Annotated in this window: 58 protein-coding genes, 1 rRNA gene and 1 pseudogene (1 of these 60 only partly in view); 19 read left to right on the top strand and 41 right to left on the bottom strand. The window is 70.0% G+C overall.

Annotation, left to right across the window (positions count from 1 at the left end; translation table 11 throughout):
- Positions 1 to 443, bottom strand: the 5' portion of a protein-coding gene (locus tag FS825_RS10390) for a hypothetical protein (protein ID WP_144712684.1). 286 nt of this gene lie to the left of the window's left edge; the window shows 443 of its 729 coding nt (coding positions 1-443); the start codon lies at positions 441 to 443; its stop codon lies off the left edge, out of view.
- A gap of 279 nt (positions 444 to 722) precedes the next feature.
- Here FS825_RS10390 and FS825_RS10385 point away from each other — a divergent pair, with 279 nt between their 5' ends.
- The 3 genes and pseudogenes from FS825_RS10385 to FS825_RS10375 form a co-directional block, all read left to right on the top strand.
- Entirely contained in the window at positions 723 to 1712 is a 990-nt protein-coding gene (locus tag FS825_RS10385) for a carboxypeptidase-like regulatory domain-containing protein (RefSeq protein ID WP_144712682.1), read from the top strand.
- 76 nt (positions 1713 to 1788) lie between these two features.
- Positions 1789 to 2214: a PRC-barrel domain-containing protein gene (locus tag FS825_RS10380; protein WP_144712680.1), complete on the top strand. Its 426-nt coding sequence runs from the start codon at positions 1789 to 1791 to the stop codon at positions 2212 to 2214.
- Between the two features lie 121 nt (positions 2215 to 2335).
- Positions 2336 to 2557: pseudogene (locus tag FS825_RS10375) on the top strand (methionine synthase); the annotation flags it as partial.
- Positions 2558 to 3033: 476 nt separating this feature from the next.
- On the opposite strand, the gene pnuC reads toward FS825_RS10375, so the two are convergent.
- The 13 genes from pnuC to FS825_RS10310 all read right to left on the bottom strand — a co-directional run bounded on the left by pnuC (position 3034) and on the right by FS825_RS10310 (position 15988).
- A complete protein-coding gene (gene pnuC, locus FS825_RS10370) occupies positions 3034 to 3702 on the bottom strand; it encodes a nicotinamide riboside transporter PnuC (protein WP_144712678.1) in 669 nt (222 codons plus the stop codon).
- A complete protein-coding gene (locus tag FS825_RS10365) occupies positions 3702 to 4217 on the bottom strand; it encodes an NADPH-dependent FMN reductase (protein WP_144712676.1) in 516 nt (171 codons plus the stop codon). The genes pnuC and FS825_RS10365 overlap by 1 nt, the downstream gene beginning before the upstream one ends.
- Positions 4214 to 4711 carry a flavin reductase family protein gene (locus FS825_RS10360; RefSeq protein WP_144712674.1) on the bottom strand — a complete coding sequence of 166 codons (498 nt, stop codon included), beginning with the start codon at positions 4709 to 4711 and terminating at the stop codon, positions 4214 to 4216. Before FS825_RS10360 ends, FS825_RS10365 begins: the two co-directional genes overlap by 4 nt.
- Before the next feature lie 43 nt (positions 4712 to 4754).
- Complete coding sequence (locus FS825_RS10355; protein WP_144712672.1) at positions 4755 to 5588, bottom strand: alpha/beta fold hydrolase; 834 nt, start codon at positions 5586 to 5588, stop codon at positions 4755 to 4757.
- A gap of 20 nt (positions 5589 to 5608) precedes the next feature.
- On the bottom strand, positions 5609 to 6922 hold the full coding sequence (locus tag FS825_RS10350) for an NtaA/DmoA family FMN-dependent monooxygenase (RefSeq protein ID WP_144712671.1): 1314 nt from the start codon (positions 6920 to 6922) through the stop codon (positions 5609 to 5611).
- Positions 6923 to 6933: 11 nt separating this feature from the next.
- On the bottom strand, positions 6934 to 8250 hold the full coding sequence (locus FS825_RS10345) for an NtaA/DmoA family FMN-dependent monooxygenase (protein WP_144712669.1): 1317 nt from the start codon (positions 8248 to 8250) through the stop codon (positions 6934 to 6936).
- Positions 8251 to 8398: 148 nt separating this feature from the next.
- The gene (locus tag FS825_RS10340; RefSeq protein ID WP_144712667.1) at positions 8399 to 9082 is read right to left on the bottom strand and encodes a flavin reductase family protein; all 684 of its coding nucleotides are present in this window, start codon (positions 9080 to 9082) and stop codon (positions 8399 to 8401) included.
- 38 nt (positions 9083 to 9120) lie between these two features.
- Positions 9121 to 10794: a dipeptide ABC transporter ATP-binding protein gene (locus FS825_RS10335; RefSeq protein WP_144712665.1), complete on the bottom strand. Its 1674-nt coding sequence runs from the start codon at positions 10792 to 10794 to the stop codon at positions 9121 to 9123.
- Positions 10795 to 10880: 86 nt separating this feature from the next.
- Positions 10881 to 11555 (bottom strand): cysteine hydrolase family protein, encoded by a 675-nt coding sequence (locus FS825_RS10330; protein WP_144712663.1) that lies wholly within the window; start codon positions 11553 to 11555, stop codon positions 10881 to 10883.
- Between the two features lie 10 nt (positions 11556 to 11565).
- Positions 11566 to 13089: an ABC transporter substrate-binding protein gene (locus tag FS825_RS10325; protein WP_144712661.1), complete on the bottom strand. Its 1524-nt coding sequence runs from the start codon at positions 13087 to 13089 to the stop codon at positions 11566 to 11568.
- Positions 13090 to 13215: 126 nt separating this feature from the next.
- Complete coding sequence (locus FS825_RS10320; protein ID WP_144712660.1) at positions 13216 to 14085, bottom strand: ABC transporter permease; 870 nt, start codon at positions 14083 to 14085, stop codon at positions 13216 to 13218.
- Positions 14082 to 14999 (bottom strand): ABC transporter permease, encoded by a 918-nt coding sequence (locus FS825_RS10315; protein WP_186377182.1) that lies wholly within the window; start codon positions 14997 to 14999, stop codon positions 14082 to 14084. The genes FS825_RS10320 and FS825_RS10315 overlap by 4 nt, the downstream gene beginning before the upstream one ends.
- Positions 15000 to 15169: 170 nt before the next feature.
- Complete coding sequence (locus FS825_RS10310; protein ID WP_144712656.1) at positions 15170 to 15988, bottom strand: GntR family transcriptional regulator; 819 nt, start codon at positions 15986 to 15988, stop codon at positions 15170 to 15172.
- 153 nt (positions 15989 to 16141) lie between these two features.
- Between FS825_RS10310 and FS825_RS10305 the strand changes: the two genes are divergently transcribed.
- The 3 genes from FS825_RS10305 to FS825_RS10295 all read left to right on the top strand — a co-directional run bounded on the left by FS825_RS10305 (position 16142) and on the right by FS825_RS10295 (position 18437).
- On the top strand, positions 16142 to 16906 hold the full coding sequence (locus FS825_RS10305) for an alpha/beta fold hydrolase (protein ID WP_144712654.1): 765 nt from the start codon (positions 16142 to 16144) through the stop codon (positions 16904 to 16906).
- Between the two features lie 150 nt (positions 16907 to 17056).
- Positions 17057 to 17668 carry an enoyl-CoA hydratase/isomerase family protein gene (locus tag FS825_RS10300; RefSeq protein ID WP_144712652.1) on the top strand — a complete coding sequence of 204 codons (612 nt, stop codon included), beginning with the start codon at positions 17057 to 17059 and terminating at the stop codon, positions 17666 to 17668.
- 265 nt (positions 17669 to 17933) lie between these two features.
- A complete protein-coding gene (locus tag FS825_RS10295) occupies positions 17934 to 18437 on the top strand; it encodes a hypothetical protein (protein ID WP_144712650.1) in 504 nt (167 codons plus the stop codon).
- A 206-nt stretch (positions 18438 to 18643) separates the two neighbouring features.
- On the opposite strand, the gene nrdF is transcribed toward FS825_RS10295, so the two are convergent.
- The 4 genes from nrdF to nrdH form a co-directional block, all read right to left on the bottom strand.
- Entirely contained in the window at positions 18644 to 19618 is a 975-nt protein-coding gene (gene nrdF / locus FS825_RS10290) for a class 1b ribonucleoside-diphosphate reductase subunit beta (RefSeq protein ID WP_092094613.1), read from the bottom strand.
- 93 nt (positions 19619 to 19711) lie between these two features.
- A complete protein-coding gene (gene nrdE, locus FS825_RS10285; RefSeq protein ID WP_144712648.1) occupies positions 19712 to 21817 on the bottom strand; it encodes a class 1b ribonucleoside-diphosphate reductase subunit alpha in 2106 nt (701 codons plus the stop codon).
- 17 nt (positions 21818 to 21834) lie between these two features.
- Complete coding sequence (nrdI, locus tag FS825_RS10280) at positions 21835 to 22251, bottom strand: class Ib ribonucleoside-diphosphate reductase assembly flavoprotein NrdI (protein ID WP_144712646.1); 417 nt, start codon at positions 22249 to 22251, stop codon at positions 21835 to 21837.
- A gap of 52 nt (positions 22252 to 22303) precedes the next feature.
- The gene (gene nrdH / locus FS825_RS10275; RefSeq protein WP_022904483.1) at positions 22304 to 22537 is read right to left on the bottom strand and encodes a glutaredoxin-like protein NrdH; all 234 of its coding nucleotides are present in this window, start codon (positions 22535 to 22537) and stop codon (positions 22304 to 22306) included.
- Between the two features lie 377 nt (positions 22538 to 22914).
- Between nrdH and FS825_RS10270 the strand changes: the two genes are divergently transcribed.
- Positions 22915 to 24120 (top strand): MFS transporter, encoded by a 1206-nt coding sequence (locus tag FS825_RS10270; protein ID WP_144712644.1) that lies wholly within the window; start codon positions 22915 to 22917, stop codon positions 24118 to 24120.
- Positions 24121 to 24172: 52 nt separating this feature from the next.
- Positions 24173 to 24991 (top strand): aldo/keto reductase, encoded by an 819-nt coding sequence (locus FS825_RS10265; RefSeq protein WP_144712642.1) that lies wholly within the window; start codon positions 24173 to 24175, stop codon positions 24989 to 24991.
- A gap of 11 nt (positions 24992 to 25002) precedes the next feature.
- On the opposite strand, the gene FS825_RS10260 is transcribed toward FS825_RS10265, so the two are convergent.
- From FS825_RS10260 to FS825_RS10250, 3 genes are read right to left on the bottom strand one after another with little or no spacing between them, the layout of a single operon-like run.
- Positions 25003 to 25224, bottom strand: a complete 222-nt coding sequence (locus FS825_RS10260; protein WP_144712640.1) for a hypothetical protein — start codon at positions 25222 to 25224, stop codon at positions 25003 to 25005.
- Positions 25221 to 25457, bottom strand: a complete 237-nt coding sequence (locus tag FS825_RS10255; RefSeq protein ID WP_144712638.1) for a hypothetical protein — start codon at positions 25455 to 25457, stop codon at positions 25221 to 25223. Before FS825_RS10255 ends, FS825_RS10260 begins: the two co-directional genes overlap by 4 nt.
- Before the next feature lie 42 nt (positions 25458 to 25499).
- Positions 25500 to 25838, bottom strand: a complete 339-nt coding sequence (locus tag FS825_RS10250; protein ID WP_144712636.1) for a hypothetical protein — start codon at positions 25836 to 25838, stop codon at positions 25500 to 25502.
- 96 nt (positions 25839 to 25934) lie between these two features.
- Between FS825_RS10250 and FS825_RS10245 the strand changes: the two genes are divergently transcribed.
- Both FS825_RS10245 and FS825_RS10240 read left to right on the top strand, forming a co-directional pair.
- On the top strand, positions 25935 to 26834 hold the full coding sequence (locus tag FS825_RS10245) for a LysM peptidoglycan-binding domain-containing protein (protein WP_144712634.1): 900 nt from the start codon (positions 25935 to 25937) through the stop codon (positions 26832 to 26834).
- 62 nt (positions 26835 to 26896) lie between these two features.
- A complete protein-coding gene (locus tag FS825_RS10240; protein ID WP_144712632.1) occupies positions 26897 to 27418 on the top strand; it encodes a ribonuclease H family protein in 522 nt (173 codons plus the stop codon).
- A gap of 99 nt (positions 27419 to 27517) precedes the next feature.
- Here FS825_RS10240 and FS825_RS10235 read toward each other — a convergent pair whose 3' ends face one another.
- From FS825_RS10235 to FS825_RS10225, 3 genes are all read right to left on the bottom strand, one after another.
- A complete protein-coding gene (locus FS825_RS10235) occupies positions 27518 to 27769 on the bottom strand; it encodes a DUF6458 family protein (RefSeq protein ID WP_144712630.1) in 252 nt (83 codons plus the stop codon).
- A gap of 74 nt (positions 27770 to 27843) precedes the next feature.
- Entirely contained in the window at positions 27844 to 28353 is a 510-nt protein-coding gene (locus tag FS825_RS10230) for a GNAT family N-acetyltransferase (protein WP_144712628.1), read from the bottom strand.
- Positions 28353 to 30917 carry a DEAD/DEAH box helicase gene (locus tag FS825_RS10225; RefSeq protein WP_144712626.1) on the bottom strand — a complete coding sequence of 855 codons (2565 nt, stop codon included), beginning with the start codon at positions 30915 to 30917 and terminating at the stop codon, positions 28353 to 28355. The genes FS825_RS10230 and FS825_RS10225 overlap by 1 nt, the downstream gene beginning before the upstream one ends.
- A 68-nt stretch (positions 30918 to 30985) precedes the next feature.
- Here FS825_RS10225 and FS825_RS10220 point away from each other — a divergent pair, with 68 nt between their 5' ends.
- Positions 30986 to 32005 carry an LLM class flavin-dependent oxidoreductase gene (locus tag FS825_RS10220; RefSeq protein ID WP_144712624.1) on the top strand — a complete coding sequence of 340 codons (1020 nt, stop codon included), beginning with the start codon at positions 30986 to 30988 and terminating at the stop codon, positions 32003 to 32005.
- 419 nt (positions 32006 to 32424) lie between these two features.
- On the opposite strand, the gene FS825_RS10215 is transcribed toward FS825_RS10220, so the two are convergent.
- Positions 32425 to 34860, bottom strand: a complete 2436-nt coding sequence (locus FS825_RS10215; protein WP_144712622.1) for a glycoside hydrolase family 3 protein — start codon at positions 34858 to 34860, stop codon at positions 32425 to 32427.
- A gap of 127 nt (positions 34861 to 34987) precedes the next feature.
- Here FS825_RS10215 and FS825_RS10210 point away from each other — a divergent pair, with 127 nt between their 5' ends.
- A complete protein-coding gene (locus FS825_RS10210; RefSeq protein ID WP_144712620.1) occupies positions 34988 to 35581 on the top strand; it encodes a TetR/AcrR family transcriptional regulator in 594 nt (197 codons plus the stop codon).
- A gap of 11 nt (positions 35582 to 35592) precedes the next feature.
- On the opposite strand, the gene FS825_RS10205 is transcribed toward FS825_RS10210, so the two are convergent.
- The gene (locus tag FS825_RS10205; RefSeq protein ID WP_144712618.1) at positions 35593 to 36159 is read right to left on the bottom strand and encodes a TetR/AcrR family transcriptional regulator; all 567 of its coding nucleotides are present in this window, start codon (positions 36157 to 36159) and stop codon (positions 35593 to 35595) included.
- 87 nt (positions 36160 to 36246) lie between these two features.
- Here FS825_RS10205 and FS825_RS10200 point away from each other — a divergent pair, with 87 nt between their 5' ends.
- Positions 36247 to 37038, top strand: coding sequence for an SDR family oxidoreductase (locus tag FS825_RS10200; RefSeq protein WP_144712616.1), 792 nt, complete (start codon positions 36247 to 36249; stop codon positions 37036 to 37038).
- Between the two features lie 108 nt (positions 37039 to 37146).
- The gene (locus tag FS825_RS10195) at positions 37147 to 38010 is read left to right on the top strand and encodes an NAD-dependent epimerase/dehydratase family protein (RefSeq protein ID WP_186377181.1); all 864 of its coding nucleotides are present in this window, start codon (positions 37147 to 37149) and stop codon (positions 38008 to 38010) included.
- A 47-nt stretch (positions 38011 to 38057) separates the two neighbouring features.
- On the opposite strand, the gene FS825_RS10190 is transcribed toward FS825_RS10195, so the two are convergent.
- Complete coding sequence (locus tag FS825_RS10190) at positions 38058 to 39638, bottom strand: DUF7059 domain-containing protein (RefSeq protein ID WP_186377180.1); 1581 nt, start codon at positions 39636 to 39638, stop codon at positions 38058 to 38060.
- Positions 39635 to 40015, bottom strand: coding sequence for an ArsR/SmtB family transcription factor (locus FS825_RS10185; RefSeq protein WP_144712614.1), 381 nt, complete (start codon positions 40013 to 40015; stop codon positions 39635 to 39637). Before FS825_RS10185 ends, FS825_RS10190 begins: the two co-directional genes overlap by 4 nt.
- Positions 40016 to 40129: 114 nt before the next feature.
- Here FS825_RS10185 and FS825_RS10180 point away from each other — a divergent pair, with 114 nt between their 5' ends.
- On the top strand, positions 40130 to 41386 hold the full coding sequence (locus FS825_RS10180; protein ID WP_144712612.1) for an MFS transporter: 1257 nt from the start codon (positions 40130 to 40132) through the stop codon (positions 41384 to 41386).
- Positions 41387 to 41408: 22 nt separating this feature from the next.
- On the opposite strand, the gene FS825_RS10175 is transcribed toward FS825_RS10180, so the two are convergent.
- A complete protein-coding gene (locus FS825_RS10175) occupies positions 41409 to 41852 on the bottom strand; it encodes a TIGR02611 family protein (protein WP_144712610.1) in 444 nt (147 codons plus the stop codon).
- Between the two features lie 134 nt (positions 41853 to 41986).
- Complete coding sequence (locus FS825_RS10170; RefSeq protein ID WP_144712608.1) at positions 41987 to 42319, bottom strand: TraR/DksA family transcriptional regulator; 333 nt, start codon at positions 42317 to 42319, stop codon at positions 41987 to 41989.
- A gap of 56 nt (positions 42320 to 42375) precedes the next feature.
- Here FS825_RS10170 and FS825_RS10165 point away from each other — a divergent pair, with 56 nt between their 5' ends.
- The 4 genes from FS825_RS10165 (at position 42376) to FS825_RS10150 (ending at position 45153) form a co-directional block, all read left to right on the top strand.
- Positions 42376 to 43407, top strand: a complete 1032-nt coding sequence (locus FS825_RS10165; RefSeq protein WP_395885972.1) for an LLM class flavin-dependent oxidoreductase — start codon at positions 42376 to 42378, stop codon at positions 43405 to 43407.
- 126 nt (positions 43408 to 43533) lie between these two features.
- A complete protein-coding gene (locus tag FS825_RS10160; RefSeq protein WP_186377179.1) occupies positions 43534 to 43977 on the top strand; it encodes a DUF2510 domain-containing protein in 444 nt (147 codons plus the stop codon).
- 79 nt (positions 43978 to 44056) lie between these two features.
- Positions 44057 to 44902, top strand: coding sequence for a hypothetical protein (locus FS825_RS10155; RefSeq protein WP_144712602.1), 846 nt, complete (start codon positions 44057 to 44059; stop codon positions 44900 to 44902).
- Complete coding sequence (locus tag FS825_RS10150) at positions 44875 to 45153, top strand: hypothetical protein (RefSeq protein ID WP_144712600.1); 279 nt, start codon at positions 44875 to 44877, stop codon at positions 45151 to 45153. The genes FS825_RS10155 and FS825_RS10150 overlap by 28 nt, the downstream gene beginning before the upstream one ends.
- A gap of 45 nt (positions 45154 to 45198) precedes the next feature.
- On the opposite strand, the gene FS825_RS10145 is transcribed toward FS825_RS10150, so the two are convergent.
- The 11 genes from FS825_RS10145 to rrf all read right to left on the bottom strand — a co-directional run.
- Entirely contained in the window at positions 45199 to 46182 is a 984-nt protein-coding gene (locus FS825_RS10145; RefSeq protein WP_144713158.1) for a site-specific tyrosine recombinase XerD, read from the bottom strand.
- Positions 46183 to 46194: 12 nt separating this feature from the next.
- Positions 46195 to 46782, bottom strand: a complete 588-nt coding sequence (locus FS825_RS10140; RefSeq protein ID WP_186377178.1) for an NUDIX domain-containing protein — start codon at positions 46780 to 46782, stop codon at positions 46195 to 46197.
- Positions 46783 to 46882: 100 nt separating this feature from the next.
- Positions 46883 to 48598 (bottom strand): CTP synthase, encoded by a 1716-nt coding sequence (locus FS825_RS10135; RefSeq protein WP_313960539.1) that lies wholly within the window; start codon positions 48596 to 48598, stop codon positions 46883 to 46885.
- A 105-nt stretch (positions 48599 to 48703) separates the two neighbouring features.
- Positions 48704 to 50398 (bottom strand): DNA repair protein RecN, encoded by a 1695-nt coding sequence (gene recN / locus FS825_RS10130; protein WP_144712598.1) that lies wholly within the window; start codon positions 50396 to 50398, stop codon positions 48704 to 48706.
- Between the two features lie 13 nt (positions 50399 to 50411).
- Positions 50412 to 51338 (bottom strand): NAD kinase, encoded by a 927-nt coding sequence (locus FS825_RS10125; RefSeq protein WP_144712597.1) that lies wholly within the window; start codon positions 51336 to 51338, stop codon positions 50412 to 50414.
- Positions 51335 to 52168, bottom strand: a complete 834-nt coding sequence (locus FS825_RS10120) for a TlyA family RNA methyltransferase (RefSeq protein WP_144712595.1) — start codon at positions 52166 to 52168, stop codon at positions 51335 to 51337. Before FS825_RS10120 ends, FS825_RS10125 begins: the two co-directional genes overlap by 4 nt.
- Positions 52161 to 52334 (bottom strand): hypothetical protein, encoded by a 174-nt coding sequence (locus tag FS825_RS18635; protein ID WP_186377211.1) that lies wholly within the window; start codon positions 52332 to 52334, stop codon positions 52161 to 52163. Before FS825_RS18635 ends, FS825_RS10120 begins: the two co-directional genes overlap by 8 nt.
- A gap of 10 nt (positions 52335 to 52344) precedes the next feature.
- Positions 52345 to 53322: an HAD-IIA family hydrolase gene (locus FS825_RS10115; RefSeq protein ID WP_144712593.1), complete on the bottom strand. Its 978-nt coding sequence runs from the start codon at positions 53320 to 53322 to the stop codon at positions 52345 to 52347.
- Positions 53323 to 53347: 25 nt separating this feature from the next.
- Positions 53348 to 54121 carry a hypothetical protein gene (locus tag FS825_RS10110; RefSeq protein ID WP_260981117.1) on the bottom strand — a complete coding sequence of 258 codons (774 nt, stop codon included), beginning with the start codon at positions 54119 to 54121 and terminating at the stop codon, positions 53348 to 53350.
- A gap of 29 nt (positions 54122 to 54150) precedes the next feature.
- A complete protein-coding gene (locus tag FS825_RS18630) occupies positions 54151 to 55230 on the bottom strand; it encodes a hypothetical protein (RefSeq protein ID WP_186377210.1) in 1080 nt (359 codons plus the stop codon).
- Positions 55231 to 55595: 365 nt separating this feature from the next.
- A 5S ribosomal RNA gene (rrf, locus tag FS825_RS19150) occupies positions 55596 to 55665 on the bottom strand; the annotation flags it as partial.

Raw genomic sequence — 55665 nt, 5'->3', positions numbered from 1 at the left:
AGCCTGATTCCAGCGAAGGAGAACCACTGCGTACCCCAGGACGACCGCGATGCCGCCCTCGTCCCGATCCCGACGCCATCTTCGTTCTGCACGGCCTCCGACGGCTCCACCTCTCCCCACTCGAAGTCCCCGTTCGCGCGAACGGTCTCAGGGCCAAGCACCCTCTCGTCGGAGGCGGCAGTTGCGGCAGACGCAACAGCCGGATCCAAGAAGTACGAGGCGAGCTCGTGCCGCTGTTCAGCGCTGAGGTGGTCGAAGGCCGCGACGTCCGACGAAGCTCCGGAAGCAACGAGGTCGGCGCGGATGGCCGACAACACTGCGGACGGCGTTCGCGGAGCGGCAACGTCGCTGGCGGCGGCTGGCGCGGCACACATGATGGAGGTGGCGACGACGGCGCACACCGCGCCGATCGAGGCGATCCGTCCGCAAGTCGGCTGCTTCATGAAGCTTTCCCCTCACTTTCCGGCCCCAACGCCAGGTCTCGTCGTCGGCAGCGTTGCCGACAGTGAGCAGTCAAGTCATTGATACATCAGATACGCAACTTCAGACGCGGACCGGGCGTGTCGCTTCCGGACTCGGGGAGAGAGCATGCGGTCGTGCGCCGGGCGTCGCCCGAGGGATGACAATGCTCGACATGCTCCAGCGCGAGGTACGTTCCCCGCAGTCAGCCAGCCGCGTACAGTCCCAGCCAACGCACCACTGGCGGAAGATCGGGGAACGCGATGCGACTGATCACGGGGACGACACTGGTCGTTGCACTGGCCGTCGGAGCGCTGATCGGCCTCGCGCCGCCAGCGACCGCGGCCGGATCGGGAACGATCACCGTGCAGCTCACGACGCCGGACGGCACCGCGATCCGATTGGCGGACGTCGAACTCGCAGCGATCGGCACCGACGCCGTCGTCGGGAACGCCACCACCGACGATGACGGCACCGCGACGTTCACCGGCATCTCCGCACCGGACACCGTCACTGTGGGTACGCGGCAACTCCCACAGCACGGTGCCGAGACCTACGCCCCCGGTCTCCGCTCGGACATCGAGGTCCGCAGTGGTTCGACGGTCCCGGTCACCTTGCCGCTCGTGATCGGTGCCACCGTCCAGGGCGAGGTTGTCGGCCCCACCGGACCCGCCGCCGGACGCCTCATGTACGCATGGAACGACGACACATCGCAGGTGTTCCGGACGACCTCCGACAGCGCGGGCAAGTACCAGTTCGTCGGACTCAGCACCGGGAAGTACCGCATCGAGGCGTACGCCAGCGGGACTGCGTCGCCCGCGGTCTGGAAGACCCGGGTGTACCAGCAGCGCGGGACGCTCCCGGCGTCGCAGGTCACGCTGTCGCGGCACTACGCGCACAGCGACTACGACCTGATCGTCTACGCCGCCTCGGCGTCCCGCGACCCGTCGGCGCAACTCAGCGGCGCGAGTGTCACGGTGACGAAGGCGACGACCGGAGCGTCGTTCTCCACCAGGTTCTCCACGCTGCTCGACAACGAACAGACGGCGCAGTTCCAGATCCCGTCCGGGCAGTACCTGGTGGAACTGCGCACGACGGCGACACCCGCAACGCCCGCTCAGGTGCTGTGGCTCGCACGTCCCGGTGGTGTGTACCGGTACGTCACCGACCGGGCACAGGCAGTCCCGGTGAAGGCCGTGTTCGGCGGTCACAACTTCTGGGGCGGGTCGTTCTCCGAGACAGCCACGCGCTGAGTACCCCGTGAAGCCCCCGGGCTCGCCTCACGACCCCTGACACTGACGGGTCAGGCCTGGAGCGTTGACTGCACACATGATCACCAAGAACGAGATCCACGAGGTCGAGAACGCGCCCGTCCGAGACCGCGACGGCGCATCGGTCGGCAAGGTCGCACAGGTGTTCCCCTCCGACGAGGACGGCAGCGCCGCGTTCGTCAGCGTCGCGACAGGGCTGCTCGGGAGTCACCACACGCTCGTCCCGGTCGAGGACGCCACCTTCGACGGCACAGTCCTGCACGTCGGGTGCACGAAGAGCGCGATCAAGGACGCGCCCTCCCCCGGAGACGGGAACACCATGTCCGTCACCGAGGCGAACGCCGTCCGCAAGCACTTCGGGCTCTCCCCCGCAGGCAAGGCGACCGGCGACATGGGCGACTCGCACGAGAACCTCGACCAGGCCGGTACCGGCCCGGCGGGCGCAGACGACACCGAGGGTGCGGGCACGACGCCACCGGCCTGAGCAGCGCTGGGGCGACGACGTCCGCGAGAGCGGTGGCGCGGATCCGACGCTCGACCGCGAGGTGTCGGTGGCCCGATGAGGAGCATCGACTGAGTCGCCGACGAACGCGAGTACAGACTGGAAGCTTCTCATGCTCGGGGCGATCGACGTCGCGACCGAGACCGTCGAGACGCCGGAGGAAGTCGCGGAGGTGCTGCGGAGGGCGCTCGAGTTCGTCGACGTCGACAAGCTCATCCCGAGCTCCAACTGCGGCATGGCTCCGCTGGCAAGGGGCGCTGCGCTGAACAAGCTCGGCGCGCTGTCCGCGGGTGCGGACAGCGCGCGGGCCGAGCTCGTCGGTGCCGGCGTCCCGTCGGGACGCTGGAGACCCCGGTTCGTTGCGTCGGCCGTCGGGACTCGCGGCTGCCGTCCGACCGACAGATCGGTCACACCTGCTACCGGTACATCGTTAACGAAGGCGCGCTCACGCTCCCCAGTGCTGCTGGCATCCGAGGAGCGATGGAGGAAGCGGCAGGATCCGAGGCAGCCGTCGGCACGATCGCTCCATTCCTCGAAGCGCGCTTCTCTGGCATCACGATGGCGATCAGTTGCAACACGGTCGATCAGCACTGATCGTCATCGCTGTACTTGCGGAACTTCTCACGCGGCGCTGGACAAGCCCGGCGCGCAGCCGGCGCGGCGAACCTCCCGGAGCGAGCTCGCTGGTGACTGCTGAGGTCACCAGGGAGGACCTCACCGGTCGCGAACGCGACCAGGTCCGGACGGGAGGCGCGGTTCCAGCAGGCATCGCGCCTCCCGTCCGCCCTGTGGGTGCGTCCGCTACCCGCCGACGGTGACCGGAGCTGCGGAGGGCTTGCGGCTTTGCTGCATCCAGACGAAGAACCCGGTGAGGGTGAACACCCCGTAGAAGACGTACATCAGGCCGGAGGCGTAGTACCCCGCCGAGAACAACAGCGGCACACCGACCAGGTCGACCGCGACCCAGATCAGCCAGAACTCCACCCACCTCTTCGCCATCCCGTACGTCGCCAACAGCGACCCGACGAAGATCCACGCGTCGCTCCACACCGGCTCGTACGACCCCAGCGCACGGAACACCGGCGTCAGGACCGCGGTCCCACCCACCAGCGCCAGCACCAACAGCCCGCGGGTCTTCCAGGAGGCCCAGCGCGGCTCCACGACGGTCGTCGCATGATCGGGGCGGTGCGTCCACCGGTACCAGCCGTACACACTGACGATCACGAACATCACCTGCCGGCCCGCCTGACCGAGCAGGTTCACCGGGTTCGGGGTGTCGAAGAGCGCCCCCATGAACACGGTGAAGAGGAGCACGTTGCCGACGATCCCCACCGGCCACGCCCACACCTTCCGACGCATCCCGCCGAGGGCACTCAGCAGCCCGAACACGTTGCCGATCACCTCACGCCACAACACCGTCTGGTCACCGATGACGAGCTGCGCGTCGAACAACCAGTCGAGCACGTGCATCAGCGCGGATGACTGCCGGCCAGGGACGCCGTGATCGCCGACCCCCAGCGCCCCAACCACGGAGCGAGCGCATCCGGTTCCGCGAAGCCGCGGTCGGAGAGGTACAGCCCCTGCACGGGGACGACCGCTCCGAGTTCGACGAGCACCGGCTTGAGGAGCAGCTCGGGCGCGAGGTGGTGGGTCGGCCCGGCCCCGAGCATGAGGGGCACGGCGGTCACACCCGCCATACCGTCGCCGGTGGCGAACTGGTCGAGGAACAGCTTGAGCACCCCGGAGTACGTCGCCTTGAACGTCGGTGAAGCCACCACCACCAGATCCGAGGCCGCGACGGCCCTGACCGCCTCCGTCACTGCTGGATCGCCCCAACCGAGCAGTGCCGGGCCGAGGTCGATCACGTCGATCACCGTGGTCGGCGGAGACCCCGTGACGGCCTGGGCGACGAGGCGAGCGGCCTCGAGCGTCCGGGACGCCGGCTTCGGGTTCCCCGCGACGACGGTCACCGCGGGGCTGCTCATGCGGTGAGCTTCGCGAACGAGGACCGGTGCCACACGAGGGGGCTGTGCGTGAAGTCGGACATCAGGCCGTTCACCCGGAGCACCACGATGTCGTGGTCGCCGGCCGGGTAGGTGTGCTCGACCGCGCAGTCCAGCCAGATCGGCGCTCCTTCCAGGAACACGGACCCGGTGTCGGACACCATCGTGTCCACTCCGATGAACCGGACGGACTTGTCCCGGGACGCGAGCTGCCGCGTGACCGTCTCGTGCCGCTCCCCGAGGATCGACACCCCGATGGACGGTGCTCCGGCGAGCGTCGGCCACGTGGTGGAGGTGTGTTGCACCGCGAACATGACGAGGGGCGGGTCCTGCGAGACGCCGACCGTGAACGAGGACGCGACGAGGACGGTCGGCTCGTCGTCGACGACGGCGGACAGCGCGGCGACACCGCACGGGAAGCCGGAGAACGCCTGACGGAGCAGAGCAGGGTCGGCGGTGGACGGAGAGGTGAACATCGGTGCTCCTCGGGGTCGGACGGATCGGGAACGTGCAGCGGTGTCAGGCGGCGGCGATCGGGGCAACCAGACCCGACCGGTGCAGTGCACCGGTCACGGCGTCGACGAACGCGCTCGTGGCGAGGGTCGGGAACTGCCCGGTGGTGGGCATCGGCAGGACGTGCGTCCCGGGAACGACGCCGAAGACGATGGGGTCGTGGTCCGTGAACTGCGCGGTCGGAGGCTCGAGCACCGTGAGGTGCACGCCAGCGGCGACGAGGGTGTGCATGTCGTCCCAGGTCTGCCGGTGTCCACGGAAGACCGCCGGGTAGACGGACGCGTAGCGGTCCGCGTTGCTGATCGCGTCGGCGACCGCTTCGTAGAGGACCCTCGGGTGCTCGGTCCCGTACAGACCGACGTTCTTCGCGTACAGCTTCGTCAGGGTCGAGCCATCAGCCGGGAACGTGATCGGCGGAGCCCAGTCCGTCGCCCAGCGTTCGAATGCGTCGTCGTCGGGCTCCTCCTGCGCGTACAGCACGGCCCCTGGCACCCGGTCTGCCCCCGCCTCGACCGCCATCGCCGTGACGAGTGCGGAACCGGTCTTCATGCCGACGGGCAGGAACCGGTCGACCCCGAGTGCGTCGAGCGCCTGGAGCAACACCGATGCGTAGTCGGCGAGGGGTCGGTCGGCCGGTGCGTCGTCCGACTGGCCGAAGCCGGGGGTGTCGAAGGCGAGCACTGCGACGTCGTCGGCGAAGGCGTCGAGGACGGGTTGGTAGACCGCTGAGGTCCGGGGTGACTCGTGGTACATCGCGACGACGCAGCTCGCGTCCGCTGGAGCCGGCCCTCCGGCCCGGTAGTGCACCTGGCCCCACTCGGTGTCGACGTATCCGCGCATGGTCGTTCCTCTCTCGGTCGTCAGAACGCCCGCAGGTTGTCCCGCAGGTGCTCGTGGTCGTACTCGGTCCGTGTCAGACCGCGCGCTTGGAGCTCCGGCACGAGTCCGTCGCAGATCTCGGCGATGAACCGACGGGTGACGCCGTTGGTTCCGATGAGGAATCCGTCGCCGCCCGACACGTCGGCGAACGCCTCGAGCTGGTCGGCGACCTGTTCGACCGATCCGACGAGTGCCGGGCCGGCTCCCCCGGCCTCCCGGGCCACCGCTTCCCGCAGGGTGAGGGCGGCGTTCCGCTCCCGGTACAGCGCGAAGTTCTGCGTGCCGTTCGTCGCGAGCTCGAGCTCGCCGAGCGGCGTGTCGAGTGGAACGGTCGAGAAGTCGATGTCCGTCGACTTGGACATCGTCGCGAGGGGGATGTCGATGTTGTCCATCGCGAGCTGCACGCGCTCGTCGGCACGCTGCCGGGCCTCCGCCTCGCTCGAGCCGACGATCGGCCAGACACCGAACAGCACCTTCACGTCGTCGGGATCACGGCCCGCTGCGGCCGCGGCCTCGCGCACTCGGTCCCGGTAGTCGCGTGCCTTCTCGGGCGAGGAGTGGATGGCGACGATCGTGTCGGCGTGCTGCGCCGCGAACGCGATGCCACGGGGCGACCCCCCGGCTTGCGAGATCACCGGCCGACCCTGCGGCACGGGTCCGGAGTTCAGCGGGCCACGGGTGGAGTAGAAGGGTCCGCGGTGATCGGCGTACCGCACTCTCGTGTGGTCGGCGAACGTCTCGGTCCGACGGTCCGCGACGACGGCGCCCGGCTCCCACGTGTCGAACAGGGCGGTCATGGCCCGGACGAAGTCCTCGGCGGTCTCGTAGCGCGCGTCGTGTTCGTCCATGCCGGCGTGGCCGTAGTTCTGCAGCGCACGGTCGCTGGTGCCGGTCACGACGTTCACGCCGAAGCGCCCCTTCGAGAGCTGGTCGAGGGTGCCAGCCATCCGGGCGAGCAGGTACGGGTGGTAGGCGAAGGTCCCAGCGGTCGCGATGATGCCGAGCCGTTCGGTGGCCTGGGCGAGGAGCGTCGCCACGATCATCGGGTCCTGGCGGGGGGCCTGCATCGCGTACTTCAGGTACACCTCCATCGAGTCGCCGTAGCGGTCCCCGACGAAGGTGTTGTCCTCGATGAGCACGTAGTCGAACTTCGCGCGTTCCATGGCACGGGCCAGATCGACGAAGATCTGCGCGTCCTGCCAGTCGTCACCGATCGAACCGGAGAACGGCTGCGCCCATGCGGGCACCGACGTCCCGTTGCAGAACCACCCGAGGTGGAACGGAGATGCGGTCACGATGGTCTCCCTCAGAAGGCGGCGAGGTTCGCCTTGAACGTGGACTCGGGGTAGTCGGAGCGGATCAACCCGCGCTTGCGGAGCTCCGGTGCCAGACCCGATGCGATCTCGTCGATGTAGCGCCGGGAGTGCGTGCGCACGGGTTCGCCGCGGATGAGGAACCCGTCACCGCCGACTGCCTCCATGACCTCGTCCATCTGCGCCGCGACCGACGCGGGCGTGCCGACGAGCTCGACGGCTTCGGTCTGCTGTCCCATGAGCGCCTCGCGGATGGTCTTGCCCTGCGTGCGCTTGCGGAACTGTTCGAGCCCCGACTGGTGGCCGTTGGTCGTCACGTCGTCGGGCAGCGGCGCGTCGAGGTCGAACTGCTTGAAGTCGACCTCGGTGGTGATCGACATGATCCCGAGGATCGTCTCGATCTGGTCCTGCGTCAGCTCGTTGCGGCGGCGGGCGATCTCGTCCGCGTCCGCCTGCGTCTCACCCAGCACGGGCTGGACGATGTACATGACCTTCACGTCGTCGGCGTCCCGTCCGTGCTCCACGGCGCGGGCGCGGATGTCGTCGCGGTACTCCCGCATCTGGTCGACGCCCTTGGGAGCCGAGAGCAGCACGTTGGCGTGTCGCGATGCGAAGTCCCGGCCCTTCGGGGATCCGCCGGCCTGGCAGATGACCGGGTGCCCCTGGGGGCCGGACGGCAGGTTCAGTGGGCCGCGGACCTTGAAGTACTTGCCCTCGTGGTGGATCGGGTGCACCTTGGTGTGGTCGGCGAGGTACCCCGTCTCGCGGTCCGCGACGATGGCGCCCGGCTCCCACGAGTCCCAGAGCGCCTTCACCACGCTGATGAACTCGTCGGCCATCTCGTACCGCTCGTCGTGCTGCAGCAAGTGGTCGAGGCCGTAGTTCTTGCCGGCCAGGTCCTCCGAGCTCGTGACGACGTTCCAGCCGACGCGACCCTTCGTGAGGTGGTCCATGGTCGCCATGACGCGGGCGAGAATGAAGGGCGAGTAGAACGAGGTCGACATCGTCGCGATGAAGCCCATGTGCTCCGTGACCTGCGCCAGCATCGGCAGCAGCGGTACCGGGTCCCCCTTCGGGGAGTGCAGGCCGTGCTTCAGGTCGTTCTCGGTGGTGCCGCCGTACGTGTCGCTGACGAGGGTCGAGTCCTCGAACATCATGAAGTCGAACCCGGCCCGCTCGAGCGAGCGCGCCATGTCCATGTAGTACTCGCCGTTGAGCCATGTGAACGGGGTGTCGGCCGCCCACGGGGACTTCCACGCGGGGGTCTTGAACGGGGTGAACCACGCGAGGTGGAACGGGTCGGCGGCCATGCGTACTCCTGGTGGGAACGGGTGGGACGTGGGGACGGGTGCTGCTGCGGTCAATTCGAGCAGTGCGCGATTTCGCCTCGCGGTCGCCGTGGTGAGGATTCGATTACGCGGACCACCGCACCCGGCGAGGCACTGCTGACCTGGGATTTCAGGTCGTCGACCGGATATCCGCCTCGACTTCCGGGACCCCGGTGGTGCGATCCGCGACTGCTCCTGCCAATACGCCGGAGCGGTACCCGGCGAGCACGTCCTCCGCCGCGGGCACCGGGATCCGGTACGCCGAGGTGACCGTCGTGTAGAGCGCGCCACCGAGACGTCCGACCGGCCGGTAGCGCTCGATGTCGATGCGACCGCGGTCATCGAGGACCCCGTCGTCGGTGTGCACGCCCAAGACCTCGGCGAACACGAGGGTCGCGCCGGGCATCTCCTTCTCCTCGGTCGCTCGGCACTCCAACGCCACCTTCGCGCCCGCGAGTCGGGGCGGCACCACCTCGGTGCTCGGCGTCGTGGCCAGTCCGAGCAGCGCGGCTTCGTCGACCGTCGCGTCGAACAGTGCGGCGGTGTCCGTCTGGTCCGCCTCGAAGCCCTCGGTGACGAGGTTCACCACGAAGTCTCCGGTGTGCCGGATGTTGTCGAGGGTGTCCTTGGAGCCCGTGAAGGAGACCATGAGCATCGGCGGGTCCATGGTCACGAGCTGGAAGTAGCTGTACGGCGCGAGGTTGTAGCCGCCCTGCGGGGACACCGACCCGATCCAAGCGATGGGCCGTGGGACGACCGCGTTCTTGATCATCCAGATGAAGTCGATGTGCTCGGACGAGGTGTCGAGGTACATGCGTTGAGCTCCTGCGTTGAGGGATGGTCTTCCGCCGGTCAGGCCGCGCGGTCGTCGTCCAGGAGGCGCGACCCCGGGATGGCGGCGAGGAGGGTGCGGGTGTACGCGTCCTGGGGGTCACCGAAGATCTGTTCCGGCGTGCCGGACTCCACGATCCGACCGTGGTCCATCACGTGCACCCGGTGCGACACCATCCGCACGACGGCCAGGTCGTGGCTGATGAACAGGTAGGCCAGGCCGAGCTCTTGCTGCAGCGCGACGAGCAGCTCGAGGATCTGCTCCTGGACGACGACGTCGAGGGCGGAGACCGCCTCGTCGAGGACGACCAGGTCGGTCTGCAACGCCAGTGCTCGGGCGATCGCGACACGCTGCAGCTGGCCGCCGGACATCTCGTTGGGCAGCTTGTCGGCGGTCGCGGCCGGCAGGGAGACCCGGTCGAGGAGGTCGAGCGCCCGGGCACGTCGCGAGGCGGCATCGCCGATGCCGTGCAGGACCATCGGTTCCTCGATGCTCCGGCGGACGGTCCAACGGGCGTCGAGGGATCCGTACGGGTTCTGGAACACGGGCTGGACTCGACTCCGGAACCGCATCAGTTCGGCGCCGCGGAGCCCGGCGACCTCGGCCCCGTCGAACGTGATCGATCCGCTGGTCGGTCGTTCGAGACCGAGCACCATCTTCGCGGTCGTCGACTTCCCTGACCCGGAGCCGCCGACGACCGCGACGGTCTCGCCACGGGCGATCTCGAACGACGACCCGGCGACCGCGACGAACGGCTCCTCCCGGCGCCAGCCGGCAGACCGGACGGGGTACTCCTTGCGGACCTCGGTGAGTCGGACGAGGGGCTCCGGAAGCGCGGGGACGCCCCCGTCCGACGCGGAGGCGGACGTGGTCACCGGCCCGTCGCCGACGAGGCGGACGGACCCGAAGTCGGGCGCGGCCGCGAGGAGACGCTGCGTGTACTCGTGCTGGGGCCTCGCGAGGAGCGCACCGGCGGACCCCTGCTCGACGACGTCGCCCCGGTACATCACGAGGACGGTGTCGGCACGTTCGGCGGCGAGCGGGAGGTCGTGCGTGATGAGGAGGACCGCGGTGCCGAGCTCGCTCGTGAGCCGGTCGAGCTCGTCCAGGATCGTCCGCTGCACGGTGACGTCGAGGGCGCTCGTCGGTTCGTCCGCGATGAGGAGCTTCGGGCGGCACGCGAGGCCCATCGCGATGAGCACGCGCTGCCGCATGCCACCGGAGAGTTCGTGGGGGTACTGCCGTGCTCGGCGCGCCGCCTCCGGGATGCCGACCATCTCGAGCAGCTCGACCACCCGGGTGCGTGCGGCGGCCCCCTTCGCGAGCCCGTGGACCTCGAGTGCCTCGCGGATCTGCGTGCCGATGCGGTGGATCGGGTCGAGGTTCGACATCGGGTCCTGCGGCACGAGGCCGATGCCCTTCCCGCGGATCCCGACCATGGTGCGCTCCGGCGCGTGGTGGATCGGCGTGCCGTCGAACACGATGCTCCCGGCGGAGATGTGCCCGTTGTCCGCCAGGAGTCGGTTCACGCTCGCGGCGGTGGTCGACTTCCCCGAGCCGGACTCGCCCACGATCGCGAGCGTCTCACCCGCGGTCAGGTCGAACGACACGTCCCTGATCGCCTCGAAGTCGCCGGACGGGGTCTGGAACGTGACTGCGAGGTCGCGGACGGACAGGAGCGGCTGCGAGGTCATTGGTCTGCCTTCGGGAGGGAGGTACCGGGGTGGGTTGAGGGGAGCGCGGGTCGGCCGGTGGACGACCGACCCGCGCGGGGAGCTGCCTAGACGGCGACGGTCGGGAGCGGTGTCTCGACGCGCGGTTGCGGGGTACCGGCGAAGGACGGAGTGCCTCCCCACGACGTCTCGACGTCGGCGAGTTCGACCACCTCGCCGAACGACCAGCCCATGCCGAAGAGCGCGAAGTGGTTCCGCTCCGGCGTGAACTCGGCGACCGCGTCACGCACCACGTAGGTGGCGTAGTCGCGCTGCCCGGCGTCCCGCACGGTGGTCTCGACGCAGATGTTGGTCGTGACACCGCAGACCACGAGGTTGCGGATGCCCATGCTCGTCAAGACCGGCTCCAGTCGCGTGCCGTAGAACGCGCTGGGGCGCGACTTGTCGATGACGACCTCGTCGGGACGGGCGCCGAGTTCCGGGATGAGCTCGATCTCGTCGGTGCCGTACCCGAGGGAGTTCGCCGCCGCCCGGTCGGTCGCCTTCGCGCCCTTCGTCACCCCGAAGTCGACCATGCCCGGCATGTAGACGTAGCGGGTGAAGATCACCGGGACTCCAGCGGCCCGGGCCGCGTCCACGAGTGCGACGGTGCCGGGGATGGCGTGTCGGAGCGGGGTCACGTCGATGCCGGCGCGGCCGAGCGAGTCGTCGTTGTCGAAGAACGCGCGCTGCATGTCGACGACGATGACGGCGGTGTTCTCGGTGGGGATGGTGGTGGTCATCGTGCGACTCCTAGTTGAAGAGGATCATGCCGTTGGGACGAGGGGTCCAGTCGAGCCCCTTGGTGACGCCGTACGTGTAGGTGTCGGCGATGAGTGGCGCGTAGTACGTGTTGTCGTTCACGATCTTCGAGATCTGTGCAATGTCGGCATCCCGCGCGTCCTCGTCGGGCTCCGCGAGCTCCTTCGCGAGCAGGGAGTCGATCTGCGCGTTCTTGGCGTAGCCCTGACCGCCCGACTTCGTGAGCATCGTCAGCGGCAGGTCGGCGTCGAGCACCGACGGCGCGAACGCGTAGATGTAGAGCCCGGCGAACTTGCTCGCGAACCAGTTCGCCGAGAAGGTCGAGAACTCCTGCCCGTCGAGCTTGACCGTGATGCCGACCGCCTTGAGGTACTGCTGCACCGACTGCGCCAACTGCTGGATCTGCGGAAGGGTGGTGGTCGGGTAGCTCAGCGTGATCGTGGAACCGTCGTACCCGGATGCCTTGACGAGCCGCTTGGCCTCCTTCACGTCCTGCTCGGTCGGCTTGATGGAGGAGTCGTACCCCTGCGTGACCGACGCGACGAGCTGGCTCGCCGGCTCGGTCGTGCCGGCCATCAACTCCTTCGAGATCGCCTTCCGGTCGATCGCCAGGCTGACGGCCTTCCGGAAGTCGGCGTCGTCGAGCCACTTCGCGGTCGCGTTGAAGCCGGTGTAGATCACGCGGTTCGACTTCGTGTCCACGACGTCGATCGCGTCCGACGACTTCGCGGTGCTGACGCTCGCCGGTCCGAGGAGTGCGATGTCGAGGTCGCCGGAGCGAACCGAGTTGGCTCGGGTGGTCTCGTCCGGCACGAACTGGAACACGACGTTCTCGTAGGTGCCCTGCTTCCCCCAGTAGTCCGGGTTCCGCTTCAGCGTGATGGAGTCGCCGTGGGTCCACTTGACGACCTCGTACGGACCGGAGCCGACCGGCTTCTGTCCGAAGGCCTCGGCGCCCTTCGAGTAGATCGCCTTCGGCAGGATCGACACGAGGGTCACCTGACGGTCGAAGGGCGCGTAGGCCGTGTTGAGGTGGAAGACGACGGTGTGGTCGTCCGTGGCGTCGAGGGACTTGATCGCGGTCATGTACCCGCCGAGGTTCGACTTCGGGTCCTTCATCGCGGTCTCGTACGTGTAGACGACGTCCTCGGCGGTGACCGGCGACCCGTCGGAGAACTCGGCGTCGTCGCGCAGGTCGAACGTCCACGTGGTCAGGGAGTCGTCGTGGGACCACTTCGTCGCGAGACCCGGACCGACACTGCCGTCCGTGGAGATGGTGGTGAGCTGGTCGAAGACGTTCTCGAACACGTTGAGGGACTGGAGGTTCGTGTCGAAGACCGGGTCGAGCGTCGACGGCTCGGCGGTGAGGGCAGCGGTCACGGTGCTCTTGGTGCCGCCGTCGGCGGAGTCGCCTGAGTCAGCGGAGGAGAAGCCCGCGCAGCCGGTCAGCACGAGGGCTGCGGCACTGGTGAGGCCGACAGCGAGGAGCAGTCGGTGGATCCGGGGTGTTGCCATGAGGGAGGTTCCCTTCCGGGTGAGGGTACGGGGGCGGGACGAACGGGCGGAGCGGGGAGGGCAGGAGCGGTGGGACGCACTGGACGCGTGGTCCGTGACGGAGGCGTGTCGTGCCTCCAGGCCGTGTCAGCGCCGCGCGCGGCGGGCGGACATGCCCTGCGAGACGAACTGGACCCCGCCGATGACCATGAGGATCATCAGCGCGGGCAGGACGACGAGCGCAGGGTTGGTCTGCAGGTAGTTCTGTCCGTCGGCGATGAGTCCGCCGAGGCTCGGGGTCGGCGGTTGGATGCCGAGGCCGATGAAGGACAGCGACGACTCGATCGTGATCACCGTCCCGATCTCGAACGCCGCCAGGATCGCGATCTGCGGGAGCACGTTCGGCAGGAGGTGCCTGCTGATCACCCACCAGCTGGAGCCGCCCGCGGCGGTGACCGCGGTGACGAACTCGCGCTCCCTGAGGGACACCGCGATGGATCGGGACACGCGGCCGTAGCCGACCCAGTTCGTCAGGCCGAGCATGACCACGAGCAGGGTCGTGCTGGAGCCGAGCGCCGCGACGAGCACGATGAGGAGCAGCACGACGGGGATCGAGAGCTGCACGTCCGCGACGCCCATCAGGAATGCGTCGAGCCGCCCTCGGCGCCAACCGGCGACGAGGCCGATCGCGAGACCGAGCACCATCGAGATGAGCACGGCGCCGAACGCCACGACCAGCGAGGTCCGCGTCGCCACCGACAGCCGGCTGAGCAGGTCGCGGCCGAGCGCGTCCGTCCCGAGCACGTGCGCGCCCGTCGTGAACGGTGTCTGTTGCGCGCTCGCCAGGTCCTGCGAGTAGGGGTCGAAGGTCGGCAGGAACGGCACGACCACGACCACGAGCGCGACGATCGCGAGCATGACGGTCGCGACGACGAGCGACGGGGCGGCGGCGACCAGTCCGGCCGTGAGGGAACGAGCCTGCGTCCGACTGCGGAGTCGCGTCGTTGCCTGTGTCATGAGAGCCTCACCCGCGGGTCGAGTACCGCGTAGAGCATGTCGACGATGAAGTTGATGGCGACGAAGAGCATCGCGATGAGCACGACACCCGCCTGCACGATCGGGTAGTCCCGCTCGGTGACGCCCTGCACGATCAGACGTCCGAGGCCCGGCCAGTTGAAGACCATCTCGAGCACGACCGTGCCCCCCATCAGCACCCCGAGGTTGATGCCGGCGATCGTGATCACCGGCAGCAACGCGTTGGGGAGCATGTGGCGGACGACGATCCGCCCATGGGACACGCCCTTGGCACGGGCCGTGCGCACGTAGTCGAGCGACCGTGACTCGTCGAAGGACGAGGAGATGAGCCGCAGATAGAGCGCGACCTCGAAGGTCGCCATCGTCGCCACCGGGAGCACGAAGCTCGCGTAGCTCGTCCGTCCGATCGCGGGGAGCAACCCGAGGGAGACCGAGAAGACGAGGACCAGGAGGATCCCGAACAGGTACGGCGGGATCGCCTGGCGGACCGTCGCGAGCCACATCAGCGTCGACCGGAGTCGACGACTCCCGGTCGTCTCCGCGACCACCGCGAGAGCGACCGCGAGGACGAACCCGATGACGAACGACGTCAGCGCGAGTTCGACCGTGTTCGGGAGCCGCTCGAGCACCAACCCGAGCGCCGACTGTCCCTGCCGGATGGACTGGCCCAGGTCGCCCCGGAGCGCCCCGGCCATGAAGTCGACGTACTGCACCAGGAGCGGTCGGTCGAGACCGAGACTGTGCCGGGCTGCGTCCACGTCGGCCTGGGTGGCCTGGTCGGGGAGCATGAGCCGGACGGGGTCGCCGGTGAGCCGGGCGAGGATGAACGCGAACGTGAGCACCGCGAGGACCGTGACGACGATCCGCGCGATGCGTGAGCCGATGAAGCGCACCATGTCGAGGCCCTTCCTCTCAGCCAGTCGCGGGGAGGGGTCCCCGCGTGGAGATGACGCTAGGTGCCGATTGATTCCGCCCCGTGACCTCGCGGTAACGCTTGATTGCGCGCCGCCGATCCGCATGGGTACGGGGATCCACGGGGTTTCCGCCGACCAGCGACCGCTGCCGGTCAGCGGCCGGGATCGTGCGTGTGGAGCATCGCGGGCACGTCGTCGTGCTTTGCCCAGAGCGCGACGCGGTCCCCCCGGTAGTGACCGTAGGCGAGCATGGTCGGTCGACCGTCGGCACCGTGCACGACCGTCTCCCGGACGAGGATCGCCGCGCCCACCGCCACCTTCAGGACCTTCGCGGTGCGCTCGTCACAGTTGACCGCTTCGACGGTCGCCTCGACGTGGGAGAGCGCCACCTGCCGCATCGCGTTCAGTTGGGCATCGCGGTCGTCGTCGCCGACGAGGAGGTCCGGTGCGCTGATCGGGTAGTACCCGACCAGGACGCCGAGCGGCTCACCTCCGCGGGTCACGAGGTCCTCACGCATCAGGACGCGCTCGTCGTCGATGTCGAGGCGCGAGCGGATGTGTTCGTCCGCGAAGACGGTGCCGCGCTCCAGCTCCGAGATCTCCAGCGCGACCGACGGGCGCTCGGGGTCCTCCTCAGCTCGGGTCCACCCGCCGACGGGCAGCAGTTCGAGCAGCGGCAGCTCCGAGATCGAGGCGACGACGCTCGTCCCGACCTTCTGGCGACGCTCGATGAGTCCCTCGGCGCCGAGCATCGTGAGGGCGGATCGGATGCTGTTGCGGCTCATCATCATCGACATGATGAGGTTCTGTTCCTCGACCGGACGGCCAGCCGTCAGCAGGCCACGACGGATGCTGGCGCGGAGCAGGACGTGGGCGCGCCGAGGCGAGGACTGCAGGAGCTCGCGGATGCGTTGGCCGCTGCCCGCCCTCGCCCGTCCGATGGCCTCGATGAGTTCGGGTTGCGTGTCCACGACGGGTCTCCTGCCCGGGCCGTCAGAGTGCGGCCCTCAGATGCAGGCGAGCATATGGACGACGGGTGTCGCCGATGGTCACCGGGGTGTTACAGGATCGTTTCGCGGGTCGTCAGGGTTGCGCTCCTCGAGCTGTGGCGGCATCGTTCCCAGATGATCCGCACGATCGCGAGCAGCAGCATCCGCTTCGTGGAGCACGGGGCCGGTCGTCCGGTCGTGGTGCTGCACGGTGCCGGCGTCGATCACCGCGAAGCCGAGGTCGGCTTCGAACCCGCGCTCGACCGCCCCGGAGTGCGACGCATCTACCTCGACCTGCCAGGCATGGGTCAGTCACCCGCCGACGGATCCGTCCGCAGTGCCGCCGACGTGGTGACGGTCCTCGTCGAGTTCGTCGAGGCGATCGCGCGGGAGCCCGTACTCCTGGTCGGACATTCTGCGGGCGGGTACCTGGCGCAGGCCGTCGCGCGGAGCGCCGGGAGTCGAGTGGCCGGCTTGGCGCTCGTGTGTCCGCTGCTCGCGTCCGCCCACGACGTCCCTGCGCACCAGCCGGTCGTGGCGGCCCCGGAACTCGGGGACGAGGGCTTCCGGGACTACTTCGTGGTGCAGACGCCCGAGCTGCTCGAGCGGTACGAACGGTACGTCGCACCGGCACTGCCGCTCGCGGACGGCGCGTTCCTGGAGCGGACCGGTGCGACGTGGGAAGTGGACAGCTCCGGTGTCTTCCACGGCCCGATGCTCGTGGTCGCGGGGAGGCAGGACTCGACCGCCGGCTTCGCCGCAGCTGCCGAGCTCGTCCACCAGCACCCGCACGCGACGCTCGCCGTCCTCGACGGAGCCGGGCACGCACTACCGCACGAGCAGCCCGCGATCCTCAAGGCGTTGCTCGGAGAATGGCTGACCCGAGCAACGCAGCCCTGACGTTCCGCAGACCACGACAGGCGATTCAGACCAGCGGGGCGCCCGACGACGGACGCCCCGCCGGCCGATGCTGAGCGGCATCGGGGCGATCAGGCCGGGGTTGACCGCTGCGATACCGCTGCTGCTGGGGCCCGATGCACGACCCGTGGCATGCCGCAGCTGGTGGAAGTGGCCGAGAAGTATCCGACCGTCAACGTTCACCAGGGCGTCAGCGAGCTCCTCCGAGGTCAACCCCGGGTGTCCATCGTGAAGCTCGCCGGCGTCGCGTGCGCCGCCGGTGCTGAGTTCGTCGTGGCTGCAGACATGACTCTCGCCGCGGCCGAGACCGTGAAGCTCGCGCAGAACGAAGCGCTGCTGGGGATCATGCCCGGTGGCGACGGCACGCAGGACCTGCGCGAGTGGATGGGCCGCGCCCGCGCGCTGGGGGCCGTCGTGGGCGCGGATCTGGTCGATGCCGCGACAGTCGCGCAGCACGGCTGGATCAACCGGGCGCTGAGAGCCGCTGAGCTCGACAGTTTCGTCGACACCATCGCCCACAACATCGCATCAATCGGCGCGCACGTCGTGGCCGGCGTCAAGAAGGCGCTGCCGTCCGCGGACCTGACCGAGGGTCTCCGGGTCGAGAACGACGCGCGGTGGGCACTGGTGCAGCACGAGCGCGCGCAGAAGAACATGGGCGCCACCGCCGAACTTGACGTGCAGACCCGTGTGAGCGAACGCGACATCGAAGGACTGCTCCGCCGGGTCGCGTCCCAGCTCTGAGCCACCGATCAGCAGGCGCGATCATCCGCGCCCGACGGGGACGCTCCGCCGTGGCGGATTTCGAGTCGACTCGAGAGCCCGGGACACCACCGAGAGGTGCATGGCTACTCGGCGAGCGTGACCAGGCGGCCGAGAGGTACACTCTGCCCGTCGGCGGGTCGTGTGCCCGCCGACCAGCCTCTCATCGCGTCGCTCGCCAGCGGCGCCTTCCTCTCAGCGCAACGTAGGGAACGCCCGATCAGGGCACGACGCAAGGGCCGCCAAGATGAGTTCAACAGGCAATCCGCTCATCGTGTTCATGAAGGACGGGTCGTTCATCACGGCTCACGACAGCGACGACGAGTGCGCTGATGACATGAGGGCTTACCAGGACGCCCTCCGGACGTGGCAGGACGCCGTTTCGACGCAGTCAGCGGCCATTCGCGAGCATCAACAGGCGGTCGACCGCCAGTGGTCCCCGGCCACCGCCACCGCCGAGCTGATCGGCTGCTACATGCACCACCCGAGCAAGGGCGGGATGGCGGAATGCGACCGGCAGGTCAATTCGACCGTCAACGAACAGCAGGACGACGTTGACCGGGCATGGGGCTACGTGGAGAAAGCCACTGCGGCAGCCAAGCACGCCGAAGAGGAGAAGAACGCGGCGAGGGATGCTTGGGAGGCTTGTCAGCAAGACAAGAAGCACTCGGAGGCGGGATGCGGCTCTCGCGGTGGCCCCGGCTACATGACGAGTCGAGGCAAGTGCGCCAGCTGGTCGGACGTGGCCTGAGGGTGTCCGCTCAGGGGGACCTCGCCACTGGGCAGTGACGGGTGATGCCCACCCGGATACGAACTCCAGGTGAGCATCAACAGGTACTGCTCACGCGGAACACGCCAACTCAGGCAGCGCCACGCCGACGAGGTCCGTGTCCGCGCCCGACGACGGACGCCCCGCCGGCCGAAGCCAGCGGGGCGTCCCCGCGGATCAGACCAGACTCAGAAGTCCCAGTCCTCGTCCTCCGTGTTCACGGCCTTCCCGATCACGTACGACGACCCCGACCCCGAGAAGAAGTCGTGGTTCTCGTCAGCGTTCGGCGACAGGGCGGACAGGATCGCCGGGTTCACGTCCGTGATGTTCTTCGGGAACATTGGCTCGTACCCGAGGTTCATCAGCGCCTTGTTCGCGTTGTAGTGCAGGAACTTCTTGACGTCCTCCGTCAGCCCGACCTCGTCGTAGAGGTCCTGTGTGTACTGCACCTCGTTGTCGTACAGCTCGTACATGAGCGAGAACGTGTAGTCCTTGAGCTCGTCACGCTCGGCCTGCGTCGCCTGCTCGAGCCCCTTCTGGAACTTGTACCCGATGTAGTACCCGTGGACGGCTTCGTCGCGGATGATCAGGCGGATGAGGTCGGCGGTGTTCGTGAGCTTGGCGCGCGACGACCAGTGCATCGGCAGGTAGAACCCGGAGTAGAACAGGAACGACTCGAGCAGCGTCGACGCGACCTTGCGCTTCAGCGGGTTGTCGCCCTGGTAGTAGTCCATCACGATGGACGCCTTCTTCTGCAGGTTCGGGTTCTCCTCCGACCAACGGAAGGCTTCGTCGATCTCGGGCGTCGACGCGAGGGTCGAGAAGATCGACGAGTAGCTCTTGGCGTGCACCGACTCCATGAACGCGATGTTCGTGTACACGGCTTCTTCGTGCGGGGTGATCGCGTCGGGGATGAGCGACACGGCGCCGACGGTGCCCTGGATGGTGTCCAGCAGGGTCAGGCCGGTGAAGACGCGCATGGTCAGCTTCTGCTCGGCCGGGGTCAGCGTGTTCCACGACTGCACGTCGTTCGACAGCGGCACCTTCTCGGGCAGCCAGAAGTTGTTGACGAGGCGGTTCCAGACCTCGACGTCCTTGTCGTCCTGGATGCGGTTCCAGTTGATGGCCTGGACCCGATCAATGAGCTTCAGCTTCTCGACCAACGCACGTTTCCTTCAAGAGATGGTGACTGAGTGACGGACTGGAGGCGCGGTGCGGGCTGGCACCGCGCCTCCAGGAAAAGAGAGCGGCAGGCTCTACAGCATGCAGCTGACGCAGCCCTCGACCTCGGTGCCTTCGAGGGCGAGCTGGCGCAGACGGATGTAGTAGATCGTCTTGATGCCCTTGCGCCATGCGTAGATCTGCGCCTTGTTGATGTCGCGCGTGGTGGCGGTGTCCTTGAAGAACAGCGTCAGGGACAGACCCTGGTCGACGTGCTGCGTCGCCGCGGCGTACGTGTCGATGATCTTCTCCGGGCCGATCTCGTACGCGTCCTGGTAGTAGTCCAGGTTGTCGTTCGTCATGAACGGCGCCGGGTAGTAGACGCGACCGAGCTTGCCTTCCTTGCGGATCTCGATCTTCGACGCGATCGGGTGGATCGACGACGTGGAGTGGTTGATGTACGAGATCGAACCGGTCGGCGGGACGGCCTGCAGGTTCTGGTTGTAGATGCCGTGCTCCTGGATGGACGCCTTCAGCGCCTTCCAGTCGTCCTGCGTCGGGATCGTGATGTTCGCGTTGTCGAAGAGCGACGCGACACGGGCGGTCGCGGGGGTCCACGCCTGGTCCGTGTACTTGTCGAAGAACTCGCCCGACGCGTACTTGGAGTCGCGGAACCCGTCGAAGGTCTCGCCGGTCTCGATCGCGATCTTGTTCGACGCGCGCAGGGCGTGGAACAGCACCGTGTAGAAGTAGATGTTCGTGAAGTCGATGCCCTCTTCGGAGCCGTAGTGGACGCGCTCACGAGCGAGGTAGCCGTGCAGGTTCATCTGGCCGAGGCCGATGGCGTGCGACTTGTCGTTGCCGTCCTCGACGGAGCGGACCGACGTGATGTGCGACATCTGCGACACCGAGGTGAGGCCGCGGATGGCGGTCTCGATGGTGCGGCCGAAGTCCGGCGAGTCCATCGTCAGCGCGATGTTCAGCGAGCCGAGGTTGCAGGAGATGTCCTTGCCGATCGCGTTGTACGAGAGGTCCTCGTTGAACGTGGTCGGGGTGTTGACCTGCAGGATCTCCGAGCACAGGTTGGACATGTTGATCCGACCCTTGATCGGGTTGGCCTTGTTCACCGTGTCCTCGAACACGATGTACGGGTAGCCGGACTCGAACTGGATCTCGGCGATGGTCGTGAAGAAGTCACGCGCCTTGATCTTCGTCTTCTTGATGCGCGAGTCGTCGACCATCGCGCGGTAGTTCTCGGAGATCGGGACGTCGCCGAACGGGACGCCGTAGACCTTCTCGACGTCGTACGGCGAGAACAGGTACATGTCCTCGTTGTTCTTCGCGAGCTCGAACGTGATGTCCGGCACGACGACGCCGAGCGACAGCGTCTTGATGCGGATCTTCTCGTCGGCGTTCTCGCGCTTGGTGTCGAGGAACTTCATGATGTCCGGGTGGTGCGCCGACAGGTAGACGGCACCGGCACCCTGACGCGCACCGAGCTGGTTCGCGTAGGAGAAGGAGTCCTCCAGCAGCTTCATCACGGGGATGATCCCGGAGGACTGGTTCTCGATCTGCTTGATCGGGGCGCCGGCCTCACGGATGTTGGAGAGGAGCAAGGCCACGCCGCCGCCGCGCTTCGAGAGCTGCAGCGAGGAGTTGATGCCGCGCGAGATCGACTCCATGTTGTCCTCGATGCGGAGGAGGAAGCAGGAGACGAGTTCGCCGCGCTGGGCCTTCGCGGTGTTGAGGAACGTCGGGGTCGCAGGCTGGAAGCGGCCGGCGATGATCTCCTCGACGAGGTCGATCGCGAGCTGTTCGTTGCCCTGTGCCAGGCCGAGGGCGGTCATCACGACGCGGTCCTCGAAGCGTTCGAGGTAGCGCTTGCCGTCGAACGTCTTGAGCGTGTAGCTCGTGTAGTACTTGAACGCGCCGAGGAACGTCTGGAACCGGAACTTCTTCGAGTACGCCAGGTCGTTCAGCCGCTGGATGAACTCCAGCGAGTACTGGTCGATCGTGGCCTTTTCGTAGTACTCGTTCTCGACCAGGTAGTCGAGCCGCTCCTTCAGGTTGTGGAAGAAGACGGTGTTCTGGTTGACGTGCTGCAGGAAGAACTGCTTGGCGGCCTCACGATCCTTGTCGAACTGGATGTTCCCGTCCGCGTCGTAGAGGTTGAGCATCGCGTTGAGGGAGTGGTAGTCCATCCCCGTCTGCGGCGACGTCAGATCGACGTCTGCAACTGCTGCGTCCAAAATGCATCCAATCCTGTGGTGACCGCCTGCACATCGTCAGGCGTGCCGAAGAGTTCGAATCTGTAGAGGACGGGGACGTGGCACTTCCGTGCGATGACGTCCCCTGCGAGCCCGTAGGCCTCGCCGAAGTTCGTGTTGCCCCCGACGATCACACCGCGGATGAGTGAGCGGTTGCGTTCGTCGTTGAGGAACTTGATGACCTGCTTGGGGACCGCGCCATCCCCGTTGCCGCCGCCGTAGGTGGGCAGGACGAGCACGTACGGCTCGTCCGCGTGGAGGAACGGGTCGTTCGGGTAGAGCGGGATCCGGTCCGCGTCGAGGCCGAGCTTCTCGACGAAGCGCGCGGTGTACCCGGACACGCTCGAGAAGTAGACCAATCGGCTCATGGTGCCCTCCTGGGAAGAAGGTCGATCCACGCCTGACCGGCGCGGGGGCGCCCTACGCCAGTTCGGCGCTGAGCGTCGCGATCTTGTCGGGGCGGAAGCCCGACCAGTGGTCGTCGTCGGTCACGACGACGGGGGCCTGCAGGTAGCCGAGGCTCTTGACGTGCTCGAGCGCGGCTTCGTCGGTGGAGACGTCGTGCACCTCGTACTGGATGCCCTTGTTGTCGAGTGCCCGGTACGTCGCGGTGCACTGGACGCAGGACGGCTTGGTGTAGACGGTGACGGCCATGATCTCCCCTGGTGGTTGCGCTGTGTGTGGGTGGTGCTGGTGCATGTGGACCGGTGTTCCGACCCCTGTTCGGGGCGGGTGCGTTCCGGTGACTCGATACTACATCTAGTGGCCGACACCGGGACCGACCACAAGAGAAAGTGTTACAGCCGTGTAGTTCTCCACAACGCCCTCCACAGTGTGAACAGCTCGGAGAGGCCCGTGATTCCGCCACTCTTGCATCGCCCACCGACACTCCTCCACACCTTGTGGAGTGATCTCTCCACGGGTGTGCACACCTCCGGATCGGCGTGTCGCGCGGGTCCCGCGGCGACCGCTCGTCCACACCTCCCCCGGACGGGTGACAGGCCTTCCCGTCCGGTCCGTACACTCGTCACGTGAGCACGTACGGCCCCCTGCTGAAGACCCCCGGCGTCGGTCGGGTCATCGCCGCGCAGCTCACCGCACGCTTCCCGTTCGGCATGCTCTCGCTCGCGTACCTGCTGCACGTCGAGCACGTCTTCCACTCCTACGGGGCGGCCGGCCTCGTCCTCGCGACCACGAGCGTCGGGCAGGCGATCGCCGGCCCGCTCACCAGTCGGTGGATGGGCAGCTGGGGCATGCGTCCGGTGCTCGTCCTCACGAGTCTCGTCGCGCTCGCGAGCATGGGCGTGATCGCCTTCGTCCTCATGCCGCTGTGGGCGTACGTGGTGGTCGGGTTCCTCGGCGGCCTCGCGGTCCCGCCCGTGCAGCCCGCGGTCCGCACCATCTACCCCAAGATGGTGACGTCGGCACAGCTCACCCCCCTGTTCTCCCTCGACGCGAGCGCGCAGGAGCTCATCTGGGTCGCCGGCCCCGTCATCACGACGTTCGTCGCGACGCAGATCGGCACGGTGCAGGCGATCGTCGTCGCGATGGCGTTCCTCGTGGTCGGCGGCGCGTGGTTCATCGCCTCCCCCGAGCTCGGTCGTGTCCGCATCCCTCGGTCGAAGCGCGCGTTCGGCGTCGTGCTGCGGCGACCGTCGGTCGTCGTGGCCACCCTCACCGGCCTCCTCCTCATCGGGGCGTGCGCCGCGGTCGAGGCCAGCGTCACCAGCGTCTTCGGCGAGGGCAGCCCGAACGCCGGCATCGTCCTCGCCGTGTTCGCGGTCGGATCGCTCGTCGGCGGGCTGGCGTTCGGCCACCGTCCGATCTCCCCGAACACGCTGTGGACGCGGATGGCGATCGTGTTCGTCGGACTCGCCCTGGCCGTGGGTGGCACCGACTTCTGGTGGCTCTGCCTCGCGCTCGTCATCGCCGGCGGGGGCATCGCGCCGGCGTTGGCCGTCATGTTCGGCTCGGTCTCGGCGACGGTGAAGTTCTCCGACACGGCAGAGGCCTACGGCTGGATGGGCACCGGTCAGCTCATCGGCGCCGCTGGTGGCTCGGCCGTGGCCGGCTTCCTCATCGACGGGCACGGACCGACGGGTGGACTCATGGTGGGCGCGGTCGCGGCCTTCCTCGGCGTGCTCCTCCCGCTCGTGACCAAGCGGTGGCTGCCCGACCTGCGCGGTCGCGACGCCAGCCCCATCCCCGACACCGAGCCGGTGGACCTCCCCACCTGACGGACGGCCTGGAGGCGCGGCGCACCCCCGTCGGGATCGGCAGGATGGGTGCATGGTCACCTCAGTCCCCCTCCGCGACGGCGCGTCGATCCCTGCCATCGGCTTCGGCGTCTACAAGGTCGACGACACCGCAGCCGAGGCCGCCGTCGGTCTCGCGCTCGAGGCCGGGTACCGGCACGTCGACACAGCCGAGATGTACGGCAACGAGACCGGCGTCGGGAAGGCGATCCGCGCCTCCAGGCTGGACCGTGACGACCTCTTCGTGACGACCAAGGTGTGGAACGACCACCAGGGGCGCGACGCGACCCTGCGGGCGTTCGACCAGAGCCTCGAGCGGCTCGGGCTCGACGCGGTCGACCTCTACCTCATCCACTGGCCGGCGGCGGCGAACGACCGGTACGTCGAGACCTGGCGCGCCCTCGTCGAGCTGCGGGCGTCCGGCCGGGCGCGGAGCGTCGGGGTGTCGAACTTCCAGGTCCCGCACCTCGAACGGATCATCGACGAGACGGGCGAGGTCCCCGCCGTCAACCAGGTCGAACGGCACCCGTGGCTGCCGCAGCGGGAGCTCATCGCCTTCCACGAGCAGCACGGCATCGTGACCGAGGCCTGGTCGCCGCTCGGCCGCGGGCGGCTCATCGAGGACCCGGTGCTCACGCGCATCGCGGACGCCCACGGGGTGAGTGTCGCGCAGGTGCTCGTGCGGTGGAACGTGCAGCAGGGGGTGGTGGTGCTACCGAAGTCGGTGACGCCGTCGCGGATCCGGTCCAACCTCGACGTCGACGGGTTCGTGCTGTCCGATGAGGACCTCGCCGCGATCGCGTCGCTCGAGTCAGGGCAGCGGACCGGGTCGCACCCGGACTCCGTCGCCTGACGGCGTAGTCGCTACTTCGCCGGCAGCAAGCCGCTGAAGGCGACGATCGCCATCGCCGTTCCAGCGATGGCGAGGAAGACGCCGATCCCGCGGACGAAGGTCGGTGTGAGTGGTCGGCCGTTCATGAGCTCGTCCCCGCCGATTGACTGCGCCCATCGGTTGAAGACGGCGATGATGATGCCCCAGAGCGCCACGACGATCGCGCCGATCCCGAACCACGTCGACCCGTTCACTGCCCACGCCGCCGTTCGATCTGCTGGCGGAGGTTCCGGACGAAGACCACCTCGAGCGTGACCGCGATGGCCGTGAGGAAGACCGCGAACGCGATTTGGGTCAGGTCATGGCTCCGGATCAACGTGATCGTCGGCAGGGCGATCACGAGGGCCGCACACACGACGACGTTGAACCAGGCGCCGACGACCCCTCCCGGGGTCCGGCCCGAGCGCTCCATCCAGGGAACCGGCATGCCGCGGACACTACACGGCAGGGATGGCGCTCGGAGGGACGGCTAGCCCTGGCGGTCCTCCTCGGACTGCCACGGCAGGTGGAGGTCACCCGGCTCGGGCTCGACGTCGCCCGCGTCGTCGGCGCCGCCCGTCCCGGGTGCGGCGACCACGCGCGAGGGATCGATGCCGTCGGCCTCCAGGTCGGCGCGGTCGCGCTGCTTGGTCTGCGACGCGTCCATCTCCCGCTCGCTCGACGGGCTGTACGAGGTGTCGGCCGCGCGCTGCTCGCGCTCCCCCGACCCCTGCTCGTCGTCGTGCTGCGTCCGGTCACGCAGGGCGTCGGTGCGTGCCCGGTCGTCGGACGGTTCCGGGCCTGGTGCGTTCGGGATGTTGTCGCTCATGCGTTGGACGGTAGTCCGTGGGTCCCGGGTACCAGTTCGATCACGGGGTTCAACCACGGTCGGCGGCCCCGCTACGATCTCGGCGAGGGGGGAACGATGCGAGGGCGAACGACGCGAGAGCGGACGATCCGACGAGGACGACCACGGACGCGAGCGGGGCGCGCTGCGGCGACCGCGGTCGTCGGGACGGCCGCGGCAGTACTGCTGCTCACCGGCTGCTCCGCGTTCGGCGGGGACGACGCCCTGCCGGAGCCGACACGGCAGACTTCCGTGGACGGCAGCGCGCAGACACCGCAGCCCGACCCGACGCTGAGCACGGAGCAGGTGCAGTCCGACCCGGTCGTCCCGGAGGGCACGGTCGTGGCCGAGACGGACGCGGTGTCGAAGAGCGGGGAGACGAGCATCCACGTGCGTGTCGTGGCACGCGACGACGGCCGGTTCGACGCGGAGCTCTCCGACTTCCGGACGACGAACCCGCAGCCGTTGACCATCGAGTTCCGCCGGACCGCCGAGTACGGCGACTACTGGGACAACGCCGCGGTCGGATCGACCACGTGGGAACCGCCCGCCGATGCCCCGACCAGCGTCAGCCTGTACTCGGCCGGCAACCGCCCGGACTGGCTGCGTGACGTCGTCCTCGTCGTCGCGCCGAAGCAGGGCGGCGACTCCGACACGCGCCCCTCGGTGGGGTCGGTCCTCGCGGTGGGTGCGCTCGACTGGAAGATCCCGAACCCGTACCCGGACATCCACATCACCGTCGGCAAGGACCGTCCCGGCGCCTACGGGTACGTGTTCGACGAGCACGGGACGCACTTCGACGGGCACGGCACACCGTCGACCTACCAGGTGGCGCACGGCGACGACCAGACCACCGTGGCGAAGCGGTTCGGGATCACGATCGCCGAGCTCCGCTGGCTCAACCCGACCATGCAGGTGCAGGACAACGGGTGGATCTACGAGGACACCACCCTCAACCTCGACCCGGCCGCGCGCTGAGCGACCGGGGTCGGTGCGGTCCGTTACGGTTGACCAGCACTCGCACCAGCAGGAGGTCCACCGTGACGATCGTCGCCGCCGCAGACGGCTCAGCCCTCGGCAACCCCGGCCCCGCCGGCTGGGCCTGGTACGTCGACGACGACCGCTGGGCCGCGGGCGGCTGGCCTCGCGGGACGAACAACCAGGGCGAGCTCACCGCCGTGCTGCAGCTGCTGCGCGCCACGAAGGACACCGGCGAGCCGCTGCACATCCTCTGCGACAGCCAGTACGCGATCAAGGCGTGCACCGAGTGGCTCGCAGGATGGAAGCGGAAGGGCTGGCGGAAGGCTGACGGCAAGCCGGTCCTCAACGTCGAGATCATCAAGGAACTCGACGCCGAGCTGCAGGGCCGCAAGGTCACGTTCGAGTGGGTCCGCGGCCACATGGGGCACGAGATGAACGAGGCAGCCGACGTCCGTGCCCGGGGTGCGGCGACCGCCTACCAGCAGGGCACCGACGTCCCGCACGGGCCGGGTTGGCCCGGGGTCGAGGTCGCGGAGCCGGCTGCGCTGCCCGAGGCGACCCCGCCCGCAACCCTCTTCTGACCGGCGGGGCCGGAGAACGCGGCCCGTCCCGGACACCTGGTCAGGGCGGGAGAACCGGCCAGGGCCGGTCACCCGGCCAGGCCCGCAGGCCTGCGCGCGTCAGTACGTCCCGTCGCGCCGGTCCTGGCGCGTGATCTGCTCACCCGATGCCGGGTCGACCCCCGAGCGCGTGGTGGTCGTGGTGCGGCGTCCGCCGAAGGCCACGGCGAGGCTGATGATGAGCAGCACGACCCCGGCGGCCATGAGGATGTAGCCGATCAGCCGAAGGTCGACGCCCGCCAGCTGGATGTCCAGGGCGAACGCCACGATGGCGCCGATGACGATCAGGGCGATGCTCGATCCGATGCGCACGGTCGGGGTCCTCTCGATGCGGTCCCCGGTCCGGTCGGCCGAGGGCTGGCGCCGAACCTACCCGTTCGGCTGGCTCACTGTTCGAGCCGGCGTTCCCAGAGCGCGACGGTGCTCTCGAGGTGGTCGTACCGGTAGGGCCCGCGTTCCCCGGTCGGCTCGTACCCGAGGGCGCGCCAGAACGGCTCTGCGACCTCGGCGTTGGTCGCGACGACGCCCAGCCGGAGTCGCTCGACCCCGGACACCGTGCGCACCCGCTCGACGACCGCGTCGTGCATCGCTCGGCCGACCCCGGCGCCCTGTCGTCCACCCCGCACGACCAACAGGCCGATGTACGCCACCGACGGATCCGGGTACCCGAGGAGCACGTCCGCGAACGCCACGAGCTCGTCGTCGCTCCACAGCCCGATGCCGAGCTTGCCGACCGGGTCGTACCCGTCGGGTACCGAGAGCAAGGCACTGAGGCCGTCGGACGGACCCGGCGGGTAGCCGGTGATCCGCCGGGCGTAGTCCGGCACGGTCTCGAGGAGCGCCTGCAGCGCCTCGACGTCACCCGCGTCGAGCGCCCGCACGGTGGACGGCGACATCAGTCGACGTCCACCTCGGACCACCCGTCGAACCGCCCGATCTCCGTCACCCGCACGACCGCTTCGCCGGCGTCGTCGGACGCGTCGAGGTCGATCGTCGCCGAGAACCCGAAGTCCTTGTCGCCCTCCGGGTCCGCGAAGATCTGCCGGGCACGCCAGGTCCTCCCCTGCTCGTCGAGCACGAGGTACTGCATCGACCGGGCGTCCGCGTCGGTGCCGATCGCGTCGTGCTCCTCGTAGTACTCCTCGAGCACGTTGTCCCACGCCGAGTGGTCGAACCCACTGGTCGCGTCGAGCTCGCCGAGCCCCGACGGGTCGTCTGCCGCGGCGAGCAGCACCCGCTGGAACAGGGCGTTCCGCACGAGCACCCGGAACGCCCGCGGGTTCCCGGTGAGCCGTGCCGGTTGCGGCGGCGCGATCTCCTCGTGCTCGGTCGACGCGAGCAGCACGTCCCCGTTCATCAGCGCCTCCCACTCGTCGACGAGCGACGAGTCGGTCTGCTTGACGACCTCGCCGAGCCACTCGATGAGGTCGTCGAGCTCGGGGGTCCGCTGCTCGTCCGTGATCGTCTGCCGCATGGTGCGGTAGGCGTCGGAGAGGTACCGCAGCACGAGGCCCTCGGAGCGGGTGAGCTGGTAGAACCGCACGAAGTCGCCGAAGGTCATCGCCCGCTCGTACATGTCCCGGACGACGGCCTTCGGTGACAGCGCGAAGTCGAGCACCCAGGGCTGCTCGGCGGCGTAGGCCTCGTACGCCGCTTCCAAGAGCTCGGACAGCGGCTTGGGCCAGGTGACCTCCTCGAGCAGCTCCATCCGCTCCTCGTACTCGATCCCCTCCTGCTTCATCCGGGCGACGGCCTCGCCGCGCTCCTTGAACTGCTGCTGCGAGAGGATCGCCCGCGGGTCGTCGAGGGTCGCTTCGACGACGGACACCATGTCGAGCGCGTACGTGGGCGACGACGGGTCGAGCAGCTCGAACGCGGCGAGCGCGAACGGCGACAGGGGCTGGTTGAGCGCGAAGTTCGGTGCGAGGTCGACCGTCAGGCGGTAGGTGACCGGCGGCCCGGGGACCCGCTCGATCACCTGGGCGTTGATGAGCGTCCGCGCGATGACGAGCGCCCGCCGGGCCATGGCGAGCTGCCGAGCGCGGGGCTCGTGGTTCTCGAACACCAGCGCCCGCACCTCTTCGAAGGGCGAACCGCCCCGCGCCACGACCGACAGCACCATCGCGTGCGTGATCCGCATCCGCGAGCCCATCGGCTCCGGTTCCGCGGCGATGAGACGCTCGAACGACGCCTGCCCCCACGACACGAAGCCCTCGGGCGCCTTCTTCCGCTTGATCTTGCTCTTCTTCTTCGGGTCGTCCCCGGCCTTGGCGAGCGACCGCGCGTTCTCGATGTCGTGCTCGGGCGCCTCGGCGACGACGTCCCCTTCGGTGTCGTACCCGGCACGGCCGGCACGTCCGGCGATCTGGTGGAACTCGCGCGCGGACAGCTGCCGCATCTTGGTGCCGTCGAACTTCGTCAGTCCGGTGAACAGCACCGAGCGGATCGGCACGTTGATCCCGACGCCGAGGGTGTCGGTGCCGCAGATGACGGGCAGGAGTCCGCGCTGGGCGAGCTGTTCGACGAGCCGCCGGTACTTCGGCAGCATCCCGGCGTGGTGCACGCCGATGCCGGCACGGATCAGCCGCGACAGGACCTGGCCGAACCCGGCGCTGAACCGGAACCCGGCGATGGCCTCGGCGATGCGGTCCCGGCGTTCCCGCGACGCGACCTTCGCCGACATCAGCGCCTGCGCCCGTTCGAGCGCTGCCGCCTGGGCGAAGTGCACGATGTAGATCGGCGCCTTGCCCTCCTCCAGCAGCCGTTCGACGGTCTCCTGCACGGGCGTCATGACGTAGTCGTACTCGAGCGGGACGGGACGGGAGACCCCGGTCACGCGCGCCGTGGGCCGTCCGGTCCGGCGGGAGAGGTCGTCGGCGATGGTGGTGACGTCGCCGAGCGTGGCGGACATGAGCAGGAACTGCGCGCGCTCGAGCACCAGCAGCGGCACCTGCCACGCCCACCCGCGGTCCGGGTCGCCGTAGAAGTGGAACTCGTCCATCACCACGACGTCGACGTCGGCGTCCGGCCCCTGCCGGAGAGCGAGGTTCGCGAGGATCTCCGCCGTGCAGCACACGATCGGGGCGTCCGCGTTGACGCTGGAGTCACCCGTGACCATGCCGACGTTCTGCGCGCCGAACAGGTCGACGAGCTGGAAGAACTTCTCGGAGACGAGCGCCTTGATCGGCGCGGTGTAGTAACTCCGCTTCCCCTCGGCGAGCGCGGCGAAGTGCGCTCCGGCGGCCACGAGGGACTTGCCGGTGCCGGTCGGGGTGCTCAGGACGACGTTGGCGCCGGAGACGAGTTCGATGACCGCCTCGTCCTGCGCCGGGTACAGCGGACGCCCGCCCTCGGCCGCCCAGTCGGCGAACGCCTCGTAGACCTCGTCGGGATCGACGGCGCCTCCGGTGGTCGCGGGGATGGCCGCGACGAGCGGTGGCAGGGAGGTGACGTCCGTCATGCGTCCATCCTCCCAGGTGGGCGGTCGGACGGGAGGCGCGGCTCGATACGCGCGCATAGACTCGCGTCGTGCGCGAACTCGGCTTCCTCTCCTTCGTCCCGAACCACGGCGGCACGGCCGGCGCGGCCGCCGCCCTCGAGGACGGCCTGCGGCTCTTCGAGGCCGCCGAGTCCCTCGGGTACGGCACCGGTTGGGTCCGGGGTCGCCACTTCGAACCGTTCCTCACGAGCCCGATGACGTTCTTCGCCGCGGCCGCGCAGCGCACCAGCACGATCGGCTTCGGCACCGCGGTGCTCGGCATGCGGTACGAGGACCCGGTGCGCCTCGCCGAGGACGCCAGCACCGTCGACCTGTTGAGCGGTGGCCGCGTGCAGCTCGGCATCAGCACCGGGATCGCGGGCTACGGACCGATCCTCGACCCGGTGTTCGGCGGGTCGGAACGCAGCTTCCGCGACGAGGCCGAGGCGCGTGCCGCCCGCCTGCTCGAGGTCCTGCAGGGCGACCCGCTCGGCAGCGCCGGCAAGGGCTACGAGAGCATCCCGGCCGGGGCTGACCTCACACTGCAGCCGCTCAGCCCGGAGCTCCGCAGCCGGGTCTGGTGGGGCGGCGGCAGCATGGGCACAGCGGTGCGCACGGCCGAGAAGGGGCTCCTGCTGCACTGCTCGACCCTCAACACCGAGGACACCGGTGCGCCGTTCGCCCAGGCGCAGGCGGACCAGATCGCGGCGTACCGGGAGCGGTTCGCGGCACTGCACCCCGATCGCACGCCGAAGGTCGCGGTCGGCCGGATCGTCGTACCGCTCCTCGACGACCACGACCGCGCCGTGCACGAGGAGTTCCTCACCGGGTACGCGAGCGGGATGGACGACGAGGGCCGCCCGCTCTCCGGGACGCCGCCCTTCCGGTTCAGCAAGGTGGTCTCCGGCTCGGTCGGGCAGATCACCGAGGCACTGCTCGCCGACCCGGCGGTGGCGTCGACGGACGAGCTCGTGATCACCCTGCCGGCCAACGGCGACGCGGCGTCCCACGAACGGATCCTGCGCATCGTCGCCGAGGAGATCGCCCCGTCGGTGCGGAGCGGGAGCTAGGGCATCCGGCGGGCCCGCACCAGGAGGTGGTGAGGCTCCCGGGAGCCCAGCCGGATGACCATCTCGTCCCTGATCCGTACGGGATGGTGCAACCATCGTTCCACCTACCGACCGGTTTGTCACACGAACTCGCGGTTAGTGGACGCAAAAGCTGACGATCGGTCACAGGTTTCTGCCGCCGTGGAGGAAGTCAAAGGGTGTTGCCGCCGCCCGGACGTGCGAATGCGCCCCCGCGCGGACGCGGGGACGCATTCTGGACGCACCAGGGCCACCAGGGCTCCATCGGCCGGATCAGGAGACCGTGTCGCACGCGTGGCGACCCAGTACTCGGTGCGCGCGCCGACGGTAACCAGCCGCCTGGCACAGGTAGATGTTACTGAATGAACCCTGCGCGAGCGCGGAAACCGGACGGCGGATCGTCACTCCAGTTCGAGGGTCGCCGTTCCTGACTCGTCCGCGACCGACGCTCCGACGTGCAGGGCGAAGGTGCCGGGCTCGTACCGCCATGCTCCGTCCCAGTGCGCGAACGCCCGTGCTGGCACCTCGATCGACACCTCGGTGGACGCTCCGGCGTCGAGCCGGACCGGGCGGAACCCGACGAGCCAGCGCACCGGACGGTCGACCAACGAGGACTGCCGCGACGCGTAGACCTGCACGACGTGCTTGCCCGCGCGCGAGCCGGTGTTGGCGACCGTCGCCGTCACGATGACCGCGTCGCCCTCGCGCACGGTCGGCGTCGCCGTGACGCCGTCGATCGTCCAGGTCGTGTAGCCGAGACCGTGCCCGAACGGGTACGCGGGCTCGGTGCCCGCGCGGAGCCACGCGCGGTACCCGACGTGCACGCCCTCGTCGTACGTCACCTTGCCGTCGACCGGGGTGACGTCGAGCACGGGCACGTCGGCCATGGCGGCCGGCCAGGTGGTGGGCAGACGCCCGCCCGGCTCCCGCGCGCCGGTGAGCACGTCGGCGAGCGCGTTGCCGTACTCCTGCCCGCCGAACCAGGTCAGGAGCACCGCGGCGACGTCGTCCCGCCACGGCATCTCGACCGGGGAGCCGGCGTTCACGACGACGACCGTGTTCGGGTTGGCGGCCGCGACCGCGCGGACGAGGTCGTCCTGGTGCCCGGGCAGCGCGAGCGAGGTCCGGTCGTAGCCCTCGGACTCGACCTTCGAGTTCGTGCCGACGACGACCACGGCGACGTCGGCCCCGGTCGCGGCGGCCACGGCGGCGTCGATGAGCACCGACGGGTCCTCGTCGGACGGCTCGGTGCCGAACTGGTACGCGAGCACCCCGCCGAGGGCCTCGTCCTGCACGATGTCGTGCTCGATCCGGATCGCGAGCTGCTGCCCGGCCGTCGCCGACACCGGCACCGAGCGTGCCGGTGGGTTGAGGAACGCGGCGCCGAGCTGGTCGCCCTCGAACGGGACGTCCTCGTCGAGCACGAGCGCGCCGTCGATCCACATGCGGGACCGTCCGGCGGCACCGATGCCGATCCGGGTCGTGCCGGTGGACGGTGCCGTCCAGGTCGTCGTGATGTCGAGGCGGTCGGCCTCGCGCGTCGGGGCGTCCCCGCCGAACCAGAACAACGCGGTGGCGCGACGGTCCTCGACGAAGAGCTCCTCGCCGTCCTTGACGAAGGCGACCCGGGCGCCGGGCTCGCCGGTCGCGGGGTTGGTGATGCTGGACAGCGGGAACTCGGCGATGCCCTCCTGCACGACGGCACCGATCGCGTACTCGACCGTCGCGCCGGGGAACGCCGTCCGGATGCCGTCGAGCGGCGAGACCACGGACGACGGCACGACCGTGGCCGAGCCCCCGCCCTGCGTGCGTGCCTGGTCGGCGTTGTGCCCGATGACGGCGATGCGGGACACCGCGGCGGCGTCGAGCGGCAGGACGCCGGTGTTCCGGACGAGGACGGTACCCTCCGCCTCGGCTTCGCGGACGAACGCGATGCCGTCCTCGACCAGCACGGGTTCGGCGACGGCCGCGGGGACGTCCGCCAGGGCACCGACGCGGGCGGCCAGCGTCAGGATGCGGCGGACCTTCCGGTCGACGGCCTCCATCGGGACCGAGCCGTCACGCACGGCGGCGAGCAGTGGCCCCTCGCTCCACCACGGGTTCGGCCCGGGCATCGCGACGTCCTGCGACGCCTTCGCCGAGTCGACCGAGCGGACGCCCGTCCAGTCGGACACGACGGTGCCGTCGAAGCCCCACTCGTCGTTCAGGGGTGTCTCGAGCAGCGCGTTCTCCGAGGCCGTGACGCCGTTGATCGCGTTGTAGGACGACATGACCGCCCAGGCGTGCGCCTCGGTGACGGCCTTCTCGAACGCGAGGAGGTAGAGCTCGCGGAGCGCCCGGTCGGACACCTCGGTCGACGCGGTGAAGCGGTCGGTCTCGTAGTCGTTCGCGACGTAGTGCTTCGGGGTGGCGGCGACGCCGTTCTCCTGGACACCGGCGACGTAGGACGCTGCGAGGTCACCCGTGAGCACGGGGTCCTCGCTGAACGCCTCGAAGTGCCGGCCGCCGAGCGGGGAGCGGTGCAGGTTGATGGTCGGGCCGAGGACGACGTCGACGCCCTTGCGCCGCGCCTCCACCGCCGCCGCCGCGCCGTAGCGCTTCGCGAGCGCGCGGTCCCAGCTCGCGGACAGGGCGGTGGCCGACGGGAAGTTCAGCGACGGGTCACGCTCGTCCCACACCTCCCCGCGGACGCCGGACGGGCCGTCGGACATCAGGATGCGGCGGAGCCCGATCTTCTCGATCGGCCAGGTGGTCCAGAAGTCGCGGCCGGTGAGCAGCTGCACCTTCTCGTCGACGGTCAGCTTCTCGAGGAGCGCCTCGATGTGCACGATGGTCACGGTGTTCGGTCCTTCCTGCGGACGCGTCCTCGGTGACGTGCCCGGTTCGTTGCGACACTGCGACGCTACCAGGAAAACCAACCAGCACTCGGTTTCCTCGGCGGACTCCGAGCGGTACAGTCTCGCCATGGCACGTCGGGGTTCGTACGCGAAGGGCATCGCGAAGCGCGAGGAGATCCTGACGACCGCGCTCGACCTCGTCGCGCGCCAGGGCTTCCGTCGGACGAGCATCAAGGACATCGCCGACGCCGTCGACCTCACCCAGGCCGGGCTCCTGCACTACTTCGACTCGAAGGACGAGCTCTGGGTCGACATCCTCCGCCGACGCGACGAGCAGGACCTCGCGCACGAGTGGAACGCGACCGACCCCGCAGCACTCCTCGCCGCCATCGTCCGCCACAACACCGAGGTCCCCGGCCTGGTGCAGATGTTCGTGAACCTCTCCGCCGCAGCGGCCACGGACCCCGAGCACCCGGCGCACGAGTACTTCCGGAACCGCTACGACAGCAACCGCCGTTCGATGGCCGCCGACTTCCGCGCCATGCAGCAGGACGGCCGGCTCCGGCCCGACGTCGACGCCGAACAGCTGACGAGCGTGCTGCTCGCGGTGTCGGACGGCATGCAGATCCAGTGGCTCTACGATCCGACGCGCGACATGGCCGAGCACGTCGAGCTCGTCGCCCGCCTCGCGATCGCGCAGACGGCACCCGCCGCTCCGTGAGCGACTGAGCCTCAGCGCTCCGCGAGCATCTCCTCGACGAACGCCCGCGCCTCCGCGAGCGGCGCGAGGTCGTCGAGCACCTGCGCACGCGTGGCGGCACCGTCCCAGAGCAACGAGACGATGGTCCCGACGCGCGCCGGGTCGTCGACGCCGGCCGCCGCGCACAGTTCCTGCAGCCGTCGCTCGAACCGGCGCTTGTGATCGGCCGCGGCGACGTGCGCGGCGAGGTGCGGTGCCGGGAACTCGGTGGACGCGGCGACGAACGGGCACGAGGCGACCGGGCGGCCCGCCACCCGGACGTCGAACAGGCCGAGGATCCGAGCGCGCGCGTCGACGTCCGACCCGAGCTGGTCGACGAGCACCCGGCGGTCCCGGTCCTGCAGGAACGCGTCGATCAACTCGGACTTGTCCGGGAAGTGCTTGTAGAGCGTCCGCTTCGACACCGGTGCCGCAGCGGCGATCGCCTCCATTCGGGTGCCGGCGAGGCCCTCCGCCCGGAAGAGTTGCGTGGCCGCCTCGAGGATCCGCTCGCGCGCACTGCGGGGGACGGCCCGTTCCGCACCGGTCTGCATCGCCATGCCAGGAGTGTACGCCAGCGTTTACCTCCCCCGCTCGGAGTGCTAGCGTTCGGTAAACGCCATCGTTTACACATCTTGGAGGCTCCCGTGCCGCTCTCGTCCGGACAGACCGCTCACCCGCTCCGGGTCCTCGTGACGGGCGCGTCCCGCGGCATCGGTCGTGCGATCGCGTCGGAGCTCGCAGCACGCGGGCACGCCGTGATCGCCACCGCCCGCGACCCGCGGTCCCTGGCCGACCTCGACGCGACGGAGCGCCTGCAGCTCGACGTCACCGACGCGACGTCGGCCCGAACGGCCGTGACGGCTGCGGGTCGCATCGACGCCCTGGTCTCCAACGCCGGGATGACGACGCGTGGGCCGGTCGAGACCATGCCCCTCGACGAGGTCCGGGCGGTGTTCGACCTCAACTACTTCGGCGCGCTCACCATCACGCAGGCGGTCCTGCCGCAGATGCGCGAGCGGGGCTCGGGGCACCTCGTCTACGTCTCGAGCCAGATGGGCCGGGTCACCGCACCGCTGATGAGCACCTACTCGGGCTCCAAGTGGGCGCTCGAGGCGATGGTCGAGGCGCTCGCACTCGAGGTCCGCGACTTCGGCCTCCGGGTCACGAGCCTGCAGCCGGGTGGCGTGGTCTCCCCCGATTCCGCCGGGGCGGCAGCAGCGCGCGTGCACCTGGGCGAGGACGACCCGTACGCACCCCTCCTCGACGCGGTCGCCCGGGCGCGCGGCACCGCCATCACCGCAGCCGAGGTGGCCGCAGCCGTCGCGGAGACGCTCGACGACCCGGAGCCGCCGCTGCGCCGCGCGCTCGGTGAGAGCGCCGAGCAGGTCCTCGCACGACACCACGCCGCCCCCGTCGACCAGCCCTTCGTCATCTGACTCCCGGCGGACAGGTACCGACAGGGCCTGGGAACGCCCGGCGACGGCACGGCAGTATGGGTCGTGCCGACGCCAGACGCCGGCTCGACGACGATGTGGAGTGACGCGATGACGCGTGTAGTGGTGACCGGCGGCAGCGGCAAGCTCGGACGAGCGGTGGTGCGCGACCTCGACGAGCACGGGTACGACGTGGTCCTACTCGACCGCGTGCCCTCCCCCGACAAGCCCGAACGGGTGCAGTTCGTCCGCACCGACCTCGGCGACTACGGCCAGGTGCTCGGTGCCTTCACCGGCGTGGACGACCGATACGACCACGTCGACGCCGTGGTGCACCTCGGCGCGATCCCGGCCCCCGGCCAGGTGCCCGACGTGGCCCTCATCACGAACAACGTGACCGCGTCGATCAACGTCTTCCACGCCGCACGAGCCGCGAAGATCAAGAACCTCGTGTGGGCATCGAGCGAGACCCTCCTCGGCATCCCGATGGGCGAGCACCACCCGCCCTACCTCCCGGTGGACGAGGACTTCGCCGTGCGCCCGAAGTCCTCGTACTCGCTCGGCAAGGCCGTGGAGGAGGAGATGGCCCGCCACTTCACCCACTGGGACCCGGAGCTGAAGATGATCGGGCTGCGGTTCTCGAACGTCATGGACGAGACCGACTACCCCGCCTTCCCGTGGGACGCGACCCCCGAGGCGAAGACCTTCAACCTCTGGTCGTACATCGACTCCCGTGACGGCGCCCAGGCCGTCCGCAAGGCGGTCGAGGCGGAGCTCACCGGGTTCGAGGCGTTCGTCATCGCGAGCCCCGACACCGTCATGGACACCCCGACGATCGAGCTCGTCGAACGCTACGTGCCGGACATCGAGCGCCGGGCCGACATCGACGGCGTCAGCTCACTGCTGTCGAGCGAGAAGGCGCGCGAGCTCCTGGGCTACGCCCCCGAGCACACCTGGCGCGACCACCGCGCCTGAGCACGCCTCCCGCGGGTCGGCGGGGCGGACGGGAGGCGCGGCTCGCCTCACGCGGGCAGCAACAGCCCGTCGAGCACCAGGTCACGGGCACGGGGCAGCAGGTCCGCGGCCAGCGCGGCCTCCTCGACGCCCGTGATCTGCGCGAGGGCGCCGACGATGGCGGCCACGGAGAGATCGCCGTCGCAGGCGCCGACGAACGCGGCGAGCGCGGTGTCGGCGTCCACCCGGCGTCCGAACCCGCCGCCCTGCACCAGGGTCATCACCGTCGGGTCGTCGTTGCCCGGCCAGTAGTAGCGCTCCTCGGTGACGTCCCCGGCGACGCGGAGGTGTGCCGCGGCGAGCGCAGTGTCGTCGTGCTCGGCGAGCCATGCGGCCGCGTCGAGGACGCGCGCGACGGTGGCACCCAGCCCCGCGGGGTTGGACCCGAGCGTCTCGGGGACGCGCTCGAAGCGGCGGAGGTGCGCCGCGCCTCCCGTCCGACCGCGACCGCGACCGCGACGGAGCACGACGTAGCCGAAACCGACCGCGGTCACTCGGCGCGACGCGAAGTCGTCGAGCCACGCGTCGACGAGCTCGTCGAACTCGGCCGTGCCGGGCTTCGTGCCGCCGTCCCGGATCCACGTCTCGGCGTAGGCGGGCGGGTCCTGCCGTTCGCGTTCGACGACCCACACGTCCAGTTCGGCGTCGGCGAGCCAGGAGCGGACGCGGTCGAGGCCGTCCGACCCCCAGCGGCACTCCCAGTTGCCGAGCAGCTGTGCCGTCCCGCCCGGTTCGAGGTGGTCCGCGATGCCGCGCAGGACGGTCTCGACGAGCGCGTCCCCGACCATCCCGCCGTCGCGGTACTCGTACGAGGGGACGCCCTCGCGGCGGGGTGTGATGACGAAGGGCGGGTTCGAGACGATCCGGTCGAACCGCTCCCCCGCGACCGGTTCGAACAGCGAGCCGAGCCGGAACTCGATGCCGTCGACGCCGTTGAGCGCCGCGTTGAACCGGGCGATGTCGAGGGCGCGCTGGGAGATGTCGGTGGCGACCACCTCGTCGGCGAAGCGCCGGGCGTGCAGTGCCTGGATGCCGCAGCCGGTACCGAGGTCGAGCACACGGGCGACGGGCACGGGGACCTGCAGGCCCGACAGCGTCGTGGACGCACCGCCGATGCCGAGGACGTGCTCCTCGCCGAGGGCCGTGCCGAGCGCGAGCTCCCCGAGGTCCGAGACGATCCACCAGCTGCCCGCGCCGAGGTCGTCGACGAACGCGTAGGGGCGGAGGTCGACCTGCGGCACGACGTCCGGCTCGGTCGGCGCGTCCTCGAGCCGGACCAGACCTGCACGCACGAGTGCTTCGACGCCCACCGTCGGCAGGGCGGTCTCCACGGCGCTGCGGGACTGCCGGAACCCGAGCAGGAAGAGGCCGGCGAGCGTGTACCGGGGCACGAGCTGGTCCGTCAGACGACCGCGCGCCGCTCGGACGGCGGCCATCCGGTTCCCCCGGTGCAGCGCAGCGGCGGCTTCGGCACCCCACAGCGCCTCGACCCCGTCGACCGTGAAGCCGGCCGCCGACAGGTCCGCGGCGAGCGCCCCGATGGTCTCGGGCTCGGTGACGATCGTCGGGAGGGTGTGGCCCGCGCTCACGCCGTGACGCCCTCGTCGCGGAGGTCGGCGCGCATCAACGCCGCCGGGACCTCCCACGCGAACACGAGGTCGAGGAGGCCCGGGAACCGCTGCTGCACGTCGTCGATCCGCGCGCGGCTGGAGCGGGTGAGCCCCTCCTGGTGCTGTTCGAGCAGCCCAGCCTCGCGCAGCACGCGGAAGTGGTGCGTCAGCGTGGACTTCGGGCGGTCGATGCCGACCCATCCGCAACTGCGGATCCCCCCGGCGGCGTCGACGAGGTAGCGGTGCATGATCGCGAGCCGGATGGGATCGCTCAGCGCGTCCATCACGACGGGGAGCTCCATCTCCGCCACGGACGGCTGCGGCAGGTGTTCGGGTGCTTCCACGGTCGCGGGCATGCAGGGGACGGTACCACTGTTCGCTCCTTAGTACGAGTTGCGTCGTACAGTGAAGTGCTGTACGAATGCAGTCGTACAGCTGCGTCGCTCGACGCACGGACGGAAGGGGCGCTCATGGCGCAGTCAGCTCGCTCGGTCGCGGGGTTCTGGATCCTCGCGGCGATGCTCCTCGTGTCGGTCGCCTCGTCGGCGGTGCCGTCGCCGATCTACCCCGTGTACGCCGCGGAGTGGCACCTCACCCCGCTCATGCTCACTGGTGTGTTCGCGATCTACGTCGCCGGACTCCTCGCGAGCCTGCTCGTCGCCGGACGGCTCTCCGACCACGTCGGCCGGAAGCCCGTGCTCGTCGTCGGCGGCCTCGGCGTCGCCCTCTCGCTCGGCCTCTTCGCGGTCGCGGACGGCGTCGGTGCGCTCATCGTCGACCGCATCGTGCAGGGCGTTTCCGTCGGCCTGCTCATCGGGGCCCTCGGCGCCGCGCTCATCGACAACTCGCTCGAGCGGCACCCCGCCCTCGCCGGCGTCCTCAACGGGGTCATCCCGCCGATCGCCCTCGCCACCGGGGCCCTGTCGAGCGGTGCCCTGGTGGAGTGGGGTCCCGCGCCGGAGCAGCTCGTGTACGTGCTGTTCGGCTCGCTGCTCGTCCTCATGGTGATCGCGCTCGTCGTCGTCCCCGAGCGCGTCACCCCGCGTCCCGGCGCCCTCCGCTCCCTCGCCCCGCGCATCAGCGTGCCCCGGACCTCGCGTCGCCTGTTCCGCAGCGTCGCCGGCTCCCTCGTCGCGAGCTGGGCGCTCGGCGGCATGTTCCTGTCGCTCGTCCCCTCGGCGCTCGGCGCGGTGTTCGGCATCACGAACCACTTCGCCGCCGGCGCCCTCATCGCCGTCGTGACCGGCGTCGGAGCGCTGACCGGACTCGCGATCCAGCGCGTCGACGCCCGCCGGGCGGTCCTGGTCGGACTCGTCGCCCTCGTGCTCGGCCCGATCGTCACCGTCGCGTTCGTGATGGCGCACTCCCTGCCCGGCCTCGTGGTCGGGAGCGCGATCGCCGGCGTCGGCTTCGGCGCCGGGTTCCAGGCACCGCTGCGGATGCTCCTCGCCACCGCGGCGCCCACGCACCGCGCCGGACTCCTGTCCACGATCTACGTCGTCAGCTACCTGGCCTTCGGCGTCCCCGCGGTCGTCGGCGGGCTGCTCGAGCCGTCGATCGGTCTCGTGCCGGTCATCGCCGGGTACGGGGCGTTCATCGTCCTCGCCGCGGCCGTCGCCCTCGTGCTGCAGCTCGTCTCACGGGACGCCGCCGAGGTCGAGGAGCAGGCCGCCGAGGTCGTCGAGCGCACCGCCACCGGCTCGATCCGGGTCGCCTCCGCCGAGTAGGACGGACCCGACCCGAGGTCGCTCAGTGCCCGGGTCGCGCCGGCTTCGCCCGCCGCCGACGCACGCCGACCGTCCGGGCAGCACCGGTGTGCGCCGCGTCGACGTCAGCCTTGCCGCGGTCGGCCGCGTTCCGGAGCCACTGCGGCCCGTGCGCCTTCGCCCAGTCCCAGAAGCGGTGCAGCTGCGCCCGGAGCCACGTGATGATCCGGTGGAAGAAGTGGAACTCGCTCGCGAGGATCGTCAGCCCGATGAACACCACCAGCCACCCGGGACCGGGCAGCGGGACGAGGATCAGTCCGATCACGACGACCAGCCCGCCGACGATCCCGACGAGCACCTTGTAGAAGAGGTGCACGTGCGGGCGTGCGTGGATCCAGGCGCGCACGTCGTGGAACCACTGGAACCGACGGTGCGGCAGTTCGGCGCGTTCGACCGCGTCCGTCCGCTCGTTCGGGTCGCCGTCCATGTGCGCCAAATTAGGGCGCGCGGCTGGGAATCCGCGGCGGACGCGGTGGACGTGTGGTGCGTTCATCACGGGAGGCGCGGGGCGGCGTCGACCCGCGCCTCCCGTCCGTCACGTGGTGGCCGTCTGGAGGCGCGTCACGCGTGGGCGACGCACGTCTCGGCCCACGGGACGGCGGCGAGTCGTGCCTCCGGGATCGGTTCCCCGCCGACGGCGCACCGACCGTAGGTCCCCGAGTCGAGCCGCGCGAGCGCGGCGTCCACGAGCCGGAGCCGGTCGCGGGCGGCGTCCCGGACCGCGCCGAGCGAGCCGCGCTCCCACGCCAGGGTCGCCCCCTCCGGGTCGTGCTCGTCGTCCGAGTTCGCGTCGAGTCGGGCGTCGCTGACGTCCTGCATGCTCCGCTCGACGTCGGCGAGGAGCCGCTCGTTGCGGGCTCGTTCGGCGACGAGCGCCACGCGGGGGTCCTCCATGCCGGACACCGTAGTCCGGTCGGAATGGCCACGGCTGCGGATGCGTTCGTATCGACATGACGAAGATCGGGTTCCTGTCCTTCGGGCACTGGCGAGACGTGCCCGGGTCGAAGGTGCGCAGCGGCCGCGAGGCCCTCGTGCAGGCGATCGACCTCGCCGTCGGCGCCGAGGAAGCGGGCGTCGACGGCGCGTACTTCCGCGTGCACCACTTCGCGCCGCAGCAGGCCGCGCCCTTCCCGCTGCTCTCCGCGATCGCCGCCCGGACCAGCCGCATCGAGATCGGCACCGGCGTGATCGACATGCGGTACGAGAACCCGCTCTACATGGCCGAGGAGGCGGCAGCGGCCGACCTCATCTCCGGCGGCCGACTGCAGCTCGGCGTCTCGCGGGGATCACCCGAGACCGCCCTCGCCGGTTACCAGCAGTTCGGCTACGTGCCGGACGCCTCCGACGAGAACGGCGGCGACATGGCGCGGGCGCACACGAACGTGTTCCGCCGCGCGATCGCCGGCGAACCGATGGCGAACGCCAACCCCCAGATGACCGGATCAGCCGGGTCGCTGCCGGTGTTCCCGCTCTCCGACGGTCTCGGCGACCGGATCTGGTGGGGTGCCGGCACCCGTGCCACCGCCGAGTGGACCGCCGAGCAGGGCATGAACCTCATGTCGTCGACCCTCCTCACCGAGGACACCGGTGTGCCCTTCGACGAGCTGCAGGCCGAGCAGATCGAGCGCTTCCGCCGGGTCTGGGCCGAGTCGGGCTGGGAGCGCACGCCGCGCGTCTCCGTGTCGCGCAGCATCATCCCGATCATCGACGACGAGTCCCGGCACTACTTCGGCGTGCGCGCGCAGGTCGAGGGGCAGGACCAGGTCGGGCACCTCGACGGCGGCCTCGCCCGGTTCGGCCGCTCGTACATCGGGTCGCCCGAGGACCTCGTCGCCGAGCTCGCCGCCGACCAGGCCGTCCGGGCCGCCGACACCGTGCTCGTCACCGTGCCGAACCAGCTCGGGGTCGACTTCAACGTCCGGCTGCTCGCCGCGGTGAAGGACGTGTTCGCGGAGGTGGACGCGGCGCCGGTCCCGGCCTGACCCGCTACCGTTCCCGGGGTGTCCGGGTGTCCGCACTTGTGCCGACACCCGGGATGGGACTGTGGGCGGGCGCGCCGCTCCCGTAGCGTCGAGTGCGATCTACCCCCGCACCTCGAGGAGCACACCGTGACGCTGCCGGCCGCCGGCTGGTTCCCGGACCCGCAGGACGCCAGTCGCCTGCGCTGGTGGGACGGGCGTACCTGGGGTGCCGCGACCCGGGCGCTCCCGAGCCGAGCGGAGCCGGTGTCACCGGTCGTCGTCGCTCCCGTGGGCCCGTCGTTCTCGGTGCAGCCCACCGTCATCCGGAGCCGCTCGTGGGCGTCCGGCGGGAGCGTGCACCGGCTCAGCGCCTTCGCTTCCCTGGCCGTCCTCTTCGCCGCAGTCTCCGTCGTGGCGAACCCGTGGGGTGTCTGCAGTGCGGTCGGCGCGCTCGTCGGGGTGCTCGGCGTCGTGAAGCCCGGAGCGACCGGCGGCTGGCGGGTCCTCGCCCGCAGCGCTTCGGCGAGCGCCGTGGTCCTCGCGGTGGCGACGGGCGCGGTGGCCGCGTCCGCGCAGTTCCACTTGTTCTGACCGGAAGTACTTGACGTTCTAAAATACCAGAGGCAGAGTTTCCCGCACGAGGCGATGGTCGCCTCGGGTTGGGAACGCAATGAAGCACCTCCTCCTGGACCGTCGCCCTGCGTGGGTCGTCGGCGTCGTCAGCATCGCCGTCCTCGGCTCGACCTTGGTCGCTGCACCGGCTGGGGCTAGCTCGGATCCGTCGGCCGCAGTCCGAGCAGTCGCAGCCGCGGAGGTGGCGATGGGGTTGCAAGACGACGCGGTGCCGTACGACGTCGACGTTCTGCGCGCAGGTCAGGAGGTCACGGTCGGGGCCGGCACGACAGCGATGCTGGTCGTCGCAGGTCCCGGCGAAGCGCGTCGGTCGACGACTCACCGAACGACCTACACGGCAGACCGGCTCGACGGCACGACCACCCGACTCGCCGCAGTGCTCCCGTCAGCGGATGCAAACCCACCAGAATGGGAGCTTCCTCCACGCTCGGAGCTTGTCCTGCTGCCCGACGGGCGGGTGAGTGTCGGAGATCCGAACGGCGAGTTGCTCGCCGGCATCGACGCCCCGTGGGCGGTGGACTCTACGGGCCGTGCGCTCCCGACTCGGTACGAAATCCACGGCACGGTGCTCCGCCAGATCGTCGAGGCGACGCCGGAGACCCAGTTCCCCGTGGTCGCTGACCCCACCTTCACGCAGTTCCCCGGTTACTGGACGGCAACACTGAACCGCACCGAGAGCGCGAGCGCCGTCGGCACGGTCGCCTCCTGCGCGGCGGTGTTCCAGAAGGCGCCCCACCCTGGACTCCGCGCCTTGACGATCACGTGCGCCTCACTCGCAGCATTCAGTGCCGCACAACTCGCCGGTGGGAAGTGCGTCAAGGTCCACGTCGCCGGGATTCCTCCAGTCGTTGCGACGTGGTGGCCGACCTTCCCCAAGTGCTGACGGTCGTGATCGTCCTGATCGGTCTCGGTACGGGCCTGCTGTTCGGCGTCGCAGGCGTCCTCACGGGGCGGGTTCTCGGAACGGTCCTCAACGTGGTGCCGATCGTCGCCTGGCTCGTCGCGGTCGCCATCCTGTCCCGCGACGGCTTCGACCCAGCAGAAGCGCGGAACACGGCGCTCGCACTCCTGGCTGCGCTCATCGGGCTGTGGTGCGCGCAAGCCATCCGCCGGCGCGAACGCGCGCGCCATTGATCGAGGACCCGGGCGGCGCATCGGCATCCAGCCGGTGCGCCGCCCTTACCGCCGCGCCCTCGGGTGCGCCGTCTGGTACACGTCCCGGAGCATGTCCGCCGTGACCATCGTGTAGATCTGCGTCGTCGCCACGCTCGCGTGCCCGAGCAACTCCTGCACGACCCGGACGTCAGCGCCGCCCTCGAGCAGGTGCGTCGCGAACGAGTGCCGGAACGTGTGCGGCGACACGTGCTCGGCGAGGTCTGCCCGCTCTGCCGCCGCTTGGATCACGAGCCAGGCGCTCTGCCGGGACAGCCGAGCGCCCCGAGCCCCGAGGAACAGCGCCGGCGTCGATGCTCCACGTGCCGCGAACACCGGCCGCGCCCGCACGAGGTACGCGTCGATCGCCGTCCGGGCGTAGCTGCCGAGCGGCACGATCCGCTGCTTGTTCCCCTTGCCCGTGACCTTCACCACGGCGAGATCCTCACCGGTGTCGGACAGCGTCGTGACGTCGTCCACTGACAGCCCGACCGCCTCGGAGATCCGCGCCCCCGTGGCGTAGAGCAGCTCGAGGAGCGCCCGGTCCCGCAGCTGCACGGGGTCGTCGGCGTCGGTCCCACCGCTGGCGGCGAGCAACCGTTCCATGTCGTGCACCGAGATCGCCTTCGGCAGCCGCATCGGTGCCTTCGGCGGACGGACGGACGCCCCCGGATCGAGCTGCAGCCAGCCCTCCCCCGCCGCGAAGGCGGTGAACGAACGCACCGAGCTGAGCATCCGCGCGACGGACCGCGGCGCGAGGGCACCCTCAGCGCGGGTGGTCAGGTGGTCGACGAAACCGGCGAGGTCCGCACGTGCGATCCGCCCGACGTCGTCGAGCACCGCCGATCCACCGGCACGGTCAGCGCCGTCGGAGTCGACCGCCGGCGCCGTCGCCAACCAGGACGCGAAGGTCCCGAGGTCGCGTCGGTAGGCGGAGAGCGTGTGCTGCGAGAACCCCCGCTCGATCGCGATGTGCCGCAGGTACGTCTCCGTGGCACGGTCGAGCGGGATCACCCCACGAGGCTAGCGCCGCGCGCGTGCTTCGGCTGCGTCGGCCGCCTCGGCGGCGAGGACCGCGACGATGAGCCCGGAGTTGTGCAGCCGCCCGTCGAGGATCGCCGCCACCAGGTCGGACCGCGGCACCCACCGCTTCACGATGTCGGCTTCCTCGGCCTCACGCTCGAACGCGGAGGAGGTCGCCCGCACCCCCCGCGCCCGGTAGACCTGCAGGAACTCGTCGCTCCCGCCGGAGGAGGTGTTGTACCGCACGAGCGGCTCCCACTCGTCGGCCTCGAGGTCGGCTTCCTCGCCCAGCTCGCGCTTCGCGGCGGTGAGGTGGTCTTCGCCCTCCATGTCGAGCAGCCCTGCGGGGAGCTCCCAGTCGCGCACCCGGACCGGGTGCCGGTACTGCTGGATGACGAGCACGCGGCCCTCGTCGTCCTCGGCGTACACGGCGACGGCGCCGGTGTGGTCGATGTACTCGCGGACCATCGAGCTGTCGCCGTACGCGATGGTGTCGCGCCGGACGTCCCAGACCGCTCCCTCGTAGACGACGGTGGAGTCGGTGACCTCGAAGGAGGCGGGTTCGTCGGCAAGAGGCGCGTCAGTCACGCGTCCATCCAAGCACGCGCCCCGACGCGACCGCAGAGGGACGGGAGGCGCGGTGCCAGCTGGCACCGCGCCTCCCGTCCGTCACGTGGTGACGCTGCGCTTACGCGACCTGCTCCTCGGTCTGCGGGTCGAAGAGGCTGGACGCCTCGTGCCGCGTGATCGCGGCCTCGACCAGCCCGGCGAACAGCGGGTGCGCGTTCGTCGGACGCGACCGGAGCTCGGGGTGCGCCTGCGTGGCGATGTAGAACGGGTGCACGTCCCGCGGCAGCTCGACGTACTCGACGAGCGTGCCGTCGGGCGAGGTGCCGGAGAACACCAGGCCGGCGTCCGCGATCTGCTGCCGGTACGTGTTGTTGACCTCGTAGCGGTGACGGTGGCGCTCCGACGCCTCGGACGCGCCGTACAGCTCGGCCGCGAGCGACCCGTCCGAGAAGTGCGCCGGGTAGAGGCCGAGCCGCATCGTGCCGCCGAGGTCCCCGCCCGCGATGATGTCGACCTGCTCGGCCATGGTGGCGATGACCGGCGTGGTGGTCTCCGGGTCGAACTCGGTGCTCGACGCGTCGGCGAGGCCGGCCTCGTGCCGTGCGTACTCGATGACCATGCACTGCAGGCCGAGGCAGAGCCCGAGCGTGGGGATGCCCTGCTCCCGGGCGAAGCGCAGCGCGCCGAGCTTGCCCTCGATGCCCCGCACGCCGAAGCCGCCGGGGATGCAGATGCCGTCCACGTCGCCGAGGTGCTTCGCAGCGCCCTCGGGCGTGGTGCAGTCGTCGGAGACGACCCACTTCAGCTTGACCTTGGCGTTGTGCGCGAACCCGCCGGCGCGGAGCGCTTCGGTCACCGACAGGTACGCGTCCGGCAGGTCGATGTACTTGCCGACCAGGCCGATCGTGACCTCCTTCTTCGGCTCGTGCACCGCGCGGAGGACACCGTCCCACCGCGACCAGTCGACACCGTCGGCCTCGAGCCGGAGCGCGTCGATGATGACCTGGTCGAGTCCCTGGTCGTGCAGCATCGTCGGGATGTCGTAGATCGACGGCACGTCGACCGCGTTCACCACGGCGTTCTCGTCGACGTCGCACATCAGCGCGATCTTGCGCTTGTTCGAGTCGGACACCGGGCGGTCGCTGCGGAGCACCAGCGCGTCCGGCTGGATGCCGATCGAGCGGAGCTGCGCAACCGAGTGCTGCGTCGGCTTCGTCTTCTGCTCGCCGGACGCCGCCATGAACGGCACCAGGGAGACGTGCACGAAGAACACGTTGTTGCGGCCGAGCTCGTGCCGCACCTGCCGCGCCGACTCGATGAACGGCTGCGACTCGATGTCACCGACCGTGCCACCGACCTCGGTGATGATCACGTCGGGCTGCGGGTCGTTCTCCGACTGCTCACGCATCCGCCGCTTGATCTCGTCGGTGATGTGCGGGATGACCTGCACCGTGTCGCCGAGGTACTCGCCGCGACGTTCCTTGGCGATCACCGTCGAGTACACCTGGCCGGTCGTGACGTTCGCCGACTGCGACAGGTTGATGTCGAGGAAGCGCTCGTAGTGCCCGATGTCGAGGTCCGTCTCGGCGCCGTCGTCGGTGACGAAGACCTCGCCGTGCTGGAACGGGTTCATGGTGCCCGGGTCCACGTTGAGGTACGGGTCGAGCTTCTGCATGACGACCTTGAGGCCGCGTGCCGTCAGGAGGTTGCCGAGGCTGGCCGCCGTGAGGCCCTTGCCGAGAGACGAGACGACCCCGCCGGTCACGAAGATCTGCTTCGTCACCTTCGGGGTCGAGGTGTTGTTCTGGGTACCGCCGCTGAGAGTGTCCGCCACGGGATTCCATCGTACGTCAGAACTGCCGGGAGGCGCGACCTCGGTTCGCCGTGGGCGTTGCGTCCGGCGTGTGGCCGGGCCCTCGGGCCCCACCCGCGACCGCGGTCAGGCCGTCTGCCCGGCGACGTCGAGCAGCTCTCGGGCGTGCTCGATGCCGCTCGCGCTGTCGCCGAGGCCGGAGAGCAGGCGCGCCATCTCCTGCAGGCGTTCGTCGCCTTCGAGCCGGCGCACGCTCGAGGACGTCACCGCACCGCTGGCGTCCTTCACGACGTTGAGGTGGTTGTTCGCGAACGCCGCGACCTGCGCCAGGTGCGTGACGACGATCACCTGGGTCCGCTCCGCGAGCTTCGCCAGCCGCCGGCCGATCTCGATCGCCGCGGCGCCGCCGACGCCGGCGTCGACCTCGTCGAAGACGAACGTCGGCACCGTGGTGCTCCCGGCCATCACGACCTCGATCGCGAGCATCACGCGCGAGAGTTCGCCGCCGGAGGCGCCCTTGCCGATCGGACGCGGATCCGTGCCGGAGTGCGGCTGGAGCAGGATCGACACCTGGTCGCGGCCGTGGCGTCGGGGTTCACCGGCGTCCGTGACCTCGACCACGAGGGTCGCTCCGGCCATCGCCAGGGTCTTCAGCTCGGCCGTCACGCGCTTCGCGAGGTCCGTCGCGGCCTTCGTCCGTGCCGTCGTCAGGGCCCGAGCGGCGACTTCGAGCGCCTGCTCGTCCTGCTCGACGGCGGACTGCAGCGCGGCGATCCGGTCGTCGTCGCCGTCGAGTTCGAGCAGTCGGTCGCTGGCGCGCTGCCCGTAGGCGATGACGTCGTCGACGGTCTCGCCGTACTTCCGGGTGAGCCCGGAGAGGAGCGCGCGGCGCTCGTTGATGCGTTCGAGGTCGTGGCCGGCGTCGGGCTCGAGTGAGCCGAGGTAGCTGGACAGGCTCGCGGAGGCTTCGGACGCCTGGATCCCGAGCTCGGTGAGCTGCTCGAGCACGGGCTGGAGCTCGGCGTCGGAGGCAGCGACCCGCTCGATCGCCCGACGAGCCGCTTCCACCAGACCGACGACGTCCGCCACACCGTCGAGGGACTCGCTCGAGAGCGCCTCGTGCGCGAGGCCGGCCGACAGCCGGAGTTCCTCGAGGTTGCCGAGGCGCTCCGCGCGTTCGGCGAGTTCGACGTCCTCGCCCGGCTGCGGGTCCGCCGCCTCGATCTCGTCGGACGCGGCTCGGATCCGTTCCGCCTCGGCGACGCGGTCGTCCCGGTCACGGGTCAGGGTCTCGAGCTCGCCGACGTGCTGCTGCCACGTGTCGTACACCGCGACGTACGCCGCGAGGGCCTTCTCGACCGCCCGACCCCCGAAGCCGTCGAGTGCCGCGCGCTGCGCGGTCGACGAGGTCAGCCGGATCTGGTCGGACTGTCCGTGCACCGTCACGAGCTGTTCCGCGAGCTCGCCGAGCACCGCGACCGGTGCACTGCGGCCGCCCACCGTCGCGCGGCTGCGACCCTCGGCCGACACGGTGCGCGTCAGGATGAGTTCGCCGTCCTCGACGGTGCCGCCGGCGTCCTCGACGCGTTCGGCGACCGTGGCGTGGTCCGGGACGTGCCAACGGCCCTCGACCACCGCGTTCGCAGCGCCCCTGCGCACCGAGCCGGCGTCGGCACGCGCGCCGAGCAGGAGGCCGAGCGCGGTGACGATCATCGTCTTGCCCGCACCGGTCTCGCCGGTCACCACGGTGAAGCCGGGCCCGAGCTCGAGGGTCGTCTCACCGATGACTCCGAGATCGGAGATCTGGATCTCCTCGATCACTTCGTCGCTCCGGTCACAGGTCGTCCTCGTCGTCGGACTGCGGCCCGCGCCATCCGGCGACGGGCAGCTGGAACTTCGCCACCAGACGGTCGGCGAAGGGGGCGTCCTTCAGTCGTGCGACGCGGACCGGGTCGGGCGACCGACGCACCTCGACGCGAGCCCCTGGCGGGAGGTCGTGCGTCCGCCGCCCGTCGCACCAGAGCACGCCGACGCCGCTCGTCCGCCGCAGCACCTCGACCGCGAGGGTGCAGTCCGGACCGACCACGATCGGCCGGGCGAACAGCGCGTGCGCGCTCAGCGGCACCATGAGGAGCGCGTCGACGTCCGGCCAGACGATCGGGCCGCCGCCGGAGAACGAGTAGGCCGTGGAACCGGTCGGCGTGGAGATGACGACACCGTCGCAGCCGAAGGACGAGAGCGGACGACCGTCCACCTCGGTGACGACCTCGAGCATGCGCTCCCGGGAGGCCTTCTCGATCGTGGCCTCGTTGAGGGCCCAGGAGGTGTAGACGACTTCGTGCCCGACGACCACGTCGACCTGCAGGGTGACGCGTTCCTCGACGTGGTAGTCGCCGGAGAGCGCCCGCTCGACCGTCGACCGCAGTCCGTCGCGCTCGCTCTCGGCCAGGAACCCGACGTGGCCGAGGTTCACGCCGACGATCGGGGCGCCCGTGCCGCGGACGAGTTCGGCCGCGCGGAGGATCGTGCCGTCGCCGCCGAGCACGATGACGATCTCGAGCTGGTCCGGCTGGGTGTCCACGCCGAGGATGTCGACCTGCCCGACGGACGCTTCGGCCCGGCGGATGTCGGCGTACTCGTCGAAGGGCATCACGGGGACGAGACCCGCGGCGTGCAGGAGGTCGCAGACCTCGACCGCAGCGTCGATGGAGTCCCGGCGGCCCGTGTGGGACACCAGGAGGATGTGCCGCTCGTCGCTCATGCCGCCCCTTCCGTCAGTTCGGTCGCCCGGACTGTCCATTCTGTCGGGTTGGTACCGACATCCCGCTGGAAACGCGCCAGGTACTCGTGGTTGCCGTGGGTCCCGACGATCGGGGACGCGGCGAGCCCCGAGGTACCGAGACCGAGGTCCCAGGCGGCCCAGAGCACGTTCATGAGGGCGTCGTACCGCAATCCCGGGTTGCGCACGATGCCTTCGCGGACACCACCGCGCCCCACCTCGAACTGCGGCTTCACGAGCAGGACGAACTCGTCGGCGGGGACCGACTCGACCAACGCCGGCAGCACGAGCCGGAGCGAGATGAACGACAGGTCGCCCACCACCAGGCTGGTCTCGGAGGCCTCGGGGTCGAGCGCCGCGAAGTCCTCGGGGGTGAGGGCGCGCGCGTTGACGCCCTCGACGACGGCGACCCGCGGATCGAGTGCGACGAGGGGGTCGAGCTGGCCGTGCCCGACGTCGAGCGCCACGACCCGGCGGGCACCGCGGCTGAGGAGCACCTGCGTGAACCCGCCCGTGCTCGCACCGACGTCGAGCGCGACGCGGCCGCTCGGGTCCACCCCGAACGTGTCGAGCGCGCCGACGAGCTTGCGGGCCGCCCGCGACACCCACTCGTCCGCACTGTCCACGTGGATGGGTGCTGACGGGGCGGTCGGCGCCGACGGCTTGACGACCGCCGAGCCGGCCACCGTCACCCGTCCGGCCTGGATCAGCTTCGCAGCTGCGGTGCGGGACTTCGCGAGCCCGCGTGCGGCCAGGAGCGCGTCGAGTCGGACGAGCGCGGTGTCCTGTCCGACGCCGTGCTCGTCAGGCACTCGCGCTGCCGCCGGTCTCGAGCCGGGTGCGCAGCTCGTCGTGCAGTGCGGAGAACGCGTCGGCGCGGTCGGTCAGCGGGAGCTGCTCGACCGCGGCGGTCCGTCCGGCGAAGTCGTCGGTCGGCGCTTCGTCGATCTGCGTCGGCTCCTGCTCGTCGTTCGGCACGTCTGCCACGCTACTCGCCGCCGTACAGCTTCGGGTCGACGTCGAGTCCGTAGATCGCCAGGCCGGACTCCCAGATGAGCGCCGTGCCCGCACGCAGCCGGTCGATGGCGTCGCCGTCGTCCAGGACGCGCACGACGTGACCGCGCATGGCCACCGTCGCAGCTCCGACGGTCGCGTAGCGGGTGCCGTCCTCGTCCTCACGCCGGGAGGTCACCGGGTAGGGCTCGGACAGCCCGCGGAGGTCGGCGAGGATGTACGTGGGACGCGAGCGCTGGTCGGCCGCGAGCACCTGCTTCGCCGTGTCGATGCCGGTCAGGACGAGGACGCTCGGGATCCCGACGTCGTTCGCGCCCTTGATGTCGGTGTCGAGCCGGTCGCCGATGAACAGCGGGTGCTCGCCGCCGAACCGGGCCAGAGCGGCGTCGAAGATCGGGCGCTCGGGCTTGCCCGCGACGACCGGCATCCGCCCGACGGCCTGGTGCACGGCGGACACGAGCGTCCCGTTGCCCGGAGCGATCCCGCGCTCGACCGGGATCGACCAGTCCATGTTCGTCGCGACCCACGGGACGTCGGGGTCGGCGAGGGCGAACGACGCTTCCGCCAGGTGCGTCCACCCGAGGTCCGGGGAGAACCCCTGGATGACCGCCGCCGGCGAGTCCTCGGCGCTGGTCGTCACCGTGAAGCCCGCGGCCTCGACGATGCTGGTCAGCCCGAGCCCGCCGGTGACGAGCACGGTCGACCCGGCCGGCACGAGGGTCTCGAGCAGGCGGACGCCGGCCTGGGACGAGGTCACGACGTCGTCCTCGGACACCTCGAGCCCGTAGCGCTCCAGGTGTTCGGCCACGTCGACCGGACGACGCGAGGCGTTGTTCGTGATGTAGCCGACGCGGGCGCTCAGTGACGCCCGCGTCAGGGCTTCCACCGCGTGCGGGATGGCGTTCCGGCCGCGGTACACGACGCCGTCGAGGTCGGTGAGGACGAGGTCCACACCGGCCGTCGGCGGCTTCGGCGTGTCAGTCGGCTGCGGACCCGTCGACGTCGGTGGGGTTGTCGTCGTCGATCTCGCCGGGCTCGTCGCCTGCTGGCTCGTCGTCGGGTTCGTCGTCGATCTCGTCGAGTTCGCCGACGGGTTCGTCGTCGAGTTCGGCGTCCCGATCGTCGTCGACGGCTCCGTCGATCCCGTCGTCATCGGGTCCTTCGACTTCGAGCGTTTCCTCGACCACATCAACTGTCTCCCAAGCGTTCTCGTCGGCGATCTCGGCCAGTGCCTCGGTCGCACGATCGACACGGGCCCACCACTCGTCGGCCTCGTCCTGGCGACCGAGCTCCTCGAGCGTGGCCGCGTAAGCACTGTAGAGCGCCGGCGACCAGCTGTACGCCGTGGAGGGGTCGAGCTGTGGAATCTCCAGCTCGCCGAGCGCGGCTGTGGGATTCCCGAGGTCGAGGCGGGCGCCGGACATCGCGATCGCGAGTTCGACCTGCACCGCGGTGTCGAGCGCCGCGCGGTCGACGGACCGACCGAGCTCGAGCGCGCGCTCCGGACGACCGAGGCCGCGCTCGCAGTCGACCATCATCGGCAGCTGGTCGTTCCGGCCCGAGATGCGCCGGTACGTCCGGAGCTCCCGCAGCGCCGTCGCGAAGTCGCCGAGGCGGTACGCGGTGATCGCAGCGGTCTCGCGGACGACACCGACACGGCCGGCACGACGGGCAGCGCTCAGGGCGTGCTGGTTCGCGGTCTCCGGGTCCTCGTCGACGAGGAGTGCAGCCGCCACGAGGTGACGAGCCACCCAGTCGGCGTTGTCCTTGCTCAGGGTCTTCAGCTCGGCGCGGGCGACCTTGTCGAGGTCGCGGGCATCGATCTCGTCCGGGATCTCGGGGTCTTCGTGGCGCGGGCGGATCGACTTGGTGCCGTAGGGGTCGCGGTCCTCCCAGTCGTCACGGGCTGCCTCGCCGAAGCGGGCGCCGGCGTGACGGCTGCCGTCGCCGAACCGCTGACGGTCGCCGTCCCGAGCCGGGCGGTCGGAGCGGAACGGACGGTCACCATCACGACGGGGGCGGTCACCGTCCCGAGCCGGGCGGTCCGACCGGAAGGGCCGGTCCCCGTCGCGGCGCGGACGATCGCCGTCACGAGCCGGGCGGTCACTGCCACCGCGGAACGGACGATCTCCGTCACGAGCGGGACGGTCGGAGCGGAAGGGGCGGTCGCCGTCGCGGCGCGGACGGTCGTCCCCGCCACGGAACGGACGGTCACCATCACGACGCGGACGGTCGCCGTCCCGTGCAGGACGGTCGGACCGGAAGGGCTGGTCGCCGTCGCGGCGCGGACGGTCGCTGCCGCCGCGGAAGGGCCGGTCGCCATCACGGGTCGGACGGTCGGAGCGGAACGGACGGTCACCATCCCGACGCGGACGGTCGCTCCCACCACGGAACGGCCGATCCCCATCACGGGCAGGACGGTCAGAGCGGAACGGACGGTCACCATCCCGACGCGGACGGTCGTCCCCACCACGGAACGGCCGATCCCCATCACGGGCAGGACGGTCAGAGCGGAACGGACGGTCACCGTCACGACGGGGACGGTCGCTCCCACCACGGAACGGCCGATCCCCATCCCGAGCAGGACGATCAGACCGGAAGGGACGATCGCCATCACGAGCAGGACGATCAGACCGGAAAGGACGATCCCCATCGCGACGGGGACGGTCATCGCCACCACGCGGGCCATCCCCACGCGGCGGCCGACTCGAGTCGTCACGGTCGCCGCGCCATGCCGGACGCCGGCCACCATCGCGGAACGACCGGTCGCCGTCACGGAAGGGACGACCACCATCGCGCGAGGAGTCCCCGCTCCGGGCCGGACGATCACCATCGCGGCGGGGAGCATCACGACGCTCACCCTCACGACGCTCGAAGTCTCGGGGCCCGGACGACCACCGGCTCCCACCGTCCCGACGAGGACCCCGGTCGCCGTCTCGACGGGGACGATCTCCGCGATCCCCGTCGTTCCGCTGCTGGTCGTCGTCGTTCGCCACCGTTGCTCCTCGTTGCGTGCCCGAGCTCGTGCCCGGGCGATCGTCCGCTGTGTCGTTGTGTGTTGGCGTCGCACCAGTCGCCCGGTGCTCGTCGCCCAGTCCATCACGAACCAGGGCACGAGTCGAGCGACGTGCGGCAGAAACAGATGTAGCCACCGGCCTCCCGAGAACGAGGGTCTCCCCTGCGAGTTCTCGATGGAGGGCCGATGGCCACATCTTCTTACGTTGAGTCCGGCGGCGTCCTACTCTCCCACAAGGTCCCCCTTGCAGTACCATCGGCGCTGAGAGGCTTAGCTTCC

This window comes from Curtobacterium pusillum, from assembly GCF_007680845.1.
GTDB classification, from domain to species: Bacteria; Actinomycetota; Actinomycetes; order Actinomycetales; family Microbacteriaceae; genus Curtobacterium; species Curtobacterium pusillum_B.
This window is presented reverse-complemented; position numbering and strand designations above follow the sequence as displayed.

What these genes read in the sequence shown, in the direction of transcription:
- FS825_RS10385 (WP_144712682.1), top strand. Translation starts at nt 723, where the DNA reads ATGCGACTGATCACGGGGACGACACTGGTCGTTGCACTGGCCGTCGGA.
- FS825_RS10380 (WP_144712680.1), top strand. Translation starts at nt 1,789, where the DNA reads ATGATCACCAAGAACGAGATCCACGAGGTCGAGAACGCGCCCGTCCGA.
- pnuC (WP_144712678.1), bottom strand. Translation starts at nt 3,702, where the DNA reads ATGCACGTGCTCGACTGGTTGTTCGACGCGCAGCTCGTCATCGGTGAC.
- FS825_RS10365 (WP_144712676.1), bottom strand. Translation starts at nt 4,217, where the DNA reads ATGAGCAGCCCCGCGGTGACCGTCGTCGCGGGGAACCCGAAGCCGGCG.
- FS825_RS10360 (WP_144712674.1), bottom strand. Translation starts at nt 4,711, where the DNA reads ATGTTCACCTCTCCGTCCACCGCCGACCCTGCTCTGCTCCGTCAGGCG.
- FS825_RS10355 (WP_144712672.1), bottom strand. Translation starts at nt 5,588, where the DNA reads ATGCGCGGATACGTCGACACCGAGTGGGGCCAGGTGCACTACCGGGCC.
- FS825_RS10345 (WP_144712669.1), bottom strand. Translation starts at nt 8,250, where the DNA reads ATGGCCGCCGACCCGTTCCACCTCGCGTGGTTCACCCCGTTCAAGACC.
- FS825_RS10340 (WP_144712667.1), bottom strand. Translation starts at nt 9,082, where the DNA reads ATGTACCTCGACACCTCGTCCGAGCACATCGACTTCATCTGGATGATC.
- FS825_RS10335 (WP_144712665.1), bottom strand. Translation starts at nt 10,794, where the DNA reads ATGACCTCGCAGCCGCTCCTGTCCGTCCGCGACCTCGCAGTCACGTTC.
- FS825_RS10330 (WP_144712663.1), bottom strand. Translation starts at nt 11,555, where the DNA reads ATGACCACCACCATCCCCACCGAGAACACCGCCGTCATCGTCGTCGAC.
- FS825_RS10325 (WP_144712661.1), bottom strand. Translation starts at nt 13,089, where the DNA reads ATGGCAACACCCCGGATCCACCGACTGCTCCTCGCTGTCGGCCTCACC.
- FS825_RS10320 (WP_144712660.1), bottom strand. Translation starts at nt 14,085, where the DNA reads ATGACACAGGCAACGACGCGACTCCGCAGTCGGACGCAGGCTCGTTCC.
- FS825_RS10315 (WP_186377182.1), bottom strand. Translation starts at nt 14,999, where the DNA reads ATGGTGCGCTTCATCGGCTCACGCATCGCGCGGATCGTCGTCACGGTC.
- FS825_RS10305 (WP_144712654.1), top strand. Translation starts at nt 16,142, where the DNA reads ATGATCCGCACGATCGCGAGCAGCAGCATCCGCTTCGTGGAGCACGGG.
- FS825_RS10300 (WP_144712652.1), top strand. Translation starts at nt 17,057, where the DNA reads ATGCCGCAGCTGGTGGAAGTGGCCGAGAAGTATCCGACCGTCAACGTT.
- FS825_RS10295 (WP_144712650.1), top strand. Translation starts at nt 17,934, where the DNA reads ATGAGTTCAACAGGCAATCCGCTCATCGTGTTCATGAAGGACGGGTCG.
- nrdE (WP_144712648.1), bottom strand. Translation starts at nt 21,817, where the DNA reads ATGGACTACCACTCCCTCAACGCGATGCTCAACCTCTACGACGCGGAC.
- nrdI (WP_144712646.1), bottom strand. Translation starts at nt 22,251, where the DNA reads ATGAGCCGATTGGTCTACTTCTCGAGCGTGTCCGGGTACACCGCGCGC.
- nrdH (WP_022904483.1), bottom strand. Translation starts at nt 22,537, where the DNA reads ATGGCCGTCACCGTCTACACCAAGCCGTCCTGCGTCCAGTGCACCGCG.
- FS825_RS10265 (WP_144712642.1), top strand. Translation starts at nt 24,173, where the DNA reads ATGGTCACCTCAGTCCCCCTCCGCGACGGCGCGTCGATCCCTGCCATC.
- FS825_RS10255 (WP_144712638.1), bottom strand. Translation starts at nt 25,457, where the DNA reads ATGCCGGTTCCCTGGATGGAGCGCTCGGGCCGGACCCCGGGAGGGGTC.
- FS825_RS10250 (WP_144712636.1), bottom strand. Translation starts at nt 25,838, where the DNA reads ATGAGCGACAACATCCCGAACGCACCAGGCCCGGAACCGTCCGACGAC.
- FS825_RS10245 (WP_144712634.1), top strand. Translation starts at nt 25,935, where the DNA reads ATGCGAGGGCGAACGACGCGAGAGCGGACGATCCGACGAGGACGACCA.
- FS825_RS10230 (WP_144712628.1), bottom strand. Translation starts at nt 28,353, where the DNA reads ATGTCGCCGTCCACCGTGCGGGCGCTCGACGCGGGTGACGTCGAGGCG.
- FS825_RS10225 (WP_144712626.1), bottom strand. Translation starts at nt 30,917, where the DNA reads ATGACGGACGTCACCTCCCTGCCACCGCTCGTCGCGGCCATCCCCGCG.
- FS825_RS10210 (WP_144712620.1), top strand. Translation starts at nt 34,988, where the DNA reads ATGGCACGTCGGGGTTCGTACGCGAAGGGCATCGCGAAGCGCGAGGAG.
- FS825_RS10205 (WP_144712618.1), bottom strand. Translation starts at nt 36,159, where the DNA reads ATGGCGATGCAGACCGGTGCGGAACGGGCCGTCCCCCGCAGTGCGCGC.
- FS825_RS10195 (WP_186377181.1), top strand. Translation starts at nt 37,147, where the DNA reads ATGACGCGTGTAGTGGTGACCGGCGGCAGCGGCAAGCTCGGACGAGCG.
- FS825_RS10185 (WP_144712614.1), bottom strand. Translation starts at nt 40,015, where the DNA reads ATGCCCGCGACCGTGGAAGCACCCGAACACCTGCCGCAGCCGTCCGTG.
- FS825_RS10180 (WP_144712612.1), top strand. Translation starts at nt 40,130, where the DNA reads ATGGCGCAGTCAGCTCGCTCGGTCGCGGGGTTCTGGATCCTCGCGGCG.
- FS825_RS10175 (WP_144712610.1), bottom strand. Translation starts at nt 41,852, where the DNA reads ATGGACGGCGACCCGAACGAGCGGACGGACGCGGTCGAACGCGCCGAA.
- FS825_RS10170 (WP_144712608.1), bottom strand. Translation starts at nt 42,319, where the DNA reads ATGGAGGACCCCCGCGTGGCGCTCGTCGCCGAACGAGCCCGCAACGAG.
- FS825_RS10165 (WP_395885972.1), top strand. Translation starts at nt 42,376, where the DNA reads ATGACGAAGATCGGGTTCCTGTCCTTCGGGCACTGGCGAGACGTGCCC.
- FS825_RS10155 (WP_144712602.1), top strand. Translation starts at nt 44,057, where the DNA reads ATGAAGCACCTCCTCCTGGACCGTCGCCCTGCGTGGGTCGTCGGCGTC.
- FS825_RS10125 (WP_144712597.1), bottom strand. Translation starts at nt 51,338, where the DNA reads ATGAGCGACGAGCGGCACATCCTCCTGGTGTCCCACACGGGCCGCCGG.